Here is a 57,671-nt window from a genome sequence, read left to right as displayed (position 1 = left end):
ATAGAGAAAACTGCATCAGTGTTTCCATATCTATTAGCTATAGAAAATGGTAAAATTATTGGTTATGCTTATGCTGGACGTTATCGTGAACGGGCGGCCTATGATTGGGTGGTCGAGCTATCCATTTATCTTGATGAAAATGAACGGCATCATGGTACGGGCACAATACTTTATGAAAAGTTATTAACAGCGTTATCTTTACTTAATTATCAACGTGCCTATGCTTGCATCACTTATCCCAATCCTGCAAGCATGGCTTTTCATGAAAAGTTTGGCTTTGAAGCTATCGGAATTTTTCAAAAATCAGGTTATAAGTTTGGAAAATGGTACGGAATTCAATGGATGGATTTACTTTTGCAAAAAGATGAACAGGTTCAGCCCATCAAATTAATCACAGACTTATCATCAGAAACCATTAAAAAAATCTTGGAATGACCAAGATTTTTTATTTATGAGAAAAGAAAACATAATATTTTGAGTTTGATGAGAAATATATTAAAATTAAATAAGAAATAAAAAAGGAAGATAAGCTTATCCTCGGATAGTGATTTTATAAAAGTTAAATCAATGGAATACCAAAAGGATGTGCTTATACTTTGAGGAAAAAATAATGAATAAAATTCTATGGCTCATCTTTATTCCAACGCTCATATTTGGTGGAATACTCACTATTGTCGGTTTCATTTTTGAAGCTCAGCATTTTTACTGGATTCAAAATTTTGAAATGGTTTATCTTTTCAGCACTTTGCTTCTGGCTTTTGCTAGTTTTAGAATATGGCAAACTCGGACAACTTTTAAACAAGTAAAAGAGTTAAAAGTCTTGTTTTATCTCTTAGCAATTATTTTTGCTGCTGATGTTACAAACACTAGCATTTATCTATTTGAAGGACACGGTGTATTTTTGGAAAATAGTCAGCTTGCTCCAGCTGGAGCAGCACTACTTGCAAGTATGTTACTCCTTTTGCTGGCAGTAGTAAGTCTGCAAAGACAAATTAAACTTTCTAAAGTAAAAGCATAAAAAAATCATAGTCTTATGATTTTTTTTATTTTTGAGAGAATAATATCGTAGATACATTTCAGATAACAAAAAGTATGTTATAGTTGACTTTTAGAAAGATATATTTTATAATTTGTTCATGGGAAAAAACTTGAAATTGAAAGCTGCGCGTGTACTTAAAGGTATGACACAAAATGACCTTGCACAGGCAGTCAATGTTACGCGGCAAACAATTGTTGCGGTTGAATCGGGAAATTATAATCCGACAATCAGCTTATGTGTTGATATATGTAAGGTATTAGATGTTACTTTGAATGATTTGTTTTGGGAGGAAGAATAGATGAATATCGTAGGATTTATTAATGGGATAGCCAGTGCTTTAGTCATTTTAATTATGCTTGTACTGATTAAGCGACGAAGAGGGATTAGCAATTATAATCAACTTGATGAGCGCCAAAAGGCAGTTCGAGGTTCTATCGCACTGCATAGTTTGATTTTTGGTGGAGGTTTATTGATTATTAGTGGCGTAATTTTTGAGGGGACTGGAAGTCGATTATTTACGATTGGGACACAAAATTTGTTGATTATTGCGCTAGTTTCTATTTTCTTTGTGTTGGAGTCGGTACTGCGTGGCGCTTATTTTGGTCAGGGATTTCCCCAAAAAAGATTACGACTTTTTAAAATCTTGGGAATGGTCTATGGACTTTTTACAGCTCTTCAGATTGTTAATATTGTAAAAGGAAAAATAATACTCATTCAGGAGGGCGTTTTTACCTCTGCGGGGGTTGAATTTTTTTCTTATATCTGGGTGGTCGTTCTTTATGGATTGATTCTTTGGGGATGGTCGCGAGGATATAAAGAAAATTGAAGTGATTACTTCATTCAGTGGGGGAATTAGCACACACTTGCTAAATTAAACCCGTTCCTACTTACAGAAAAGAATATTGGTCTATGATTTACAGACTTTGTCTATGGTATAATTATCAATAGTAGAGTGATAAAATAAATGAAATGATTTAACTGAGTTTGAACAGCCAAAAATGATATTCGAATTAAAGATGAAAATCTTTTATAAGTGAGTCTCGTTTTTAAGAGTATCAGACTAAGAGAAAGTAGTGGAGGAAGTATGACCTTACAAATCAAAAATGTAACTAAACGTTTTGGTGATAAAGTGGCAGTAGATGACCTATCTATGACAGTTGCACCTGGTGAAGTGATGGGACTTATTGGACAGAATGGTGCGGGTAAAACGACAAGTTTTCGGATGATTTTGGACTTTATTCAGGCGGAGCAAGGGACTATCACATGGGACGGTGAAAAAATCACTCAAAAAACGAAACAACTGATTGGATTTCTGCCTGAGGAACGTGGACTTTACCAAAAAATGACGGTAGAAGACCAAATCATGTATTTTGCTGAGCTTCACGGGATGAAACGGAGTGATGCCAGAATCAAAGTTGCCGAGTGGATGAAGCGCGTGGAAGTGATTGGAAAGCCTACAGATAAGGTTCAGACACTCTCAAAAGGGAATGCTCAGAAGGTACAATTTATCGCTACGTTGATTCATGAGCCAAAATTCTTAATTCTTGATGAACCTTTTACGGGACTTGACCCAGTCAATACCGAAATTCTGCGTAATGAGATTAAAAAAAGTCGTGATAATGGGGCAGCTGTCATTTTTTCAAATCATAATATGAGCGATGTTGAACTTTTATCGGATAATTTGTTGATGCTAAAAGATGGAAAAACAATTTTAAATGGAACGGTTCAAGATATTCGAGAAAGTTATGGTAGGACACGTATTTATCTAGAAGATGGGGTATCTGATGACGATCTTTTAGCCATTTCGGGTGTGAAATCTGTGACTAAACAAGGAGGCGGTCGTTCAATAAAACTTGTTAATGCTGAGGTCGGACGCGAAATTTTTCAAAAAGTTGCTTTAAAGGGGTATGTGCAAGCTTTTGTTCAGGCACCACCATCACTTGATGAAATTTTCCGAATGGAAGTTGCGGAAAAAGATGCAGAAAAAGTAGATATTGTTCGCGATGAACAGGTTGAACGCCTGATTGGAGGAAACAAATGAAAAATCAGACTTGGCTTGTTGCTAAAAATATTTATCGTAATCGAATCAAGGGAGCAGGATTTTGGGCCTTGGTCATCTCTCCGTTCTTACTAGTAGCAGTTTCGCTGTTAGTAGGATTGATTGTTAGTTCTGGTGGGAGTCAGACGCCACAGATGGCTGTCGTAAATGCACCAGCAATTACACAGATTCTTAAAGCGGATAAGAATCTTTCAGCTGATTTGTCTAACATTTCAACAGAGAATGAGGCAAAAACCAAACTTGAAGATGGAAAAATTGATGGTTTTCTCTTGGTATCAGATGATGGTTATCGTCTGATTACAAATACTCGCTCGAATATTAAGTTTGATGAGAGCAGCCTGACATCGGCTTTGACGCAGGTCAATATTGCTCAAACGGCGAGTCGGTTGAGTTTAACCTCTGCTGATTTGAAATCATTGTTGGCTCCAGCACATCTTACAGTTGAGAAACAGACAGCTACGGGTACAACAGCTGGTGGTGCTGCTGCTGCTGGAGCAAATGTTGCTGTTGGAACGATTGCTTCAATCTTTATTTTTGTTCTTTTGATGCTTTATGTTGGGATTATTGGTCAAGAAATCGGTAATGAAAAATCAAGTCGAATCATGGAAACGTTGCTTGCAGCAACAAGTTCAAATGTGCAGTACTATGGTAAGATTATCGGTGTAATCATGTTAACAGCAACACAGATTGGGATTTATGTAGTAGGATTTGGTATTGCGTATCCATTTATTAAGGATATGGATCAAGTTCAAGCAATTAGTGGAATGCTTTCTGGAATCACTTTTGGTTTTGGCATTTATATTGTCCTGATGGCAATTGTTGGGATATTGGGTTATTTATTCTTGGCTTCGATTGTCGCATCACTTGTTAATGAGCAGTCACAAGTGCAACAAGCTACTCAACCGATTGCTTTCTTATCTATGATTGGTTATATTGGTGGGATTGCTGGAGCTGCTGTACCTGGGAATGTGGTGCTAAAGGTGCTGAGTTTTATTCCTTTTATTAGTCCAACTTTGATGACCAGCCGTTTTGCTATTCAATATTCAACTACAGCAGAGGCTTGGATTGCATTGATTTTGCAACTTTTGGCGACTATTGCTGTAGCGAAAGCTGGCGAGAAAATCTACGCGCGCAACGTACTTTCTTACAGCGATGAGAAAATTATCAGACAACTTTTTAACAATATTTTGGGTAAAGATAATAAACCTAAAATAAAGGCAGAAGTTAGTGAAACCAGCGGGAAAAAACCTTGGTTTGTTAAGCGCAAAAGTGGCCTGGGTTATCATCCGAACACTTGGCAGGCTTGGCTGATTATTATTCTCATTGTTGTTGCGATTATTGCAGCTAGGATTCTGCTAGTAAGAAAATAAAATCTTAGAAGTGCTGTGGTATACAGCGCTTTTTTTACGACTAAGGTGAGAAAAATTAGTGGTTAGGAAAACGTTAAGTGACAATTCAAGATTTTTTCCGTAATATCAAGTATGGAAAGAATAATCGAATTTATCAAAGAAAATTTGAAACTTGTGATTCTGTCAGTTGTTGCACTGTTTGCTGGTGGAATCTTTTATTTTGTCAGTCATCCAAAAAGTGCAGACAATGCCTTGTCAGCAACGATGTTGAGTTCTGTCAGTACTGACAAAACTTCTGTCAGCACATCAAACCATTTTTCAAAAGCAACAGAAATTGAAGTTGACCTCAAAGGGGCAGTTGTGAAACCCAATGTCTATAATGTCTCTAGCGATATGCGTGTTGATGATTTGATTAAATTGGCTGGAGGTTTTACTACAAATGCGGATCAAAATCAGGTTAATTTAGCAGCGAAATTAAAGGATGAAGAGGTAGTTTATGTTCCTCAAAAGGGAGAAATGGCAAGCGGAGCATCTGCTGATAACTCTGTCAGTACTGACGGAGTGGGAAATTCGCTGACAACCACATCACAAACGCCAAAAGTAAACATCAACACTGCCGATTTGACACAACTCCAAACTTTGAACGGTATTGGTCAAAAGAAGGCGCAAGATATCATTGATTATCGCACTCAAAATGGTAATTTTCAATCAGTAGAAGATCTAGGAAATGTACCAGGTTTTGGCGATAAAACAATTGCAAAATTAAAGGATTCTATCTGTGTTGACTAAGTTTCCTTTGATATTTTTAGCATATTTAGCAGTTTTGCTTTATTATTGCATTTTTGATTTTAATTCATTAATAGCACTAGCCTTTGCCTGTTCGCTGGGTATAGCATTGTATAGAAAATATTTCCTGCTTTTTCCAATTTTATTGGTGCTGACAGGTTTTTTCTTCATTGTCAGCATTGACAACCATCAAAAAATGATAACTCAAGCTCAAAACGTTTCCCAAATCAAGATTATTCCTGACAGTATTCAAGTAAATGGTGATTTGCTCAGTTTTCAGGGAAATGAAGCTGGTAAAAAATATCAAGTTTATGACACACTCCAATCAGAAAAAGAGAAAAAATTTTATGAGAATCTAAGACAAAATTGCACAATAAGTTTCACAGGAAACCTTGAAGTTCCAGAGCATCAAAGAAATTTTAATGGTTTTGATGAACAAAAATATCTTGCAACACAAGGAATTTACAGAGAAATCATCGTTACATCTATCTCGAAAATCAAAACAAATCGAGGGCTTGACTTACACGTACTACGAAGAAGCGCAATTGTTTGGATACAAAGTCATTTCCCCAAACCTATGTCAAACTATATGACAGGACTGCTTTTTGGGTATCTTGATAAAGATTTTGAGCAAATGGGTGATATTTATAGTTCACTTGGGATTATCCATTTATTTGCATTGTCAGGGATGCAAGTTAATTTTTTTATTGATGGCTTGCGAAAAATATTGCTACGTTTGGGAATACGACGAGATATTGTGGATATCCTCCAAGTTCCTTTTTCAATTATCTATGCTTTTTTGACAGGTTTATCAGTATCAATTCTTCGCGCACTTTTTCAAAAAAATATTAAATTGACAGGTTTAGACAATATTGCTCTAACCACACTTATTTTAATGTTTGTAAGTCCCAAATTTTTACTGACAGCAGGTGGTCAGCTCACTCTATTTTACGCATTTGCTATCAGTATGCTATCACATTTATTCATAAGCAAAAAGGAATCACTGACAGAAAAAATTCATTTGACTTCAAAGCTTAAACAAGTGATTATCGCATCATCAGCACTGAGCTTACTAGTACTCCCTGTACTCATTTTCAATTTTTATATTTTCCAGCCCCTCTCTATTTTACTAACCATTGGCTTTGGGATGCTATTTGATTTGATACTCCTTCCGCTGTTACTTACAGTTTTTTTACTATCACTGACAGGATTAACGCTCAACCTAAACTGGATGTTTAAAACACTTGAAGCACTTGTTCAGCTTGTAGACTGCCCTTTTCATTATCCACTTGTTTTGGGCAAGCCCAATGCAATACAACTCATACTTTTGTTGAGCATAACAGCTCTGTTGCTCGATTTTTGGATGCAGAAAAAGCTGCGCTGGCTCCTATTATGCAGTCTGTTTATTATATTTTTCACCTGCAAGAATCCAAGCCAGCCAACCATTACCGCAGTCGATGTCGGACAAGGAGATAGCATCTTTTTAAAGGATCGCTTTAATAAACAGACGATTTTGATTGATACAGGAGGAAGACTCAATATTCCAGAAAAAAGTTGGCAAAAAGCTCAAACAGAGTCAAATGCATCTAAAACGCTCATCCCATATCTAGAATCCGAGGGAGTGAGTCAGATTGATCAGCTCATACTCACGCACACAGATGACGACCATGTCGGTGATTTTTTAAATCTTGCTGATAAAATAAAAATTAAAGAAGTATGGGTTAGTCCAGGAGAATTAACTTGTCCAGACTTTGTAGGTAAATTAAAAAAAGCGAAAATTCCTATCCATCTCACTCAAGTTGGTGATGAAATTCCCATCTTTAACAGTCAACTTCAAGTTCTGTCCAACGGTTATACAGGAAAAGGGGACAACAATGATTCCATAGTGACCTATGGTAACTTTTATGGGAAAAAGTTTTTATTCACAGGTGACTTAGAGCAAGATGGTGAAATGAAATTATTAAAAAACTATCCAAATTTAAAAGTTGATATTTTAAAAGCAGGTCATCACGGGAGTAAAACGAGTTCAAATCCAAAGTTTATTAAACAAATTCAACCACAATTAGCGATCATATCAGTAGGAAAAAACAATCATTACGGACATCCCAATCAACAGACACTAGATACTTTCAAAAAATATAAAGTAAAAAGTCTAAGAACAGATCAAAATGGTGCGATAAAACTCACTGAAATCAAAGGAATCTGGCGAATTTCGACAGTAAGATAAAACTATTCGGAAAAGGGGCATAAATCCCCAATAGTTTCGATAAAATGTTACAATAAAGGAAGCGTTTTACAACTAATAAAACGTTGAATTTATTATATAGAAAGGAACATCGGATTTATACTGATTTAACTCTTAATAAGATTAATCAACTCTAGTTAAACAAAGGTGAGGTAATCTATTTGGAAGTTAAACATTCTTAATACCGATGGACACTAAAAAGTTATTTAGAAATTTCAACACCAAATCTATACTAGGTCTACTTTAAAATTCATCGAATTTTACTAGTTGCTACTGCGATTACACATAGTAACAAAATTATTATGAGATTTCCAAAACAGTAAGTTGAATAGCAATAGAAAGTGTTAAAGTCAAATTTTTAAATACAATTCAAGTAAAAGTGTCGGTATGGATATGGCAATAATTAATCTTGAATACTATTCAGAAGTTCTTGGCATGAATCGTAATGTCAAAATTATCTACCCTGAAGCCAGTAAAGTTTCTGGTTTTAAGAATACTGATATTCCTGTTCTTTATCTTCTTCATGGAATGAGTGGTAATGAAAACTCTTGGCTTGCGCGTACAGGTCTTGATCGGCTTGTTCGTCATACAAATATCGCCATTATTATGCCATCAACAGATTTAGGATTTTATGTCAATACGACTTATGGGATGAACTACTTTGATGCAATCGCAATTGAACTTCCCAAAGTTATTCAAAATTTCTTTCCTAACCTCTCTACCAAGCGTGATAAGAACTTTATTGCAGGACTTTCAATGGGAGGATATGGGGCATTTAGATTAGGACTTGGAACTAATCACTTTAGTCATATTGCGAGTCTTTCTGGAGTCCTCACTTTTAATGGTATGGAAGGACGTTTTGAAGAAAATCCAGAGTATTGGGGAGGAATTTTTGGAACATGGGAGCAGTTCAAAAACTCTGACAATGAAATTCTTGCTTTAGCAGCACGAGCACGCAAACAAGAAGAAAAACCAAAACTTTATGTTTGGTGTGGTGAACAAGATGAGTTATTTTCAGGAAATGAATTTGCTGTTAGTGAGTTAAAGCGTTTTGGTTATGATACGACTTATGAAAAATCTTCTGGTACACATGACTGGTACTATTGGACAAAATATATCGAAGAAGTTCTAAAATGGCTTCCTATAAACTATGTCCAAGAAGAACGTTTAATATAAAATCTTTAATGCTATTAACAAAAATGAAAAACATATGTTAACATCTAGTGATTCCCATAAAAAAGCGGATAATAAACATAAATTCAAAAAGAACAAACGCTTTCAAAGACAAAAAAGATATAATTGATGAAAAACTATGAAAATTTCAAGCTAGTCTTTGACAAAAACTATGAATAGTAGTAGAATTTCTTAGTAAATAAAATTGCGAAAATCGCGAAATAGAAAAGAGGAACTTATAATGCATGGAGACATCGCAGCACTTGCTATTGGTACAGCAGCACTCGGCGCAGCTATTGGGGATGGTTTGATTGTATCAAGCTTTTTGAAATCAGTTGCACGCCAGCCAGAACTTGAAGGAAAACTTCGTGGTTCAATGTTCATGGGTATTGCCTTCGTTGAAGGTACATTCTTCATTGCCCTTGCTATGGCATTCCTTTTCCAATAAAATTTTCTAATATGGAAATTTTAAATACAGAAAGGAAGAACAAGTATGGAATCAACATGGACCTTTAATATCGGACCTATTCCATTCGACGGTACAGTCACAACGATGACTATCTTGACCGTCCTCATTGTCTTCGGTCTGGTATTCTGGGCGAGCCGCAAAATGCAGCTCAAACCAACAGGGAAACAAAATGTTCTTGAGTGGGTCGTTGATTTTGTCAACGGCATTTCTAAAGAGAATGTGGGCCCATATGAAGCACCGCGTTTTTCTCTCATGAACTTTACCCTATTTTCTTTCCTTCTTATTGCTAACTGCTTAGGCTTAATGACAAAAATTGATACACCAAGTGGTATTGCACTTTGGAAATCACCAACAGCGAACTCAGCTGTGGATTTGACACTCGCAGTACTTGTAATCGTCCTTGCCAATTTGCTTGGGGTAGAAAAATTTGGTTTCAAAGGTTATCTCAAAGTTGCCTTCTGGAAAGAACCAAAATTTCTTCTTCCAATGAATATATTGGAAGAATTTACCAATGTTCTTTCGCTTGGACTCCGTCTTTATGGGAATATTTTTGCGGGTGAAATCATGCTTGGCTTGATTGCTGAAATGATTCATTCCAATATTTTTATCCTCCCAGTAGTTTGGATTTTGGCTATTGCATGGATTGGCTTTTCACTTTTCATCTCAGCCCTCCAAGCTTATGTATTTGTCCTTTTGACAAATCTTTACATTAGCCACAAAATTATAGCAGAACATTAAGAAAGGAGTAGAAATTGCCAACAACATTATTAGAAGCTGCTCCGAACACCGTTCTCGGTAACGTTATTGTCGTGAGTGGTGCATTTATCATCTTGCTGATTTTGCTCCGCGCTTTTGCATGGAAAGCAATCACTGGTGTCTTTGCTGTTCGTGCAAAGAAAATTTCAGATGATATTGATGCAGCGGAAGCTAACAACAAACAAGCAGCTGATTTAGTTAAACAAAGACAAGCAGAGCTTGCTGGTTCAAAAGAAGAAGCTGCTAACATCATTCAAGTTGCCAACGATACTGCCACCCAAAATCGTGCAAAAGTCCTTGCAACTGCGAATGAAGAAGCAACTAGCTTGAAAAAACGTGCAAAAGAAGATATTGAGCAAGAACGTAAAGAAGCCCTTAATTCAGTTAAAGGCGAAGTTGCCAATATCTCTGTTCAAATTGCAGAAAAGTTGATTGGACAATCACTTGATGCTACCGCACAATCAGAACTTATTGATAGCTACTTAGCGAAACTTGGCGAGTAAGGAGGCTGGACATGATTAAAATGAATGTTCAGATTACGAATAAAAACTCGTATAGTGAGGTGACGGCATGACAAAAGTCAACTCTCAAAAATATAGTAAAGCCTTGCTTGAAGTCGCTCAAGAAAAAGAACAACTTGAAAATGTTCTTACTGAAGTTAATGAAATGATTCAGTTGTTCGAAGAAAATAATTTGAATACTTTTTTTGCAAGTGAAGTCTATTCATATACTGTAAAGTCAGAAGTTGTTGATATGTTGCTTCAATCTTCATCAGAATTAATTTCAAATTTTTTGGAAACAGTTCGTGCAAATGGACGTTTATCAGATTTGACTGAGATTTTTGATGAAATCAAAAATACGGCAGATGATATGTTCAAAATTGCTGATGTTGAAGTAGTTTCAAGCGTTCAGCTTTCAGAACATCAAATTGACAAGTTTGCAGAAATGACAAAAGCCAAATTTGACTTGAACGAAGTAAAAATTATTAATACAGTCGATGAAAAAATTCTTGGTGGTTTCATTGTGAACTCACGTGGAAAGATTATTGACGCTTCACTAAAAACACAACTGGCAAAAATCGCCGCTGAAATCTTATAGAAGGGAGCATATTTTTGGCAATTAAAGCTAATGAAATCAGCTCACTGATTAAAAAACAAATTGAAAATTTTACACCAGATTTTGAAGTTGCTGAAACTGGTGTCGTTACCTATGTCGGTGACGGTATCGCGCGTGCCTATGGCCTTGAAAATGCAATGAGCGGTGAGCTTGTTGAATTTTCCAATGGTGTACTTGGTATGGCGCAAAACTTGGATGCTACAGACGTTGGTATCATTGTACTTGGTGATTTCTTATCAATTCGTGAAGGAGATACTGTAAAACGTACAGGTAAAATCATGGAAATCCAAGTCGGTGAAGAACTTATTGGACGGGTTGTAAACCCACTTGGGCAACCCGTTGATGGACTCGGAGAAATCAATACAGGAAAAACTCGTCCTGTTGAAGCAAAAGCTCCAGGCGTTATGCAACGTAAATCAGTCTTTGAACCTCTTCAAACGGGACTCAAAGCCATTGATGCTCTTGTTCCAATTGGACGTGGACAACGTGAATTGATTATCGGTGACCGTCAAACTGGTAAAACATCAGTTGCAATTGATGCAATTTTGAACCAAAAAGGTCAAGACATGATTTGTATCTATGTCGCTATCGGTCAAAAAGAATCAACCGTTCGTACACAAGTCGAAACTTTACGTAAACTGGGTGCGATGGATTATACAATCGTCGTTACAGCCTCAGCCTCTCAGCCGTCACCACTTCTTTACATTGCCCCTACGCTGGCGCTGCAATGGGTGAAGAATTCATGTATAATGGTAAACACGTTTTGGTTGTTTATGATGACCTTTCAAAACAAGCTGTGGCCTATCGTGAACTCTCTCTATTGCTCCGTCGTCCACCAGGACGTGAAGCTTACCCAGGAGACGTTTTCTACTTGCACTCACGTTTACTTGAACGTGCTGCGAAACTTTCTGATGACCTCGGTGGTGGTTCTATGACAGCTTTGCCGTTCATTGAAACACAAGCGGGAGATATCTCAGCCTATATCGCAACTAACGTTATCTCTATCACTGATGGACAAATTTTCCTTGAAAATGACTTGTTCTATTCAGGTGTACGCCCAGCCATTGATGCTGGTTCATCCGTGTCACGGGTCGGTGGTGCTGCGCAAATCAAAGCAATGAAGAAAGTTGCAGGTACACTTCGTTTGGACCTTGCATCATTCCGTGAACTTGAAGCATTTACTCAGTTTGGTTCTGACCTTGATGAAGCAACTCAAGCAAAATTAAATCGTGGTCGTCGTACAGTTGAAGTTTTGAAACAACCTTTGCATAAACCACTGGCTGTTGAAAAGCAAGTGCTGATTCTTTATGCGCTGACACATGGTCATATTGATGATGTACCAGTTGATGATGTTCTTGATTTTGAAACTAAAATGTTCGATTTCTTCGATGCAAATTATGCAGAACTCTTGAACGTAATTACTGAAACTAAAGATTTGCCAGAAGAAGCAAAACTTGATGAAGCGATTAAAGCTTTTAAAAACACAACAAATTACGTTAAATAAGGAGGCTAACTAATGGGAGCTTCACTTAACGAAATTAAAACTAAAATTGCTTCAACAAAGAAAACAAGTCAGATTACAGGTGCTATGCAGATGGTGTCTGCTGCAAAGTTGCAAAAGGCTGAATCGCACGCAAAAGCTTTTCAAGTATATGCGCAAAAAGTTCGTAAAATTACGACTGACTTGGTTTCTTCCGATAAAGGTCCTTCTAAAAATCCGATGATGATTAAGCGTGAAGTCAAAAAGACGGGGTATCTTGTGATTACTTCTGACCGTGGCTTAGTTGGCGGATATAATTCAAATATCTTGAAATCAGTAATGAGCACTCTTCGTACTAAACACGCAAATGAATCTGAATATACGATTTTAGCATTGGGAGGGACAGGTGCAGATTTCTTTAAGGCACGTGGTGTAAAAGTTTCTTATGAGCTTAGAGGTTTATCTGATCAACCCACATTTGAAGAAGTTCGTGCAATTGTTACTGAAGCAGTAAGTGAGTATCAGGCAGAAGAGTTTGATGAACTCTATGTTTGTTATAATCACCACATTAATTCATTAACAAGCGATGCACGGATGGAAAAGATGTTACCTATCTCATTTGATAAGAAAGAAGGAGAAAAGAATTCTCTTGAAACTTTTGAGTTGGAACCTGATCGTGAAACAATTTTGAATCAACTGCTACCACAATATGCAGAAAGCATGATATATGGTTCTATTGTTGATGCAAAGACTGCAGAACATGCTGCGGGTATGACCGCAATGCGGACTGCAACGGACAATGCCCACTCAGTAATCAACGATTTGACGATTCAATACAATCGAGCTCGTCAAGCGTCAATTACACAAGAAATTACTGAAATTGTTGCTGGTGCGGCAGCATTGTAAATTTAGATTTCTGTCAATACTTGATAAAAATCTATGAAAAAGAATTATTGTTTTGTCAGCATATTTTTGAAAATGAAATTTAAAAACTGAATAGAAATTCTACTGCTATACTCTTCTCTTAGTCCTCTACCTTAGGGATGTGAAGTATTCGTAATAGAAAATAAAAACAGGAGGAAAAACATTGAGTTCTGGTAAAATTACTCAGGTTATTGGTCCCGTCGTTGACGTGGAATTTGGCTTTGATGCTAAATTGCCTGAGATTAACAATGCCTTGATTGTCTACAAAGATGTCAATGGTGTAAAAACTAAAATTACGCTTGAAGTTGCTTTGGAACTTGGTGATGGTGCTGTTCGTACTATTGCAATGGAATCTACCGATGGCTTGACTCGTGGACTTGAAGTCCTTGACACAGGTAAAGCGGTCAGCGTACCAGTTGGTGAGTCAACACTTGGACGTGTATTTAATGTCTTAGGTGACGTGATTGATGGTGGTGAACCTTTTGCAGAAGATGCAGAACGTAATCCAATCCATAAAAAAGCTCCAACATTTGATGAATTATCAACAGCAAATGAAATCCTTGTTACGGGAATTAAAGTTGTCGATTTGCTTGCTCCTTACCTTAAAGGTGGTAAAGTTGGACTTTTCGGTGGTGCCGGAGTTGGTAAAACTGTCCTTATTCAAGAATTGATTCACAACATTGCCCAAGAACACGGTGGTATTTCTGTGTTTACTGGTGTTGGGGAACGTACTCGTGAAGGGAATGACCTTTACTGGGAAATGAAAGAATCAGGCGTTATTGAAAAAACTGCCATGGTCTTTGGTCAAATGAATGAACCACCTGGAGCACGTATGCGTGTTGCTTTGACCGGACTTACACTTGCTGAATATTTCCGTGACGTGCAAGGTCAAGACGTGTTGCTCTTTATTGACAATATTTTCCGTTTCACACAAGCAGGTTCAGAAGTTTCAGCCCTTTTGGGTCGTATGCCTTCTGCCGTTGGTTACCAACCAACACTTGCTACTGAAATGGGACAATTACAAGAACGTATTACTTCTACTAAGAAGGGTTCTGTTACATCTATCCAAGCGATTTATGTCCCTGCCGATGACTATACTGACCCAGCACCGGCGACAGCTTTCGCCCATTTGGACTCTACGACAAACTTGGAACGTCGTTTGACACAAATGGGTATTTATCCAGCCGTTGACCCACTCGCTTCATCATCACGTGCGCTTACACCTGAAATTGTCGGTGAAGAACACTATGAAGTAGCTATGGAAGTTCAACGTGTCCTCCAACGTTATAAAGAATTACAAGATATTATCGCAATTCTTGGTATGGACGAGTTGTCAGATGATGAAAAAATCCTTGTTGGTCGCGCGCGTCGTATTCAGTTCTTCCTTTCACAAAACTTCCATGTGGCTGAACAATTTACAGGTCAACCTGGTTCTTATGTTCCAGTTGATAAGACTGTTCATGACTTCAAAGAAATTTTGGAAGGTAAGTATGATGAAATCCCTGAAGATGCTTTCCGTAGTGTAGGTCCAATTGAGGATGTACTCGAAAAAGCAAAATCAATGGGCTATTAATTCGATTATGTATGAATGAAGAGTATTAACGAATGGTTTTATAAAAAATTATCCGTGAGTTATTACGCTTCAAGCATGATATTTTCATAGAAAAACTAATCGGAGGAATAAAATGTCTGAAAACATTATGACGCTTCAAGTTATTACTCCCGCTGGAATGGTCTATGACCACCATGCAATATATATTACTGCTAGAACTACCAATGGTGAAATTGGTATTTTACCTAATATGATTTCTACAATTGCAGGTTTGCAAATTGATGAGCTAAAAGTTCGACGTCCAGATGATGAAAAACATGTGGATTATATTGCAGTAAATGGTGGAATCATTGAAATTAAAGATAGTTTAGTAACAATTGTTGCAGATTCCGCTGAGCGTAATCGTGACATTGATGTTTCCCGTGCGGAGCGTGCTAAGATACGTGCAGAAAAAGAACTTGAAGTTGCCAAAGCTGAGAAAAAATCAGATGAAATTAAGCGTGCAGAAGTTGCACTTCATCGTGCGTTGAATCGCTTAAACGTCTCATCACACAAGTAATAAAAGACACCTAGAAGGTGTTTTTTATTTCGAGAAAATAAGATTGCAAAATAAAGACATTCATGTTAAAATTAAGAGAGTATTCTATATATGAAATTCTAAAAAATAGAGAGGGACGCCGTGATTCTTGATTATTGTCATCAGCTGTTTGATGTACTAAAAAAGCTAGAAGAACTTTTAAACCGTGCAGATGAGCTGAAACAAGATTATGAACGCCGAGTTACTCAACAAATTGAGTGGCAAGCGATTTTTTTAGGAATTTTCATTTCATCAATTTTAATTGCTTGGTTTATGACGGGAAAGTCTGGTATGTTTGGAAGGCTGGCAGCAGAAACAGGTGCCACAGAAGTTTTTCTGAGAATGTTTTCAATTAGTTTTATTGCTTTAGTATTGGGGAACGGCATACGTGTGGGTTCTCAATGGCTATGGATGAGAAACTATCTGCCAATCGGGAAAAAAATGATTAGACGGTTTTTTCTGAAGAAATATCTAAAAAAAGAAGGCGAAATTGTGCAAAATCTAAGCCAAGTTTTGATGGCTAAAATTTTAGACGAGCCTCATTTACCCGAAAAATATCTTAATACTCGAAGTTTGAATTATATTATTGCTTGTTTAGAAGGCGAAGAAGTTAATAATTTGTCTGAAGCGATTAATTTATTGGAGTTAGAGTCACGAGATATACAGGTTCATGATTTAATCACAGTTGAAGAGAGTACCGTTCTTAGAGCGCGACAGCTAGTAAGCGACAGTCTAGCAATAAAATAATTTTAAAAGAAAGGATTCAAGTTTGAACAATAATGTCAATTGCTCTAAAACAAATAACTTTTGCATGAAAAAGAAAATCAAACATTGTTCAGAATTGATTCTCTTTGCTTTACTGTGTGTTTGTCTGCTACCTTTTAACTTTTTGAATAATATTAGTTATAAAGTTGTTCAGGCAGATACTACAACTTCTCAACTTGTTCCAGGTCAAAGCACTGATACTGGGAATCATATATATCCATTAAATGCCAATACGAATTCAGCATTATGGACAAATGTAGGTACTGCTCAAACGAATTCTACCTCTCCTTTTTCAGTAAGTTTGGTAAATAATCAGTCAACAGCTGCGGGCTATGCACTATTTAATGGTGCAATTGATATGTCTCAGAGGGTTAGTTTTTCAGGAATGTTTTCTTTACGTGCTCATTCTGGTACAAATCCTTTTGCTGCAGGCGACTCATTAGGATTTATCTTGACACCAAAGTCTACAGATTTTATAGCGAATAACTTGCAAACAAATGTTGCTGCGGATGGAACTTCAAATGTTGTGGGGAAATATTTGGGCATTGGAGGTTTGCCAGATTCAATTTTTGTAGGTAGAGATTTGTATCAAAACTCTGATGTAGATTTAGACGGAGCCGGTACAGAAAATGCGGCATCGAATAATATTGCAATTCGTCAGACAAATAGTAGTGGAACGTTAATTACAAAAGACTATGCGACTGCTTCGGCACCTGATAGTGGTGCTACTGTTACTGACAATATGGAGATAGAGTGGCAGCCGACTTCTGTCAGTACTAACGAAAGTACTGTGACAGGAGTGTTGACTTACACTATTTCATCAGCAAGCGGAGTAACGTTATCAGTATTGACAGAAACATTATCCGTTGCTCGTTCAATGTCACTTGGTGTTATTGGTGCAACGGGAGGAAATTATGGGATTCTGAGCTATTCGAGTACTAGTGATGATTTTAATGCTTATAAAGGAACACAGAATGTTCAGGTTAACTATCTTGATCAAGAAACAGGTCAATCTATAATCAATACTTTGCCTTCAACAATTATAGCTAATGTGGGAGATAAACTTACAGTATTTGGTAAACAATTAAGGGATGTTGTTGATGTAAATACTTATTCTTATCTTGCTCCAGAAATTTCTGGCTATATGTTTGTTTCTGCAAACCCTATGATTGTGGCGAACAATGATTTAGTAAATAATGTAATCAATGTTTATTATAAAAAGATACCTATAGGAAAAGCACATTTTTCTTATCAATATAACTCTGATGTGACTGATCGTTCTATTGCACTTCCTAGTATTGATGATACACAAGGTGAGGTAAACACGGCGGTTATCATGCCCAAACTTACTAATCTGCCAGTAGATTATTTTGTGTCAAAAGTAATGACTGCTGATGGTCAGCAATATGCTACTTTAGAAGATGCACTTGCAGATGCGAAATACACAAATGAAGACTTGCAGTTTACACTTATTGTTTCAAAAGTGTCCGCACCTGAGACAAGTGATAAAGGTTCAAATGAAGTGAACCCTAAAAAAGATATAAATAATGAGCAAGCTGAACAGAAACCAAAAACATCGGCAACAGTAGTTGTACCAAAGAAAAAGCAGAGCACAAAAGAGAAATCAACCAAACAAAACAATGAAGTTAAGAGTAAATCTAAAGATATTAAGTTACCACTGACACCGCCATTGGCACCGTCATCCCTGAAACCTGAACTCCCTCGGTCATCAGATGCGATAGCGATAAAAAAACTTGTTGAACAGTCGGAAGCGTCTGCACACAACTTGAAAGTAAAAGTGGCTGGTACGGCTGGACTATTTGCTGGTGGAGCAGTTGCTTTTGGAACACTCACAGGTTTAGGTAAGTTTGCTAAATTGTGGAAAATACTAAAAAAATAAAAACCAGTATTCTGGTTTTTTTATTATAAAATCAAAAGTATAGACAATTTTAAAGAGTCTACTACAGATAAGTATAAAGCCAATAAATAAAATATTCCTACCAGACTTTGGATAGGAATATTTTATTATTTTAAGCGTTAAGTACTTTGGATAGGAAATCTTGTAAACGAGGATGTTTTGGATGGTCAAATAATTCTTCAGGTGTACCATCCTCAAGGATAACACCACCGTCTGTGAAAATAACACGGTTGGCCACTTTTCGTGCAAATCCCATTTCATGAGTAACAATGAGCATTGTCATTCCGTCTTCTGCAAGTTTTTGCATTACTGCAAGGACATCACCAACCATTTCAGGGTCTAGTGCAGATGTTGGCTCATCAAAGAGCATAACATCAGGATTCATTGCGAGCGCCCGAGCGATAGCAACGCGTTGTTTTTGACCGCCAGATAACATTTCGGGCATCGCATCTTTTTTGTCTAAAAGACCAACTGTTTCAAGCAATTTTAAAGCTTTTTCTTCGGCTTCTTCTTTAGTTACCTTTTTTAGCTCAACCGGTGCATAAGTAATGTTTTGTATCACGGTCATATTTGGGAAAAGATTAAACTGTTGAAAAACCATTCCAATATTTTGTCGCACAAGATTAAGATTAGTATTTTTATCTGTCAGATTGAAACCGTCAACGATGATGTCGCCAGAAGTGGCTGCTTCAAGACCGTTTAAAGTTCGTAAGAAAGTAGATTTTCCAGAACCTGAAGGGCCGATGATACAGACAACATCTCCCTTTTCAAATTTTGTGCTAATTCCTTTTAAAACTTCATTTTTCCCATAATATTTGTGAAGATCAGTGACTTCGATTTGAGTATTAATTCCCATTTTTCCTCCATTGCTTCGTTTTACAAGAAGCTTTATTCGAAGATTGATTTTCTCACATCTGATAAAGTCAATCTTCTTCTATGACTCATAAGTGCTTGAAGTAGTTTAAAATCCAATGAGACTTTATATTAATGATGGCTGCAATTGGTGTATCTCATCATGGAGTTACGCTAGGACACGTTAATTCATCATTGATTTTTACAACGTATAAGCCATAGTATTTTACAAGCACTTGTGTAGCCTACCTTATTTCATTTTCTTTTCTACACGACGTCCAACCCACATGAGCAGAAGAAGGACAATCATGTAAACCAAGCCAATTAAGCCATAGACTCGGAAAGCTTGGAAGTTACGAGCGACGATGATTTGACCAGTTTGAAGCAATTCAACAAGACCGATAACAGAAACAAGTGTTGTATCTTTGAGTGTGATAACAAATTGATTAATCAAACTAGGAATTGTAATTTTGATTGCTTGTGGCAAAATTACTTTACGCATTGAAGTGACATAGGGAACACCAAGTGAACGACTTGCTTCCATTTGTCCAAGTGGAACAGCTTTAACACCACCACGTACGATTTCGGCAATGTAGGATGACTCGTTAAGTGTCAGAGCAATGACCCCAGCTGTAAACTCATTTAATGGTGATTGATGACCAGTAATCATTTGCAATAAGTTAGGAATACCGTAAAAGATAAAGATGGTCAAAACAAGCAATGGAATTGAACGGTTCAAGTCAACATAAACGCGAGAGATTCCGCGGAGTAATTGACTTGGTGCGACTGAGAAAAGGCCAAAGATAATCCCAACAATTAAAGCAAGAACGAATGATACAAGAGCAAGTTCAAGTGTGATTAATAAACCATGTCCAATTTGTTGCCAGTTATTTTTAAGAATACCACCAATTGTATTTTCTTTGGCATCTTGTGTTAAAGCGGGAGCATCATTGGCAAGATATTTGCCGATAATTTTGTCATATTCACCATTAGCACGAAGAGCAGCAAGTCCATTGTTGAACATTTGAATCAACTCAGGGTTTGTTCCTTTTTTAACTGCAAACCCATATTGACCATCAGGGATAGCTTTCAGAGGTGTTTTGAAGGTTTGACCTTGTTTAATAGCATATTTGATAACGGGTTCATCATCCATAAGAGCGTCAATTGAGCCGTTATTTAAGGAGGAGTACATTGTTGTGGCATCGGTGAAGGTTTTCACAGTATAACCATATTTTTTAGCATTTTTATTGAGATAGTCAAATGAAGCAGTTCCATTTTTTGCACCAAGCGTTTTACCTTTGAGATCGCTCCATGACTTTATACTATCATCTGTTTTTTCTGTGGCGAGAGTCAAGTTAGAAGAAAAATAAGGATTTCCATAATCAAATACTTGTTTACGGGCATCTGTAATAGACATTCCTGACATCATCCCGTCGGCGTGTCCAGCTTGTACAGCGTCAACTGCTGCTTGGAAACCTACAAAGTTCCATTTAAGTTTGAACCCTTGTTCTTTTGCGATAGCATTCAGAAGGTCAACGTCAATACCAGTGAATTGTTTTTGAGAATTTTGAAATTCAAATGGAGCAAAGCTATTATCGGAAGCAATAGTATAAACTGCTTTTTTAGGCACAGCTTTTTTTGAAGCACTGGCAGTATATTTTTGCAAAATCTTATCATAGTCACCGTTGGCTTTCATTTCAGCAAGAGCTTTATTGAAGCCATCAACAAGATTTGAGTTTTGACCTTTCATTACTGCAAAGCCGTAACCACCAGGAAGTGATATGGAAGGAAAATTCATTGCTAAATCTTGTCCTTGTGTGATGGCGTAAGAGATAACGGGAACTTCATCCATAGCTCCATCGATGTTGCCTGAAGCTAGTGCTGCGAACATATGAACACCATCAGAGTAAGTTTTGATGGTATAGCCATATTTCTTTTGATTATTTTGAAGCCAAGTTTGTGCGGCTGTACCGTTTTTAGCACCAAGCGCTTTGCCTTTAAGTTGACTGTAATCGTCAAGCTTTGAAGCTTTAGTTGTAGCGATAGTTAGGGCTGAAGTATAGTAAGGATTTGAAAAGTCGAAAGTCTGTTTGCGTTCGTCAGTAATTGTCATACCAGCAATAACGCCGTCTACTTGTCCACCTTTAAGATTTTGCAGGGCCGCGTCAAAGCCCGGAAAACTCATTTCTAATTTCCAACCATTAATTTTGGCAACTTCGTGCATGATATCAACATCAATACCTACCCATTTTTTCTGGTCATTTTGAAATTCAAAGGGCGCATAGGCGCTGTCTGATGCGATTTTTACGGTTGTTTCTGCATTTACCTTGGTTGGGGAAATTGAGAAAGCTGTGACGGTGGCAAATAATACTGCCAGAGCAAGGAATAATTTCTTCATTTCGTCCTCCTAATTTTATTCTGGAAAAATTATATCATAAATGTATACACAATTCAAGGTGATGTTAGATTTTCTAACATTTCTCTAATGTTATAGTTTCTGATAAACCGTCATAAAGCTTATATTGTCAAAAATAGCATTTTAGTGTAAAATTGAGCAAGTGGTAAACCCACATCGAAATGAAAGAACACACAGTATTGTGTGTATAAAGGGAAGGATGACAAATCCCTGATGAGCTTTATTAATGGTGGACTTAGCTTATGTGAGTGTCTGCCGATTTTCAACTGACAAAGTTCGGATTTGTATATAATAGGATAATGTTTACACAACTTTCGATTTTTGGTTTTTTTAATGAGTGGATGGCGAATTTTGCTCAGATGCCTAACGGTCATATTTGGATTTATATTACGCTTGGAGCGATTATTTTCATTGAAACTGGGATTGTAATTTTTCCGTTTTTACCTGGAGATTCGATATTGTTCTTCGTTGGTAGTCTAGCAGCGATGTCAAATGGTAAATTATCATTAGGGTTATTAATTCTAATCATGGGACTTTTAGCTTTCTTGGCAAATCTAGTAAATTTTGAAATTGGGCGAAAATTTGGAGATGTTATTCCAAAGCACCGATGGTTAAGTCGTTTTTTGAAGCCAGAATACATGGAAGAAGCACATCAATTTTTTGAAAAATGGGGGTCTTGGGCGATTTTTCTTGGACGTTTTATGCCGATCATTCGGACAATCGTCCCGTTTACGGCTGGTGCAGGTAAAATGCCCCATAAGAAGTTTGTTTTCTTTAATTTAATTGGTGGTTTTGCTTGGGTGACTGTTGCTCTTGGCGCAGGATATTTATTTGGTGGAATTCCTTTTGTTAAAGCTCACTTTGAGATTATTATGATTGCGATTGTTATCGTTTCACTTTTACCAGCATTTATCGGTGTATTGAAACGTGTTTTTGCAAAGCGCAAAGCTGTATAGATTATGATAGAATAGTACTTACAAAACCGTAGGTACTATTTTTATTTTATGTCAGTTCGTCTAGATAGTGATGAGTGTTATATCTGGTATCAGAGAGAAGTTGGTTATTTCTTTCAATTGTGGGACTTGTCAGAGCTGACAGATGATAAAATTCAAAAAACAAAAGTTTACTTGAAGAAATAGTTGGGCAATCGTGAAGAAGGTGTATCTGTAGAATATTTTGATATACTAACTCCACTTTTAAATCCGATAGAATTTTATATTGTGAGTGACTATTAGCTTTGTCTCTGCTGTGCTGTCGAATTCGCTAATATCTGTAAGTGATGAAATTCTATAAAGTCGGAAGTTCAATCTACAATTCGTTGAAGAAGCAAGGCAAAATAGATGTGCTAACTGCAATTATCTAGATAAAACGAACAAAGCATGAAGTGATGTCAATTCGTCGTTGTATTTTACAACGAATTGATAATAGTCTCAATATGAAATATAAATCTTAACTATAAGAAAATGGAGATAGATAATGGAAATTAACGGACATACGCGTATGGCAGCGGTTGTTGCTCAGCCGATTAAACACAGTTTATCGCCTTTTATTCATAATTTAGCTTTTGAGTTGACGAATGAAAATGGTGTCTATCTTGCATGGGAAGTTGAATCAGAGGATTTAGGCGCTATTATAGAAAATGTTAAACGTTTAAATATGTATGGAGTGAACATTTCTATGCCATATAAGCATGATGTGATTGACTTTGTAGATTATCTGACTGATGAAGCTAGGTTGATTGGTGCTGTCAATACGGTTGTTAATTTTGACGGAGAATTGATTGGTCATAATACTGATGGGATTGGTTTTTTTAAAGCACTTGAACCATTTGATTTTGATGTCAAAAACCAAACAATGACAATGATTGGTGGTGGTGGTGCAGCGATTGCAATTATTGCTCAGGCCGCACTTCTTGGTGTCAAAAAAATTAATGTTTTGGCGCGGCGTTCACAATCGTTTGAACCTCTGTCAGCACGTTTGGAAAAGCTGTCAGCACTGACAGAAACAGAGATATTACTGACAGACCTGTCAGTTACTGATGAAATTCAAAAACAGCTGACAGAATCACAATTATTGGTTAATGCAACTTCTGTTGGAATGGACGGTGAGTCTCAACCCCTGCCAAATGAACTCAGGTTATCAGAACAATGTCTTGTGGTGGATGCAATCTATAAAGTTCCCGAGACTCCGTTTTTGAGATGGTCAAAAGCTCAAGGTGCAACTACTTCGAATGGTCTAGGAATGCTGCTTCATCAAGCAGCAGCAAGCTTTGAGATGTGGACTGGAAAAAAGATGCCAACAGATAAAATCGAACAAAAACTTAGAGATAAAATACGCTATGAATAAAAGTGATGGTAAGTGACAGCTTTAGTAATCTAAGAAGCTAGTACTCCCAATCGTCTACTTTATCTGAAAATAGAAGTTGAAAATAAGAGGTACTTTTAATGAAATTGAATGTAAATTTGCCCAATCACCCCTATGAAATCATTATTGAACGTGGTAGCCTAGACACTGTTGGTACTTGGGTCGCAAGCCTTTGGAAACCACAAAAAATCATGTTGATTTCTGACAATCATGTCAATCAATTATATGGAAAAAAAGTTCTGTCACTCCTTTCAGAAGCTGGTTTTGATGTATCAGTATTTGAGTTTCCAGAAGGAGAGGCGAGTAAAGTGCTGGCAACAGCGGAAGCCGCTTGGAATTTTGCAGCTGAAAATGGTATGACTCGCTCAGACGGAATCATTGCGCTAGGTGGTGGTGTAACAGGAGATTTAGCTGGATTTATAGCAAGCACCTATATGCGTGGCATTCATTTTTTACAAATCCCAACAAGTTTGACTGCACAGGTTGATAGTTCAATCGGTGGAAAAACAGGAATTAACTCTAGTGTCGCTAAAAATATGATTGGTACTTTTACGCAACCTGATGGGGTGCTGATAGACCCAGATGTTCTTTCAACACTAGGTGTTCGAGAATTTAAAGAAGGTCTTGGAGAAGTCATAAAGTGTGGACTAATCGGTGATAAAAAATTGTGGGAACTACTCGAAAAAGCTCAAGATATTAGTGATTTAAGACAAAATCATGCGGAAGAGATTATTTTTGCTTCTTGTGATGTGAAACGTAAGGTTGTTGTTGATGACGAGTTAGATAATGGCGTGAGACTTTTCTTGAATTTTGGGCATACCATCGGTCATGCAGTAGAAAGCGTTGCGGGTTATGGCAAAGTGATGCACGGAGAAGCAGTTGCGATTGGTATGGTACAAATCAGTAAAATTGCTGAGGAAAAAGGATTGATGCCAAAAGGAATTACAGAACAAATTCGCCAAATGGTTGTGAAATATGGTCTTCCCATCGAGTATGAACCGTGGGATGAACAAAAATTGTTTGAAGCATTGACTCATGATAAAAAAGCACGAGGCACGTTGATAAAAACAGTGATTGTACCTGAAATTGGACGTGCTGCGATAAACTCTGTAAGCTTTGAAGAGATGAGAGATTATCTGAGAAAATGATTGAAGAGAGTAAGATTAGAAAAATGTGTCTTAGCTTGAAGCTATGCTTGTCTGGTCTATTCATGATTGCCCTTGGATTAGTAATTGCTGTTCTTTCTTTTGGGAATAGATGGGATATGTTTGGAATTTCTTGCCTGTTACTTTTTATAGGAATATTGGTTTATGTTATGGTTCCAGTTTACATAAGAACAACTACCGAGGGAATTTATTGTAAAAAAATCGTAAATAATCCAATCCAACAGCCGATATTATGGTCAGATATTGAAAATATATATAAAGCTGGAGAATCTGCTGGACGAGGTGGCACTAACTATTATGTCTATGTTGTAGTCAAGGATTTTCAAAAATATTTTCCTAAAATGAGAATGAAAAATAATAATTTAGCCACTCCGATTTTGAGATTATCTGTTTCGAATAGAAGCAATTTAGAACAAAATTTGAGAGAATTGTGGAGAAAATACGAATGAAATACATTGCTTTTCTACGTGGTATCAATGTCGGTGGTGTCAAAATAAAAATGACTGATTTGAAGTCTGAGTTTGAGCACCAAGGGCTGACGACGGTTCAGACGATTTTAAATACAGGAAATGTTATTTTTGATAGTCCTACAACTCTTCCTGATTTATCTTTTTTGCCCGTATTTACTTTTATTAAAACTGCGCCCGAATTAAAAAGCATAGCACAAAACAATCCATTCAATAAAAAAGAAAATTTCCATATCTATGTTTTTATTGCTCAGACTGATTTTGCAAAACTTGCTTTAGAGGAATTTTTGAAGTTAAAAACGATAGAAGAAGCTGGAAGTGTTGTAGAAGATGTATTTTACTGGCAAGTACCAATTGGAAGTACACTTCATACACCATTTGGAAAGATTTTAGGTAAGAAACAGTATAAAGAAAAGTTTACTAGTAGAAATCTCAATACAATTGAGAAAATCGTGAGTAAACTGTGATAAAATAATAATAACTTTGGAGTTTTAACTTAGCAGCATTTTCTTCGTTACGCTGTCGATTTCATGCCGCTTTAAGTGGTTTGAAATCGCAATCTCATAAAATTGCAAGACGAAGTGATCTTTGTTCCCAAAGTCAACCACTTAAGCGCAAAGACCCTAGAATAATAGAACGAAACCAGAGCTTGCTATTTCGCCTTACTACTTTAGCAGCTTAGAGTGAATGGATACCCGTGGTGAATGGACAGCGTAGCGGAGGTGTGACCTCATATCTTTGATGGCTAACATTGATGGGAGGTTCTTTCTCTCCTACTGATGCTAGTAGAACGAAAGCAAAGCTTAGTGCTGCTTATCCCTCCACCTAAGAGGTGGGGGATTTAGCACGCACTTGCTTGGTTAAACTTCAGCTTTGGGAACCTTGAAGTAAAGGAACAAAAAAAATAACTTTAAGGAGTAATCATGTCTATCTTTCTTGTCATTTCTTTATTCGCAGGTTTTCTGCTTTCAAATCAGAGTCCTATAAATGTAGACTTACGCCGATATGCTGGCTCGCCTTTTCTTTCTGGCTTGATTTCTTTTGTTGTTGGTACGATTTTTCTTGCTGTTATGACTTTGGTTACGACAGGAAGTTTAGTGCCTAGTCTTCACTTTATTGTGACTCAGCCATGGTGGATATGGCTTGGTGGTCTTTTAGGAGCAATATATTTAACATCAAATATTTTGCTTTTTCCGCGTCTAGGGGCACTTCAAACTGTTATTTTACCGATTTTGGGGCAAATCTTAATGGGAATGGTTATTGATAGTTTTGGTTTATTTGGCTCTCCCAAAATTATCTTCACGTTGATGCGTGCAAGTGGAATCTTGATTTTATTAGTTGGCGTGCTTATTGCAATTGTTTTGCCTAATTTGCGCAAAAAACCAAATGTAGAAAAAGATAAAGAACGGCTAGTAGGCTGGCAAATTTGGGGTGTTTTGATTGGAATGATGGGTGCAACTCAACAAGCAATTAATGGACATCTAGGTGTATTGCTAAAAAATTCGTCTGAAGCGAGCTTTATTTCATTTTTGGTAGGAACGGTACTTATTTTATTTGTAGCACTGCTTGTGGATAGAAGACTTCCAAGTTGGAAGAAATTACGTCAAGCGAAACCGTGGAATTTCCTCGGAGGTATTTTGGGCAGTTTGTTTGTTCTTGCGACTGTTATTGCAGTACCACATATTGGTGCGGGCTTAACCGTTGTTATGGGATTGATTGGACAAATCTTAGGTTCTATGCTTGTTCAGCAATTCGGCTGGTGGAAGTCACCAAAATATCAGATTGTAGCAGTACAGATTGTAGGTGTACTTGTGATGCTACTTGGTGTCGTATTTATTAAGTTTTTATAATAAGATGTGAGTCCGACTGCTCTGAAAGGTTGAAAAATAGGGAAACGTGGAGCTGGATACAGTCCATTGGAATGTTTTATCTTTTTTCACACCTTTCAAGGAGGACGAACTCAGTTAGTTAAGATGTGAGGGGCGCTCGACCAAAAGCGTAGTGATTTAGGAAAATGTGGTTCTGTGCGAAGCACAGGTTCCATTTTTATCTAATCACCTAGCTTTTAGTGCTCCGAACTCGGTTAGTTAAGATGTGAGGGCGCTTGTTCTAAAATTAGAAAATATCAGGTTCGTGCGAGAGCATGGTTCTGGACTTTGTCTATTTTCACTAATTTTAAGCGTACTGAACTTGATTGAAGAAGGTAAAATTTGGCTGATTATATTAAATGGATTCGCTCAAAAGTAGGTCACGAGCAGATTTTCTTAAATTATTGTGTGGCTTTGATTAGAAACTCTGAAGGGAAACTCTTAATGCAAAGACGTGGTGATAATCATCTTTGGAGTTTTGTCGGAGGTTGTATGGAGTTGGGTGAGGATTTTGAAACGGCACTTCGTCGTGAAATTCTTGAAGAAACTGGGACTACTGCTGTAAAAATTGTGCGCCAATTAGGTATTTATACTTGGAAAGATGTGCTTTACCCCAATGGTGATAAGGTTCAATCCATTGACATTGTATATATTTGCGAACTGACAGCGCCTTTGGATACTTCCTACACAGATGAAGAAACTTTAGAATTACGCTGGGTGGATTTGAAGACACTTTCTTTACCACTTTTTATTTCAGGTCATAAGCAAGTGATTCGAGATTATTTGGCACAGGAGGAAGGGTATGTTTACTAAGCAATCTTTTGAAGTATTTGATGTCGTTGGTTTAGAGGCCAGAATGAGTAAAATTCGTGAAAAGATTCAACCTGATTTCTTGGAAATCGGTGAAAAATTTCTGTCAGTGCTGCGACTCGACTTACGACTTCAGTCGTCTAGCGAGAGTGGACATTCGAGCACTGAAAGTGCGGAGATGACAGAAAATCTGTCAGAGCGACAATTTTATTTGCATATCGCAAAACATCTTAGAAGAACGACAAATGCGCCAGAGAATACTTGGGCAGCTATTTCTACAAAACCACGTGGTTATAAGATGGAACCACATTTTCAACTAGGGATTTGGAAGGATTATGTCTTTGTCTATTTGTCAATCATCGATCAACCAAAAGCTCAAAAAGAATATGCTGACAGACTTTTGTCAAATTTGACAGAGCTAGAAAAGTTACCATCAGATTTTGTCATCTCAAAAAATCATACGAAGGATGAATTTTATAATTTGTCAGTACTGACAGAAACTATAAATCGCCTGTCAGCAGTGAAAAAATCGGAATTTGAAATTGGTCGTGTTTGGTCAGCTGAGAAATTTGATGGAAATCATGATGAGAATATTCTGACAGAAATGTTAGAAACAATAAGAAATTTGATTCCAATTTATGAGCAACTCATGGAGAAATGAAATGACAGCATTTATTTGGGACTTGGATGGGACACTGATTGACAGCTATGATGTGTTTTTGAGTGCATTGTCAGAAACTTTTTCAAATTTTAATTTACCTTTTGAACGTGCGCGAGTTTATCAGTTCATTAAAAAGTATTCGGTCAATGAGTTATTAAAAGCACAAACTGTTGATTTTGATTTGATAAAGTCAAGTTTTACCGAAAAAACCACAGCAAAAAATGATGAGATCAAGCTGATGGAGGGCGTAAAAGCGATATTAGATTGGACGAAGTCTCAAGAGATTGAAAATTTTATTTATACGCATAAAGGTAAAAATGCTCATCAATTGCTTGAGCAGCTGAGCATTTCGGAGTATTTTACAGAAGTAGTCACAAGTGAATATGGCTTTCCAAGAAAACCAAATCCTGCGGGTGTGGATTATTTGTTGGAAAAGTACAAGCTTGATAAATTCAAAACTTATTATATTGGTGACCGTCAGCTTGATATCGAAGTTGCTCATAACAGTGGTATTCAGTCTATTAATTTTATCAAAGCAGAAAAATCTCAAAAAATAGAAAAATTGACGGATATTATCGGATTTTGGGAAGGAAAATAATGGCAGATTATATCAGAGAACTCCGCAGTAAAGTGGGGCATGACAAAATTTTGACCGTCGCTGTTGTTGCTTTTTTACGAAATGAATTTGGTGAGGTTTTGCTTCAAAAGCGTATGGATTCTGGACTTTGGGATTTACCCGGAGGCTGTCTTGAATTGGACGAAACCTTTGAAGAAGCACTTTATCGTGAAATTTTTGAGGAAACAGGAATCCACGATTTTGAGATAATTCATCAATTTGGCACATACAACTGGGGTGAGTTTGTCTATCCAAATGGCGATAAAGTTCAACCAACGGATATTTGTTATAGTTGTGAAGTTAAAAAAAGTGTGGTAGATTTAACGTATCATGACGATGAAACTCAGAGTTTAGCGTGGATAGATTTGGCAAAGTTTGATTTACCACTATTCAATCCTAAAATACAAAGAGCAATTGAAGATTATATAAAATTGGAGGAATTATGAGATATTTCACAGCAGGAGAAAGTCACGGTCCACGTTTGACCGCTATTATAGAAGGAGTTCCAGCAGGACTACCATTGGCAGCGGAAGACATTAACGTTGAACTAAAACGTCGCCAAGGCGGTTACGGACGTGGTGGACGGATGAAAATTGAGTCTGATCAAGTTGAAATCACATCTGGTGTTCGTCATGGTAAAACAATTGGCAGCCCCATCACGCTTAATGTGACTAATCGTGATTTTAAAAACTGGGAACAAATCATGGCAAGCCATGATGTTGAAGATAAAGTGAAGTCGCAACGCCGGCTAACAAAGCCGCGACCAGGACACGCAGACCTTGTTGGTGGGATGAAATATGATTTTGAAGATTTGCGTAATGTATTAGAACGTTCATCAGCTAGAGAAACAACCATGCGTGTCGCAGTGGGTGCTGTTGCAAAAAAACTACTCCATGAACTTGGGATTGAAATTGCCAATCATGTTGTAAAATTTGGAGCTTTTGACCTTTCGTCAGTACTGACAGAACCTTTGTCAGTAGTAAAAATTCAACAAACGGCACGTCAGAATGATTTATCTGTTGTCAGTACTGACAAAGCAGATGAAATTCGTGCTTATATTGACACAATTAAAAAAGCAGGAGATACGATTGGTGGAGTTATTGAAGTCCGCGCTGAAGGTTTACCCGCAGGACTTGGTAGCTATGTGCAGTATGATCGCAAGTTAGATGCAAAAATCGCATATAGCGTAGTATCAATCAATGCTTTTAAAGGTGTAGAATTTGGTATCGGATTTGAAGCTGGTGGTCTTCCTGGTAGTCAAGTCATGGATGAAATTCTTTGGAATGCAGAAACTGGATATACAAGAAAGACCAATCATCTTGGTGGCTTCGAAGGCGGGATGACGAATGGTGAACAAATTATTGTACGTGGTGTGATGAAACCTATTCCAACACTCTATAAGCCATTGATGTCTGTTGATACTGAGAGTCATGAACCTTATAAAGCAAGTGTCGAACGCTCAGACCCTACGGCGCTTCCAGCGGCAGGTGTTGTTATGGAAAATGTTGTAGCAACAGTACTTGCACAAGAAATCTGCGAGAAATTTAGTAGCGATAATTTTACAGAGCTAAGAAAAGCAGTAGAGTCATATCGAGCTCGTATAAAGGAGTTTTAAGCATGAAACACGTAGAAGTCACAGTAAACAAGCATGAAATGTTAGTTTTTGATGATATGAGTCAGTGTAATTCTTTTATTGATAGTTTCACTCATGATTTTGAGGACAACATCATCATGGGCGCACCAAAAGAGATTCACCCAGATTATGTGGAAATGTCAGCAATTTTCTACAATCCTTATCGCTCAAGACCAGAAGGACAGGAAGTTGTCCTACTAGATATTCATATTCCAAAATAGACTTACGAGTCTATTTTTTTTATCTTGAAGTGATTACTTCATTGGTGGAGATTCTTTCTCCCCCACCAATGTTAGTAGAACGAAAGCAGAGTTTAGTACGCACTTGCTAAGTTAAAAAATATAAGCTTACAAATTTGTAAGTTTTAATCTCTGTATTCCCTGTTAAAATTAATTTATCAAATCAAAAACTTTTCAAAGAAAAGGATTAGAGGGGATTTAGAAGAATGAAAAAAATGTTATTTGGGTTAATCGCATTAATTGTTATTATTGCAGGCTCAGGATATGCCTGGTATAAGATAAGCTACGGAGGGACATCTTATTATATTCAAGTTACGCAAGATGGAAAAAAGGTAAAAGATCAGGATGATACAGGTAAAACGTATTATCACTATGAATACAAAGAAAAAGCATATGATAAAAATGGAAAAATGAAAAAACTTGATTTTAATGCAGACCATAACTTGCGTCACGAGGCTTATTTAAAATTAACATACAATAAAGCTAAAGGGGTGACAAATTGGGAAGAAGTTCAAAAGCCAAAAATCCCATCACCAGCATTAAAGGAAATTCAAAAATAAAATGAAAAAAGTTATTATTGGTTACTTGCAATAATAGTATTGATTGTGGGTGGAATGTATAGTTATTATCAATTTGTGTACCGCGGTGAAAACCTGTGTTATATGAAAAATCATGTAGGAAGGTAAAAAAACTCTGTGGAATACAAAAAATGGTGATGTGGCGTATCTTTATGACTATGATTCACCCAATGTGAATAAAAAAGTAAAAGTTATTCTCCAATCGTCAAAAACTTTACGAAAAAATACTTATATCGAAGTAAAATATAATAAAAACGCCAGATAATTACGAGCTGGCAAGAGCTACCGAAAACAAAAGTTCCGGTAAAAGTACTGACAGAACTTGAAGAGCTGACTGACAAGGCTATCAGTAAATCATAAGGTTTGTCAGTAAACCTTCTAACAAAAAATACAATCTCGGAGGAAAATAAAATGACATTTTTACAGTTAAATATTGCATTAATGGGTATCACAATTGTCCTTGTTTCACTCATGGGAGGTTGTCTTATTTATAGTATCCATGCTCTAAAGGATAAGCTTGCAAAAATTGAACAAGAATCAAAAATAATCAAAATAGTTAAAGAATAATAGTCTAAAAACAGTAAAGTTTGCTAACTTATACATAGCAAACTATCGGAGGTCAAAATGTTACTCGAAGTTAAACACCTGAAGAAGATTTTTAAAACTCGTTTCTCAAAAGAAGAAACAACAGCCCTTGTTGATATTGATTTTGGAGTAGAAAATGGTGAATATATCGCTATCATGGGTGAGTCAGGTTCAGGAAAAACAACACTTTTAAATATTTTATCAACGCTTGAAAAACCAACATCTGGGCAAGTTTTGTTAAATAGAGAAGATATCACAGCAATCAATGACAAGGAAATCTCAGCTTTCCGCCGCGACCATCTAGGGTTTGTGTTCCAAGACTTTAACCTTTTGGATACACTTAGTGTGCGAGATAATATCTATCTTCCTTTAGTACTGGCTAAAGAAAATGTGAAAGTTATGAAATCAAGATTGGAACAACTTGCACCGAAATTACATATTGAACCTCTACTTGAAAAGCAGCCTTTTGAACTTTCTGGTGGGCAAAAACAAAGAGTTGCTGTAGCGCGTGCGCTGATTAGTCAACCTGATTTAGTTCTCGCTGATGAACCAACTGCCGCTCTTGACTTTAAAAATTCTGAGGACTTACTTAACCTTTTTGAAGAAATCAATGATATTGGTCAAACCATCATCATGGTGACCCACTCAAGTCTTGCCGCAAGTCATGCGAAGCGTGTATTATTTATCAAAGATGGGGTTCTTTATCACCAACTCTATCGTGGCGAAAAAACAGCAACAGATTTTGCTAAGGAGATTACTCTTTCCATGACTGCATTTTTAGGTAGCCAGGTAGAAACAGCTCAAAATGGTCAAGGAGGAAAGCTCGAAGCTACGAGAAAAATCGGAGCGGAGGTAGGAAACCATGCTTAGTTTGAAGCTCGCCACAAGTAATATTAGAAAAGGATTTAAAAGTTTTGCTCCTTTTTTGATGGCTTGTATTACGATGTTTGTCATGATTTTTGTAACGGCATCTATTGGACTTTCACCTTCTATTGATAAACTTAGAGGAGGAAGTGCAGTTGCTGAATTGATGGGCTTTGCGCTTATCATCTTAACAATTTTTTCGATTTTAATTTTAATTTATAGCTACCGTTTCTTACAACTTCAACGGTCAAAAGAGTTTGGACTTTATGATATTCTTGGATTTGGTAAAGTTCGGATTGCGGGCGTAGCTTTTCTTGAGCTTTTACTTAGCTATATCATCACAGTTGTTATCGGAACAATATGTGGTATTGCTTTTTCGAAGTTTCTTTATTTAATCTTCGTCAATCTTATCGGAGGAAGTTATTTTAACTTGGCGATAAATCCAATAGCTATCGGAATTGTTATGTTTATCTATGCCATCTTTTTCCTGATTTTAATGATTATCGGAAGTTTCATTATCTGGAAATCATCAAGTCTTGATTTGTTACGTGAAGAGTCCAAAGGCGAAAGAGAGCCTAAATCTAATATTTTCTTTGCTGGACTTGCAGTGATTCTACTTGTAGCAGGATATTATGTTGCCCTCACTGTTGAAAATCCAATAGCTGCTTTGGTCAAATTTTTTATCGCCGTACTTCTTGTTATTTTCGGAACATATTTTTTCTACGTGAGTTTTACCGTATGGTATCTCAAACGTAAGAAGAAGCGTCCAAGTTATTACAAACCTAATAACTTTATCACGACAAGTTCGATGCTTTATCGAATGAAAGCAAATGCAATTGGTCTCGGTAATATTACCATTTTATTGTCAATGACAATTGTGACAGTTATTGTCAGTCTGGGAATTTTCTTTGGAACAGAGAATATGGTCAAGACTCAATTCCCTAAAGAGGCGCAGATTACATCCTTTGGTGATAAAAAAACGAGTGCAGACCTGTCAGCACTGACAGAAAAAGCAGCGTCAGATGCAGGTGTCAAAGTCAATAGTCTTTCTACTCTTTATATGTCACCAGACCTTGAAATTACACGTAAAGTAGGTTCTGAGACACAATTTATAGCAAGAAGTTCTGGAAGTACAAAACTTCTTGATCAAGATGATTATTTTGTTACGCTGACAACGATAGATAGTTTAAAATCTCTTGGTAATCAAGATTTGTCAGCACTGACAGAAAATCAGGTCTTGCTTTTAGACTTATCAAGTGATAAGAAAAGTGCAACGACTACAGTTAATACAGTAGACTGGTATGGTCATCAATACCGTGTTGCTGGCCATCTCGAATCAGTAAAGAATTTTCCAGAAGGAATAAGTCCAACAAATTCATTATTAATGGTATTTGCCAACGAGAAAATAATGAATCAAGAATTAAAGAATTACAATTCAACCAAGGGTGAGCAAGATTATACACAACTTCCAATCACAATGACGTTGTTTGAAGTGAACAAGGCAGATGAAAAGAAATTAACAACGGCCTTCAATCGACAAAATGGAAATGATGATAGTCTATCACTAAGTTACCGTACTGAAACATGGGAAACTCAACGTGCCCAAATTGGTGGTTTTGTATTTATTGGTTTTGTTTTAGGAGCCAGCTTCATTCTTGGAGCAGCTTTGATTATCTATTATAAACAGCTCTCTGAAGGAGCACAAGATAAAAGGTCATTCAAGATTCTCCAAGAAGTTGGGCTTTCAAAGGCTGAGGTTCAAAAAACAATCAAATCTCAAGTGCGTATGATTTTCTTCTTGCCGTTGGTCATTACGATTCTTCACCTTCTAGGGGCTTATCGGATGATTGATAAGATTTTGATGATTTTTGGTGTGGTGGATAGTAATCTAACACTGACCATCAGCCTGATTACTATTGCGAGCTGTGCTGCTATCTATTACCTCATTTACAAAATTACAAGCAGAGTTTACTACAAAATTGTTGAAAGATAAGATAAAGATGCTTCGGCATCTTTTTTTGTGAAATAAAGTTTCATGCTTATGATATAATAAAAGTATGAACATTTTACTAGAAATCCAATCTAAGCTAAAAGAACTTTCCCCAAATGAAGCAAAAGTTGGAGAATATATCTTGAAATTTCCTGAAGAAATTATTACTTTAAGTACACAAGATATTGCAAAAAATAGTCAAGTCTCGCCAGCTACAGTCGTTCGATTTGTTAAGTCAATTGGGCTTGATGGAGTCCCTCACCTCAAACAGCAGCTCTCTATTTGGCAGGCAAATGCTCAATCTGAAACAGATTTTCAAGAATTACGGCCAAACGAAGAAATTGATTCTATTAAATCTAAACTAAAAGCCAGAATTAATCACATGACAGAATTAGTTAATGAACATCTCTCTAATGATGCTCTGAAAATAACTGCCCAGCTGATTGAAGAAGCGCAACTTATTTTTGTATTTGGCATAGGAGCATCATATTTAGTGGCGCAAGACCTTGCCCAGAAATTCAATCGTATTGGTAAAACTGCGATGTGCGAAGATAATACGCATACAACAGCAGTTATATTGATGAATAATAAGCAAAAAAAATTATTTTTTGCAGTAAGTGATAGAGGTGAGTCAAAGGAAGTATTAGAAATGGTTGAATTGGCCAAAAATCAGAAAATTACGACAGTAGCTATTACAGGAAAAGAAAATTCTAGCTTGGCACGGAGTGCAGATTATCCATTAATTTCTATTTCTGGAGAGAATTTTGAATTTCGGCAAGCAGCTACGGTATCTATGATGGCACAAATTTATCTTGTTGATATTTTATTTTATACTTATGTTAGTAATAATTTTGAGCGTTCACGAGATTCTATCCTGAAATCACTAAAAGCAATTAACAAAATAGAAAAAAAGAGTGATTAAGCTCTTTTTTTATTTTAATGGTTGAAATAAAATTTCTTTTATGATATTATATTTGATATAAATATAAAATAAAATTTCGTAAAAGAGGTAAGAATTGCTTAATTTAGAAAATTTAATTACAGAAAAAAGAAATAAAAATACTTTTGGACTTGATAAAATGAGTGTGAGTGAAGCAGTAGCATTGATGAACCAAGAGGATAAAAAAGTTGCACAGGCCGTCGAAAAATCATTAACACAGGTTGAGAGAGTTATCGTAGCAACCATTGAAGCTTTCAATAAAGGAGGACGACTCATCTATCTTGGTGCTGGAACAAGTGGCCGATTAGGAGTTCTTGATGCAGCGGAATGTGTTCCAACCTTTGGTGTAAGTCCAGAGATGGTCATCGGTTTGATTGCAGGTGGAGAAAGAGCAATGACGATTGCGGTTGAAGGTGCAGAAGATGACTTGGATCTAGGAAAGAGAGATTTGATTCATTTGGATTTGACTAAAGATGATATGGTCATTGGGATTGCTGCGAGTGGCAGAACGCCTTATGTGATTGGTGCGCTCAATTATGCACGAGAAGTTGGGGCAAATACAGGAACGATTTCGTGTAATCTTAATGCTGAAATTAGTCAGCACGCAGATTTACCAATTGAAGTCGATTGTGGAGCAGAGTTTTTGACAGGCTCAACCCGATTGAAAGCAGGAACTGCACAAAAGTTAATTCTTAATATGATTTCAACAATTTCAATGATTGGGATTGGTAAAGTCTATAATAATCTGATGGTTGATGTAAAAGCAACGAATGAAAAGTTGGTTGAACGCTCAAAACGTATTATCATGCAAGCAACAGAGTGTGACTATGAAACAGCAACACTCAAGTTTATCGAAGCGCAGGAAAATGTAAAACTTGCGATTGTCATGATTTTGACTCAAACAGATAAAAAAACAGCAGAGCAAAAATTAATTTCTGCCAAAGGCTTTGTGAAAGATACTTTGTGAAAAAAGTTTAACCTAGTAAGTGCGTGTTTTTATTCTACTGTCCTAGGGATAGTGCGCTTTAGCGATTGCGATTTGAACTTCCGACTTTAGTCGGTTAGTGAAAGCGACAGCGTAACAAAGCGAGATAGATTTCAGGTAGGATGCCTTCATATCTTTGATGTGAGGCTATACTTTGATATTGATGGTGGGGAAAGAATTCTCCACATGAAGTAATCCCTTCAAAATAGTGTTCACTTATTGGAGTCAAGGAACTCTTAACATCTTAAAAAGGAGGCTGTCACTTATGGCAGATGATAAAGTAAAGCGTATTGCTCGTGAAATCTATGAGCAAGTCGGAGGAGAGAGTAATGTTGTACGTGTCATTCATTGTATGACTCGTGTACGCATGACTATTAAAGATTATTCAAAAGTTAATATGGATAATTTAAAGAAAATTGATGGTGTTTTAGGGACGGTAAATGATGAGACTTTGCAAGTAATCATTGGACCTGGAACAGTAAATAAGGTTGCGCAAACAATGGTAGATAGGGTAGGTGTCAAACTTGGCGACACTTTTCCTGGAAGTGAAGAAAACCTAGCGGAACTCGCTGCTCGTACAAAATCAGCAGCTAAAGATAAGTATGATAAGCCGAGTAAGTTTAAAGCTGTTTTAAAATCTATTTCTAATATTTTTGTTCCTTTGATTCCAGCATTAGTTGGTGCTGGTCTGATTGGTGGAGTAGCTTCAATACTATCAAACCTAATTGCTGCTGGATCGATTGATGCTGGAACTTGGCAACAAACGGTGCTAGTATTAAACATTTTGAAAAATGGTATCTTCACTTATCTTGCTATTTTTACAGGGATTAATGCTGCAACGGAATTTGGCGCAACCCCATCATTGGGCGGTATTATTGGAGCCGCAACATTATTAACAGGTGTGACACCAGATGCTCCATTAACTAATATTTTTACAGGGACCCCTTTAAATGCAGGACAAGGGGGGATTATTGGAGCAATCTTCGCTGTATGGCTTTTATCGTTACTGGAAAAACGACTACATAAATGGGTACCAGATTCAATTGATATTATTGTTACCCCAACGTTGAGCTTATTAATTATTGGACTGGCAACTATTTTCTTAATCATGCCTATTGCGGGTTGGGTATCTGCTGGTTTAGTAGGAAGTATTAACTGGGTGCTCAATGTTGGTGGAGCTTTCTCCGGATTTATTTTAGGCGCTTTCTTCTTACCTTTAGTTATGTTTGGATTGCACCAGATTTTGACACCGATTCATATGGAGATGATTGCAAAAACAGGTTCAACTCAGTTACTTCCACTGCTTTCAATGGCTGGAGGAGGTCAAGTTGGTGCCGCTATTGCTTTATGGATTCGCTTGAGAAAAAATAAAGATTTTGTGAAGTTGGTCAAGGGTGCTCTACCCGTTGGAATTTTGGGGATTGGTGAGCCTTTGATTTATGGGATTACTCTGCCGATGGGACGACCCTTTATCACTTCGTGTATCGGTGGTGGTATTGGTGGTGCAGTAATTGGTGCACTGGGTAATGCAGGAGCGATTACTGTAGGCCCTTCGGGGCTTGCGCTTATTCCTTTGATTGCAGGTGGACGCTGGTGGATTTATATTATTGGTCTATTAAGTGCTTATGCTGGTGGATTTATTGCAACCTATTTTTGGGGAATTCCACAGTCTGAAAAAGATAAGGCAGACCATTGGGCGGAAGACCATGAAGAACAAGCTGTTTCACATAGGATTGAACTTTTCTCACCAATGAATGGAGAAGCAATCTCACTCAGCGATGTAGAAGATGAAGCCTTTTCAACGGGGATTTTAGGTAAAGGAATTGCGATAAGACCTACAGATGGTAAAATTGTATCACCTGTTGATGGCGTGGTTACAATGACTTTCCCCACCAAACACGCGGTTGGAATTACAAGTGACGAAGGAGTTGAAATTTTAATACATATCGGATTGGATACTGTAAGTTTGGAGGGGAAACCTTTTGATTTGAAGATTTCTGTTGGAGAGCATATCAAGAGAGGTGATATTTTGGCAGAAGTAGATTTAGATGCTATTAGTGCGGCAGGACTTTCAACAGTTACTCCAATTGTCGTGACAAATTCGGCCGAATATATAGAAGTTTTATCTGATACCCAAGGAGATGTGCAAAGAGGACAAAAGTTGTTGCAAATTATACTAGCCCCACTTTAAAATCCGATAGGATTTTATACCGCAGGTGTCCATTAGTTCTCAGCTGCTAAAGCAACAGGGTAAGGTGAATTCCATTTGCTTTTAGTAGCTAAGTAAATGAACAGCATAGTCAGAGAAACGAATGTAGACTGCGTTCGCAGAACGGTGTACCGAGTAATTTATCGGATGCTGTTTTTGAACCATGAAGTTAGATTGCAACGTCAATCCGTTGTTGGTTCTGACAAAGGATTAGTTATATTAGATAATCGTAAAACTCAAATGGTGAGAGCTGTTTGAGTTTTTTAGTCTGATAATAGGGGTAGGGAGGAGGAATAGCTTAATTTTTGGTATAATGGGAACAAAGTTTCATAGTAGGTTGATTTCAAACCAGAATATTTCATTAATAAGTTTAATATGGCTATTGCTTATATTAATTTGTTTTTAATTTTTTGGAAAATCTTAAGATGTTCTGTCTTGTTGGGATTATAGCTATTCTCAAGCGTTCAAGAATATCAGATATAGAATTGATAGTTTTAATGAAAGGAAATTATGACAACTTACCTTCACTCTATCCAAATTGGTGTTTTATTATTTTTTGTTTTTTTGTTGCTTGCTTTGATTCCGTATTTAATCGTGCAGTATCGAAGATATGGTCATGTCAACCCTTGGCGTTTCTTTGTTAATTTTTCTTTTATTTTGTATTTAATCTGTGCTTATGCAATGACACTTTTTCCTTTACCTGATGTAGCAGAAGTCGCAAAGATGACAGGACCTAAGCAAAATCTCGTACCTTTTGAATTTGTTAGACAGTTTATATTATATAGTCCATTTCGGTTAGATGAGCCAGCAACATGGTTACCGGCTATTAAAAGTTTTACATTTATTCAGCCATTTTTCAATTTATTGTTGACAATACCTTTTGGGATTTATTTGCGTTATTTATTTAAACGAACATTTAAGCAAACAGTTATTTTGGGCTTTTTACTAACTTTATCTTTTGAACTTTTGCAACGTTCAGCACTTTTGGGACTCTATCCTAGGCCTTATCGTCTTTTTGATGTGGATGATTTGATGATTAATCTTTTGGGAAGCTTACTCGGATTTGCGCTTGCGATGCTTTTGAAAAAAGTTCTTCCTGAGTTAGATGGTGTGGCTAGTGAGCAGGCTAAAGTGAGTTTGCTTCGACGTTTTGTTGCTTTTATAGTAGATGGTTTTGTAGTATTGATTGTTGGAATTTTACTTCCTTACGCCTATTTATCAGAATTTATTATATTTCTGTTTATTCCTGTTGTATTTAAAGCGAGTTTAGGACAGTTATTGTTGAGGATAAGGATAAAATCGAAAAATAGATGGCGTATTTTATTAAGACAACTGCTGATGTCAGCGAATTTTGCATTAGTCTATTTGGAAATGTATTTTTTACAGCGCTCAGGTGAGGTACCAGAGCAGGATTTGGCGCAAAATTATTTGATGGCAATGATTGTGCTTGCTTTGCTTGCATTGCCAATCTTAGATGTGATTTTTGCTGGGGTATTAGGAACCAAGAAACTTTGGTATGAGCGATTGAGTGGGACTGAAATGGCTGTTAAAACTAAATTAGATTCATTTTAAATGTTCTAAAAATTGTAATAGAAGACAGTGGAGAAAGTGAGAGGAGAGAAGAATGAATAAGATTTTTATTGTGGAAGATGATGAGATTATTGTTAAAGCGATTAAAGCTTCATTGGAAAATGAATTTCAGGTGAGAAGTGTTTTAAATTTTAGAGCTGTTAAGCAGGAAATATTAGAATTTGATGCAGATTTAGTATTAATGGATATTGGTTTACCATTTTATAGTGGCTTTTATTGGACAAGTGAGCTTAGGAAAGTTTCTCAAATTCCTATTATCTTCATCTCATCATCGTCAGATGATATGAATCAGATTACAGCGATGAATCAGGGAGCAGATGATTTTGTTACGAAGCCTTTTTCTTTGGAAATATTGTCGGCAAAAATTAAGGCACTTTTAAGGCGTTCATATTCATTTTCAGGTGCTGAGAAGTTAGAGTTTGCAGGATTTTTACTGACAGAAAACTCAATTAGTACTGACAAAAATCTCGTCAGTGCTGACAGAATTGAGCTTGAACTAACAACATCTGAAAATAAAATTTTAACCTTACTCTTCCGAGCGAACGGTGAAGTCGTGACAAAAGAGAAGATTTTACAGGAGTTATGGCAAACTGATGAGTTTATTGATACGAATACTTTGAACGTAAAAATGACTCGTTTACGTAAAAAATTAGCTGAGATTGGTTTTGATGAACACATTATGACGAAACGAGGATGTGGCTATGCTCTGGTTTAAATTTTTGAAATCAAAGTTACCGCAGATAGGGGTTTTCCTCTTAATTTTAGCTATTTATGTTGTAGATTTTTTGCTTTGGCATTTGCCAATGATGGCGTTTCTGAATAGCACTTTATTTGCTTTGATTATTTTTCTTATTTACTTAGTTTCTTCTTATTTTCGATGGAAATCAATTCGAGAAAAAGTGTTAGTGCTGACAAAAGAAAATCAAAACTTACAGAAAAGATTGGAACAACAAATCCTTGCAGAGCGTGATTTTGAAGATATTATCCGCGTTTGGTCTCATCAAATGAAAGTTCCATTATCTGCAATTGATTTAATGACGCAGACAAAGATAAATGAGAGAGAACTAAAAAATCAGCTTTTTTCATTGGAAAATTATTTGAAAATACTTCTTGAATATCAAAGAATAAATAATCTTGCAACAGATTTTAGATTTAATCATATTAGTCTGTCAGCACTGACAAAAGATTTGGTAAAAAAATATAGTAGTTTCTTCATTCAAAAAAATTTGTCAGTAAAGATTGAGGGAGATTGGTCAGTTGTCAGTGATCAAAGATGGCTGAGTTTGGCTATTGAACAACTGCTTAATAATGCTGTTAAATATACAAAAGAAGGTGGAATTTTGGTTCAAATTGAACAAGGGAAATTCAGCATTAAAGATACAGGAATTGGTATTCTTTCTGAAGATATTCCGCGACTTTTTGAACACGGTTTTACTGGTTTTAACGGGCGAATTCAACAAAAGTCAACGGGATTAGGGTTGTATCTTGCGAAATTAATTTTGGATAAATTAGAATTTAAAATAGAGATTACATCTGAAATTGGTAAAGGAACTTGCGTTACTTTAACGAAAGAGTGAGAAAATGAAAAAAATATTAATTATTGGACTGGGTTTAATTGGTGGTTCCATCGCATTAGGGATTAAGAGAAATCATCCTGAGCATCAAATTATTGGTCATGATAAAAAAGAAGTTCAAAAACTTGCAAAAAGTCTGGGTATTATTGATGAAACTATTCCAAGATTAGAGCAAATCCAAGAGATAGATGTTATTATTCTCGCTGCTCCGATAAATGTAACATTAGAAATATTGGGTCAATTGAGCCAGCTTGAATTAAAGAAAGATGTCATTATTACCGACACTGGTTCTACGAAATCGCAAGTGATGGAAAAAGCAATAAAAGTTTTTCATGATAAAAATGTGAAATTCATTGGAGGACATCCAATGGCTGGCTCTCACAAATCAGGAATACTAGCTTCAGATGTCAATTTATTTGAAAATGCTTATTATGTATTGACAGAAGAAAATTCAGAACTACAAGGGATACTCTCTGGTTTGCACGCCAAGTTCATCATATTGAATCCTGAAGAACATGATAAAATTACAGGACAAGTTTCACATTTTCCTCATATTTTAGCCTCATCTTTAGTTCAGCAATCGGATGATTATTCAAAAGAGCATCCTTTAGTCAAAAATCTCGCAGCCGGCGGATTTAGAGATATGACACGGATTGCTGAGGCGGATAGCACGATGTGGACTGCAGTTTTATTATCTAACCCAGAGCCAATTCTTAATCGAATTAAAGATTTCAAAGCGCAGCTTGATGAGATTTCAGAAAAAATTTCTTTAAAAGATGAGAAAGCAATTAAATCATTCTTTGATACAGGTAAGAAAATCAGGCAAGGAATGGAAATTCATAAAGGTGCAATTCCTAATTTTTACGATTTATTTATTTCTGTTCCAGATGAAAAAGGAGTGATTCTAAGAGTTTTAGCACTTCTACAAGATATTTCAATCACAAATATTAAAATAAATGAAGAAAATCGTGAAGATATTCATGGTCAACTACAAATTAGTTTTAAAACAGAAAAAGATTTGGTGAGAGCAAGAGAGATTATAGAATTTGCAACAGATTTCAAAGTGGCATGATAAAGAGGAAATAAAGATGGAAACACTTATTTTATTAGCAGAACATGAGAAATTTGAAACGAAACGTTTAATCTTGCGTAAAGTTGAGAGATCTGATGCACAGGATATTTTGGAGTATGCGAGTGATGAAAATTTTGCCAAAAATGCAGGTTTCAAAGTTGTAGAAGATTTGGAAGCTATGAAATTAGATATTGTTAATTTCTTCATGAAAAATAGATTAACTATTTATGGTATTGTTGAAAAAACAACTCAGAAATTAATTGGTTCAATTGATTTGAGAGTCAGAGGAGAGGGCGCAGTTTTTGGTTGGTCTATTCATCCCGATTATTGGGGGAGAGGGCTGATGCCAGAAGCAGCAAGTTGTCTCAGAGATTTTGTTTTTAATCAGTTGAAACTCCAAGTTTTGACAGCAAGCCACTTTGTTGGAAATTATCAGTCTGGACGAGTAATGGAAAAAATAGGGATGAAGAAGTTAGGTCAGATTTATGATGATTATGCTGGAGAATATCTTTTAGCGGATTATTACGCTTTGACACGAGAAGAATATCTGAATCAGATTTAAGTATATTGAAGCGATTACTTTTAAAAAGCACGAGAAATAATACGTGCTTTTCATTTCTTTTCACAACTGCGTAAAGCAAAATAGGCGTGTATTTGTTATAATTTTAGTAGAACAAAGGCAGGGTGTGCTTGTTATTTCGAATTCGAGAGAAATTACAATCTGTATTTCAAGAAATATTTGAGTATTATGTTTTTCGGCTTATGGATAAAAATCTTGAAATGGAAAGTACTGGCTGCATCACTATGCCTTACTGTAAAGAATTATGAAAGACTCACTGTGAATTTTACAGTGGGTTAACTATATAGGATGGATGAAAAATGAAGTTAAAAATAGATTCACGAGGGCTGCGTGGTGAGTTAAAGGTTCCAGGAGATAAGTCTATTTCGCATCGTAGTATTATGTTTGGAGCGATTGCTCATGGTACAACAAATGTACGCGATATTTTACGAGGAGAAGATGTTATCTCAACGATGAATGCTTTTCGGGCGATGGGAGTTGAGATTGAAGATGATGGTGAATTAATTAAAATTCATGGAACGGGTTTTGAAGGACTAAAACAGCCAAAACAAAAACTTGATATGGGGAATTCTGGAACATCAACGCGCTTGATTTCGGGTATTCTTGCTGGCTTACCTTTTGAATCTACGTTATTTGGTGATGATTCTTTGTCAAAAAGACCGATGGATAGAATTGCTCAACCTTTGAGAATGATGGGGGCGAATATTACAGGGCAGACATCAAGAGATTTGCCTCCTTTGGTAATAAAAGGTGGTAAGTTATCTGCAATTGATTATCAACTGCCTGTGGCATCTGCCCAAGTTAAATCTTCCTTAATCTTTGCTGCTTTACAAACTCCTAAAGGTGAAGTTTCTAAGATAGTAGAAAAAGAGAAGACACGTAGTCATACTGAAGAAATGCTTATTCAGTTTGGTGGAGAGATTGCTGTATCAGGACAAACTATTTTGGTGCCTGGTGGACAATTTTTAATTGCTTGTGATGTGACGGTTCCAGGGGATATTTCTTCAGCAGCCTTTTGGTTGGTTGCCGCTCTAATTGTGCCAAATTCGGAAATAGTCTTGAAAAATGTTGGAATAAACGAAACAAGAACAGGGATTTTGGATGTCATTTCCGCAATGGGTGCAGAACTTGAATTTTTAGAGCAGGATGATGTAGCAAAATCAGCTACAATTCGTGTTCGCACAAGTCAGCTTAAAGGCTGCGAAATTTCAGGGCGTTTGATTCCAAGATTGATTGATGAATTACCAATTATTGCTCTTTTAGCAACTCAAGCACAAGGTCAGACGGTTATTCGAGATGCGGAGGAGTTGAAAGTTAAAGAAACGGATAGAATAGCTGTGGTGGCAGATAGTTTGAGTGCAATGGGTGCAGATATTCAGCCGACAGCAGATGGGATGGTTATTCAAGGAGAAACACCACTTCATGCTGCGACTGTGAATACTCTTGGAGACCATCGGATTGGGATGATGGCAGCGATTGCGAGCCTTTTAGTTTCATCAGGCGAAATGATACTTGAGCGAGCTGAGGCAATTAATACAAGTTATCCAAGCTTTTTTGATGATTTGGAGCGTCTAGATGGAAATTCGTGAATTGAATTTTGATGATAAAAGGGCATTTTCAGATTTTGTTACTGAATGGAAAAAAGATGAAAATCCTTTTCATCATCTTTTTATGATTGAAAAAGCAAAAGAGCTACAGTTTGAGGATTATTTAAGCTTTGTAGAAGATTTAAAAATAGAAAATGATGATCCTAATCATTCATCAGGAACAACTTATTTCGCTTTTGAGCAGGGTGTCATGGTGGGAATGTTGAATTGTCGATGGCAGATTGAAAAAGGAAGCTTATTTCGGACAGGTGGACATATCGGATATGCTGTTGTTCCAAGTTTTCGGAGGCGAGGACTAGCAGGGAAAATGATAGAATTTGGACTTGAAAAGTACAAGGAACATGGTATTTATCGAGTTTTAGTCTGTGCAAAAGTAGAGAATGAAGTGAGCCGTCATGTGATTGAACAAGCAGGTGGTCAAATGGAAAATATCATAGACGGTGAATGCCGATATTGGATAGATTTATGAGTATAATTTTAATAGGCTTTATGGGAGCCGGAAAGTCCACAGTGGCAAAACTTTTATCGGATGATTTTATTGATTTGGATAAGATGATTGAACAGCAAATTGAGATGCCGATTTCAACATTTTTTGATTTATTTGGCGAGGATGATTTTCGTCAAGTGGAACAAGAAGTTTTTGAGGCTGCGATTCATATGAACTTTGTGATTGCAACAGGTGGCGGTATTGTAGAAAATGCTGGAAATTTGGATGTTTTAGGTTTTCAAACTCAAGTTGTTTATCTAAAAAGTGATTTTGATGTCTTGTGGCAAAGAATTTTAAAAGATGATAAAAATCAACGTCCTTTAGCTAAGAATAAGGAATTTGCACGAAAATTATTTGAAAAGCGAGCTCCCGTGTATGAAGAAGTAGCAGATTTAGTTATTGTTGTGGATAATAAGCAACCAGACAAGATTGTTCAAGAAATTCGAGATTGGCAGGGAAATTTGTGAAAAAAGAAATAAAAATAGCGTATTTAGGACCGATAGGTTCATTTTCTCATATTGCTGCAAAGTCGGCGTTTCCTAAAGGAAATTTACTTGCTTTTGATACGATTGCTGATGTCATTTCCGCGTATGATGAGAAGAACTGTGATTTTGCGTTAATTCCCATAGAAAATAGCATAGAAGGAACGGTAAATCTTGCGATAGATAGTCTTTTTCATAAGAGTACAGCACAAGTTGTGGCTGAAGTTGTACTGTCTATCTCACAAAATTTATTAGTTACTAACTTAAATAAAAAAATTGAGAAAATTTATTCACATCCTCAAGGTTTGGCTCAAACAAGAGAGTTTCTGCAGAAAAATTACCCTGAAGCATCACTTATTGCGGTAGATTCTACAGCGATGGCAGCAGAATTTGTGAAAAATCACTCTACTGAGCCAATTGCGGCTGTGGCTAATCAAGAAGCTGCGAGTATCTACGGATTGGAGATTTTAGCAAAAGATATTCAGGATATTGAATTAAATAATACACGCTTTTGGTTATTGGGACATTGTTTTCCTGAGATACCATTGGCAAGCTGTGGGCAAAAAGTTAGTGTTGCACTTACTCTACCAGAAAATCTTCCAGGAGCATTGCATAAGGCTATTTCAGTCTTTGCTTGGCGTGATATTGATATGACAAAAATTGAATCTCGTCCGTTGAAAACACGATTGGGGCAGTATTTCTTCATCATTGATTTAGTTGAAAATGAGAAGATTTCCTATGCGCTAGAAGAGTTAAAAAGTCTGGGTGTAACGGTGCGAATACTTGGACATTATAATATTTATGAAATTTGAAGTAATTACTTCATCAGTGGGAGATTCTTTCTCTCCCGCTGATGTTAGTAGAACGAAAGCAAAGCTTAGTGCTGCTTATCCCTCCACCTAAAAGAGGTGGGGGATTTAGCAGGCACTTGCTTGGTTAAATAAAAGAAAGGAACTGGATACGGACGCTCTGAAGTTATGCTATACTGGCTCTGCTTTAAAATTCGATAGGATGTTATACTGTAGCTAGATCATTGTAACAGGATACAATGGTTTATGGTGCTTTGTACCTGTTCTGACGTGAAAAGTGCATCAGAACTTGTTATTGCAGAACGACTGATAAAATGAGCTTACTGATTTATAGTATATAGCAGAGTCGTTATTGAGGAATTTTTTGTACTTCAAAGTAATCGTCCTCACATTTTAGATATGAAAATTTATTTTGTAAGACATGGTAAGACGGAATGGAATTTAGAACGAAGGTTACAAGGGCAGAAAGGAGATTCTGCTTTATTACCTGAGTCTTATCAAGCAATTGAACGTGTTCGTCAGTATTTGGATCCAATTTCTTTTGATAAGGTATTGTCTAGCCCACAACAAAGGGCACTGACGACTGCAAAATTAATTACTGACAGCGCTGTCAGTACTGACAATAGGCTGTCAGAATGGAATTTTGGTGAGCTAGAGGGTTGTTTGATTACGGACGCAATTGCCAAGTATCCAAAAGAAATGCATGATTCTAGGTTTGAATTGGACAAGTTTGATGGTTCAGCTTTTGGTGCAGAATCTGTTGAATCAGTTCTCTCAAGATTTGATGCATTGGCAAGGGATTTGTTGACGGCTGATTTGGAGAATGTATTATTGGTTGGTCATGGGGCTTCAGGCACAGCAGGAATACGACATTTAGCGGGTTTTGATGTTGCAGAGTTGCGTACTGGTGGTGGATTGGCTAATAACACACTTACCATTTTGGAGTCGGGACATCGTCATTTTGAAATGAAAATCTGGGATAAAGTATTATGAGCGAAAAGACTTATGTGACAGGCTCTGTTGAGGCAATTTTTTTTAGCAACACGAGTAATTTTTATAAGGTGTTACTCATTGAAATTGATGAAACTAATGCTGATTATGATGATTCGGAAATTGTCGTCAATGGTACAATTGGGGATGTGGTTGAGGGAGATAGCTATACTTTTTATGGTAATCTGACTCATCATCCAAAATATGGTGAGCAGTTGCAAGTTTTGCAATATGAAAAGGCAATGCCTACATCAAGTGCGGGACTAGTAAAGTATTTTTCGTCAGATAAATTTCCAGGAATTGGGAAAAAAACAGCAGAGAAAATCGTTGAGCTTTTCCCTGAAAATACAATAGACCGTATTCTTGAAGCACCTGAGAAGTTAGATGGTTTATTGACACTTGCGCGTAAAAATTCTTTTATCAAGCGTTTGAGAGAGAATCATGGAATGGAAAAAGTATTGGCAAAGCTTGCAGAATATGGCTTACCAAGTAAAATCACTTTTCAAATCTATGAACTTTATAAAGATGAAACGCTTGAGAAGATTGAAGAAAACCCTTATCAGCTTGTTGAAGAAATCAAGGGTGTTGGTTTTAAAACTGCAGATAAGATTGCTAACGAGTTAGGCATTGAGGCAGATAGCTCTAATCGCTTTCGGGCAGCACTTTTGCATGTCGTCAATACACATTCTTTGGCGACAGGAGATACTTATATTGAGGCAAAAGAACTTCTTTCTGAAACCATTTTTCTGCTTGAAGAAGCACGAAATGTTGAAGTTAATCCGTCAGAAGTTGCTGCTGAAATTAATCATCTGATTATTGACGGAAAAATTCAACAAGATGGAACTAAAATATTTGAAAATTCGCTTTTTTTTGCAGAAGAAGGAATTAAAAAAAGTCTGTCAGCACTGACAAAAACAATAGTTGCTGACAATAGCGTCCAAAAAATAGGAACTTCTGAAACAGACGGTGCTGACAAAAATTTTGCTGATAAAAAAATCCTGTCAGTGCTGACAGAAGTTGAAAACGATCTCGAAATTACTTATGATGAGTTACAAAAATGTGCGATTATCGGTGCGATGAACCAACAGTTTTTCATTTTGACTGGTGGTCCAGGAACTGGGAAAACAACGATTATTAATGGTTTTATTGAGGTTTATGCAAGAATTCATAAAATCGACTTGGAACCAGCACATTATACAGATGACTTATTTCCGATATTGCTTGCGGCACCGACTGGGCGGGCTTCGCGTCGGATGAATGAATTGACAGGTTTACCAGCGGCAACGATTCATCGACATCTTGGTCTGGGTCAAGATGAAGATACGGAGTCTTTTGGTAATGATTTATCAGGTAGTCTTTTGATTGTTGATGAATTTTCGATGGTGGATACTTGGTTAGCAAACAAGCTATTTCAAGCGATTCCGAGTTCGATGAAGGTATTATTAGTAGGAGATGGAGACCAACTTCCTTCAGTTGGGCCAGGGCAAGTTTTTGCTGATTTGCTGAAAATTTCTCAAATACCATCAATTAAGTTGGATAAAATTTTCCGTCAAGGAAATGATTCCACAATTACAAATCTAGCGCACCACATTAAAAACGGAGAACTTCCTCGTGATTTTACGGAGAAGAAAGCAGACCGCTCATACTTTGAAGCAAGTAGTCAGCAGATTCCACAACTCATCGGGCAAATTGCGCAAGCTTGGAAAAATCGTGGGAATAATCCTTTTGAATTACAAGTTTTGGCACCAATGTATAAAGGAATTGCTGGGATAAATGCAATGAATATCTTGCTCCAAAATCTTTTTAATCCTCTTGAGGAGCGACTTGAATTTAACTTTAATGATTTAAAATTTCGTGAAGGAGACAAGGTTCTACATTTGGTTAATGATGCTCAAGCCAATGTTTTTAATGGTGATTTGGGTATTATTATTGAATTAATTCCTGCAAAATTTACTGAGAGCAAACAAGATGAGCTGGTTATGGACTTTGATGGTCAAGAATTGAGTTATCCACGAGCAGAGTGGTACAAAATTACACTGGCATATGCGATGTCTATTCATAAATCACAAGGTTCAGAGTTTTCTACTGTGGTCGTTCCAATGGTTTCCAGCTATTCACGAATGTTGGAGCGTAATCTTTTATATACAGCCATTACTCGAGCAAAACAAAGTCTTATCTTACTTGGAGAGCGAAAAGCTTTTGCCGCAGCTGTAGCAAAAGCTGGAGCAAACCGCAAAACAGGACTAATTGAGCGATTTTTGACTGAAAAAATAACTGACATCAAAGAAGTGACTGACAGTTTTGAGAAAGCATCTGTTGACCAGTCTGTCAGCACTGACAAAAAAACATCAGTTGTCGTAAATAAGGCGATTTCACTCTTTGAAGAAGATGATGAGGAGCCAGTGATTCAGTCTGGAATTTTGACAGAAAAGATGATTCTGACTGGGAACTTCAATCCACTTATTGGAATGTTAGATTCCGATTTTGAAATATTTAAAAAATCATAACTGTTGAGTTATGATTTTTTTGTATAAAAAAAGCTGTCAGTGCTGACAGACATTTTTGATTAGCCGAGTTTAGCAGCAAGACGTGATTTGTCACGTGAAGCTTTGTTGGCATGGATAAGGCCTTTAGTAGCAGCTTTATCGATAGCTGATGAAGCAACTCGGAAAGATTCTTCAGTTGGTTCAGCTTCAAATTTCTTGATAGCAGTACGCATTGCAGATTTTTGTTGTGAGTTACGTTCGTTAGCGATTTTATTCAATTCAGCACGTTTGATTGCAGATTTGATATTAGCCATTTTGTTCTCCTTTAGTACTTTTCGTAGAAAAGCTGGTTGATGATTGAATCCTCAGTTGGGCACAATACACCCCCCAAGATTTTTCTAATACCTATCAATTATACAGGAATTTTATGACTTTGTAAACTCTGGACTTTGATTTTTGACAAATAATTCCTTTAATATTAATAAAGCTGATACATCATAAAAGAATAGAACGGATGACATTGTGGTTTACAAAAGTTGGAGGATATAACAAAAAATAATAAAAAGATAAGTATAAAAACAAGATAAAAAAGCACATTTAAATCAATTTGTGAGAGAAGAAGTCAACTAATCTAAATAAATAGAAAGAAAAATTTAATCAAAAAAGTTTGTATATTACATTGACAAAGTCAAATTTCGTGATATAATCAATTCATGAATTTAGATGAACAACCGTGGTTAAATGATGCCGAGTATATGAGTTATGTCGGTCATCTTCTCAAAATGCCCGAGCTCCAAAAACTCGATAAAATCACACATCATTACACTTCAACCCGCTTACAGCACTGCCTCAAAGTCAGTTATGTTAGCTACACTATTGCAAAAAAACGAGGCTTGAATGCCAAAGCAACAGCTCGTGCAGGGCTTTTGCATGATCTTTTCTACTATGATTGGCGCGAAACAAAATTTGCCAAGAGCCATGCTTATGTGCATCCACATATTGCCTACCGCAATGCTCGCAAATTGACCACTTTGTCAGAGCTAGAAAAAGATATTATCATCAAACATATGTTTGGTGCAACTATTAATCCACCGCGTTATAAAGAAAGTTGGATTGTTACAGCTGTGGACAAACGCGTAGCAAGTATCGAATGGCGTGATTCTGTGAAATACAAATGGAATGCTCGTAAACATTTCAAACGGTTACCTTCTTTCGATATGAACTAAAATATTAAAAGTTGTCAGCACGCTGACAGCTTTTTGTTTTTCATGTCAGTTTCGACACCTGCTTTAAGACTAGAAGATACATCAAAATCGAAAACCAGGGAAGTTGCAAATTGGGGCCGTAGACGTTATAAAAATTAATAGAGCATTTATTTTTCACAGCGGATTAGTTATAGTAGTGGCAACAATTAGACATAATAAAAAATACAACTTAAGTCTGATGACAAATGATGTATTTTTTGGTAAAATAGTATTAGAATTAAATTAAAAATAAGGAGGCCAAATTTAATGCAAAATATGAATGACAATAACAATATTATCTTTGACCAACAAAAAGACGGACTTAATGCTTTTTTCAGTAAAATCTATGCGCTGATGGGAGCTGGAGTACTGATTTCAGCACTTGTTTCATGGATTATGATTACATTCTTTGTGGATAACCTGATTTCTATCATGCAAAGTGGAAGCTTCGCCTTTCTGCTGTTATGGTTAGTTCCACTCTTTCTCGTGTTTCCAATGCAGCGTGCTGCACTGAAAAATTCTCCGATGGCACTTCCGCTATTTATAGGGTTCGCTGCTTTCTTCGGATTCTTGCTCAGCTTCACACTTCTCATGTACACCGCGACAAATATCACGCTTGCTTTTGTGACCGCAGCAGCAATGTTCTTAGGACTTTCGGTGTATGGGCGTGTGACAAAGCGAAATCTTTCAGCTATGGGTAAGGTCATGGGAGTTGCTGTATGGGGACTGATCGTAGCGATGGTGCTCAACTGGTTCTTGGCAAGCTCAGGACTGGTGTTCCTTACAAGTATTGCAGGGGTCGTTATTTTCTCGGGATTGATTGCTTGGGATAATCAAAAAATTATCAGCGTTTATAATGCAAATAACGGTCAGGTCAGTGATGGTTGGGCAATATCAATGGCACTTTCTCTCTATCTCGACTTCCTTAACTTGTTCCTCTTCCTGCTTCGTATCTTTGGTATTGCAGGCGGAAACAATCGTAACTAAAAGAAAATCATGGGAAAATTCTCATGATTTTTTTTGTAAGCAAACAAAAAAACTGTCAGTATACTGACAGCTTTAATTTTATCCATTTTCAAGCAAAGTATCATTATGTAAAAATGGAAAAATATTACGGACAATAGGTGTAATCCAATAATCAAGTCCATACCGACCAGCATTGTATCCAGCAACTAAAATTAAGACTTGAATCAAGATGAAAGTTGGATTCTCAGAAATTACGCCTGACAAGATAAAAGCGATATTCATCATTAATCCCGCAGAGGCAACAAAGAGTGTATAAGTTCCTAAAATAAGAGCAAGTCCAACAATCACTTGACCCCAAGGAACTACAAAATCAAAGAAAGCTGTGTTTGCACCACTATCCGTCGTCAATGAAAGAAAACTATGAAACCAAGGATAAGCTGTAGGACTGTTCAAAGCACCATTAATTAAACCACTTGCAGAGAAACTCTCCTCAGCAATCAGTTTGCCTATACCAGCGCTCATCCATTGATAGCCGATGAAAACACGTAGGATAGTCAAGATAACAGCAGCAAGTCGACTATGTCGTAAAAATTTAATCATAAAAATCTCCTTCTAATGTTTTTATAATTTAATTATAAAAAAGAAAGATCTAAATCCAAAATAATATCCTTGTCAGTAAAAATAAAAACTGTCAGTATACTGACAAAAAATAACCCTATCAATAGACTGACAGAGTTAATTCCACAAATTTTCATAATTATAAATCTTTTACAATAACATAATTAATTTCCAATGGTCCATGAAGACCAACGACAAGTTGCATTTCAATATCTCCAGAATTAGAAGGACCAGAGATGAAATGCAAGGTTGAGCCTGGTTTCTTATTTTCCTCAAACCAGCTGGCTGCTTGCGTTGAGCGTGCTACCATACGACTTAAAGGAATGACAGAAATATAATGTGTTGGCAAAAAATGCAAAGAACGACCCTGTCCAGCTTCAGACTCCACCGCAATTGTCGCAGATTCAGCGAGGAAAAATTTCGCCACAGCCACGGCAACATTTGAATTTTGCGCTGCCATGATATTTTCATCTCGATATTCTGCACCGATTTTCCATTGGACAAGCTGATTGGACTCTACTTGTATCCCAAAATGATCAAATTCATCTGTTGTTGGAATCATGACTTGTTCCCCACCAGATTTTTCAATTAATCCAGCGATGACCTCATTCATCTTGGAAGCAGTAGTTTCTATTAGATTGGCAGAAACACGTGCTGCTTGGTCTCTAGCAATAGCTAACAACTCGTCTGTCGTTAGATGAGCCAAGTGTGTTTCGGGCAAGTTAGAAATCGGTTGATAAGCTTCAAAAGGAAGTTCCACACCTCCACGTTTTTCCAGCAAAGTTGCTAAAAATTTTTCACGATTTTCAATAGTTCCAGTCATCTCATTTACCTGCCTTATGTTTCTTATACCACTGACGGAATTGTTCCTTATGTGGCGGTGCCACAGGCAAATCACGTACATCTGTCCAACCTTTTGCTAGTGCTGGAGCTTTACGTACAGCTCCATATTCGAAAAGTGAACCTTCAACGGTAATTTCTTTAGCCTTTGGCAACATCGAAAGTCCAGCATGAGCCATATTCATTGCCATGCCAAACATTGCAGGATGGCCAGTTCCCATCCCCACAGCATTCATTTCCATATTAACAAATGAACCATCATGGTGCATCTTGAGGTCATCTTCCATGACGCGTCGATGTGCAATCAAAAGCTCATGCAGCGGAATCTTGACAGGACAAGTTTCTGTGCAGGCGCCACAAAGCGTTGAGGCATAGGGCAAATCACCATATTGCTCATAACCACCGAGGACAGGGGAGAGTACAGAACCAATAGGGCCAGGATAAATCGAACCATAGGCATGTCCCCCAATTTGACGATAAACAGGACAAACGTTTAAACAAGCCCCACAACGAATACACTGCAAAATTGATTCAAATTCTGTACCAATTGCATTAGAACGACCATTGTCTAGAATAACGACATGAAAATCTTCTGGACCATCTGATTCATCATCCGCTTTTTGTCCAGCAAAAGTCACATAAGTTGTCAATTTTTGTCCAACAGCTGAACGTGCCAACATATTATCTAGAATCTCAGCTTCCTTAATTGATGGTACAATCCGCTCCATCCCCATTAAGACAATCTGTGTTTTGGGAATAGAAATAGTTAAGTCAGCATTTCCTTCGTTAGTTGATAAATTGATATCACCCGTATTGGCAATCGCAAAATTACAACCTGTAATGCCCACTTCAGATTTCAAAAAAAGTTTACGCATTGTGTCACGTGCACAACGTGCAAGATTAACAGGGTCATTATCTCCCTCATAGCCTAGTTTTGCAGCAAAAATTTCACGGATTTGATCGCGATTTTTGTGTAAAGCAGGAAAAACGATATGAGAAGGCTCATCCCAGTCAGCGACTTGCAAAATGAATTCTGCAAGGTCAGTTTCCAATACATCCATATCATCAGAGAGTGAAACAAGCATCGGGTCAATATCAACCTCAGTTGTAACCATAGATTTAGATTTTACAATCTTTTTCGCATTTTTCTCTAACACAATTTTTTTCACATAATCATTAGCTTCTTTGGCATCCGCTGCAAAGAAGACATGGCCACCACGAGCAGCAACATTATCTGAAAACTCTGTCAAATAGTGAGGAAGATGTTTTAGCGTGTGTTGCCGTATGGATTCTGCAATGTCGCGCCATTCTTGCCAATTTCCAAGTTCTTCACGAGAAGATTCTCTTTTTTCCCATTGAGTGTCTTGTGCTCTAGCCACAGCAGCTTGAGCAAATTTATCTTTTTTGCTATCTTCTAAACGTTCAGCAAACGTTTTTGTACTTGTAGAAAGTCCCATAGTTTTTAATCAAACTTTGAGCGCTGTATTTTAAGTTATTATTACTCAAAATGCAGCGCTCTCCGTATTCTCCTTTCCTCCTAAATCTTTGCAAATACTGGGTTTGTGACAGAATCAATCCGTTCCAAGTCAACATTGGTATTTAATACTTCGGCAATATGCATCACTTTTATTTTTTTGCCTTCACGATTAAATTTTCCAGCTATATTCATTAAGCAACCTAAGTCGGCTGAGATCAAGATTTCAGCACCAGTTGATACAACGTCATTCATCTTTTCAGTAACCATCATTTCAGAGATTTCAGGTGATTTAACAGAGAAAGTTCCACCAAAACCACAACAATTCTCGATGTGAGGGAGGGGTAGCATTTCAAGACCTTCAACATGATTCAATAAAATAAAAGGTGCTTCGCGTTCGCCAAGGATTCGAGTCATGTGGCAAGAGCGGTGATAAGTCGCTTTTTCACCATTAAATGTAGCCCCAACATCTTTTACACCAAGGACGTGATAGAGAAATTGTGTAAATTCATAAGATTTATTCGCTAAATCAATAGCTTTTTGTTTGTAAGGGTCATCTTCCTTGAACATATGAGGATACTCTTTGAACATCCCAGAGCATGAACCAGCGATACCTACGACATAGTCTGAGTGCTCAAAGGCATCAATCTGATTTTTGATTGTGGGCATAGATTCTTTGACCAGTCCAGAGTTATAAGTTGGCTGTCCACAGCATACTTGTTGTTCTGGTAAATCGGTATCTATTCCTAGACGCTCTAAAACTTCGACCATTGCAATTCCGACTTGAGGAAACATTAAGTCCATCACGCAAGTTGAGAAAATTGAAACTTTCATTAATTTCTCCTTCAGATATATTAAATCTATAAAAAATAGATAATATTATTATTTGTATTCCCTTACATTATAGGATGATTAATCTGTTTTTTCAAAATAAAGCACTGTCAAAAAACTTTGACAGTGTGTTGTTTACATAAGTGTTAATTGACTCTACGTGTATTGATGTCATTATTCAAAAATGGAAGATATTTACGTAGGAAAGGGGTAATCCAGTAGTCAAGACCTATTTTAGCTGCATTGAATCCAGCAATAAGAATTAAAAATTGAATAACTACGAAAGTTGGATTTGTAGAAACCACGCCTGAAAGCAAGTAAGTAAAATTCATCAGAAGTCCAAAGAATGCAGCTGCAAGAGTTAGAGTTCCGAATATTAATCCAAGTCCAACGAGAAGTTCTCCCCAGGGAACCAGAACGTTGAAAATTCCAGCATTATGTCCATTGTTTGTTGTTGCAGCTAGAAAATCATGAAACCAAGGATAAGCAAAAGGCTTTTCAGAAGTTCCTTGATTAAGCGCACCAGCAATCAGTCCTTCAGCATGGAAACCACCAGAGGTATGGATTTTT

The 57,671-nt window shown here is 36.8% G+C and carries 60 protein-coding genes and 1 pseudogene (2 of these 61 running past the window's edge); 53 read left to right on the top strand and 8 right to left on the bottom strand.

Features of this window, described 5'->3' with window-relative positions; translation table 11 throughout:
* The 20 genes and pseudogenes from D7I46_RS06735 to D7I46_RS06645 all read left to right on the top strand — a co-directional run.
* Positions 1-435, top strand: the 3' portion of a protein-coding gene (locus tag D7I46_RS06735; protein ID WP_120772205.1) for a GNAT family N-acetyltransferase. It extends 126 nt beyond the left edge of the window; the window shows 435 of its 561 coding nt (coding positions 127-561); the start codon falls outside the window, past its left edge; it ends in the stop codon at positions 433-435.
* 175 nt (positions 436-610) lie between these two features.
* Complete coding sequence (locus D7I46_RS06730; RefSeq protein ID WP_120772204.1) at positions 611-1,018, top strand: hypothetical protein; 408 nt, start codon at positions 611-613, stop codon at positions 1,016-1,018.
* A 118-nt stretch (positions 1,019-1,136) separates the two neighbouring features.
* Positions 1,137-1,337: a helix-turn-helix transcriptional regulator gene (locus D7I46_RS06725; protein WP_120772203.1), complete on the top strand. Its 201-nt coding sequence runs from the start codon at positions 1,137-1,139 to the stop codon at positions 1,335-1,337.
* Positions 1,338-1,865 (top strand): hypothetical protein, encoded by a 528-nt coding sequence (locus tag D7I46_RS06720; protein WP_120772202.1) that lies wholly within the window; start codon positions 1,338-1,340, stop codon positions 1,863-1,865.
* 258 nt (positions 1,866-2,123) lie between these two features.
* Entirely contained in the window at positions 2,124-3,080 is a 957-nt protein-coding gene (locus D7I46_RS06715) for an ABC transporter ATP-binding protein (RefSeq protein ID WP_120772201.1), read from the top strand.
* The gene (locus D7I46_RS06710) at positions 3,077-4,468 is read left to right on the top strand and encodes an ABC transporter permease (RefSeq protein ID WP_120772200.1); all 1,392 of its coding nucleotides are present in this window, start codon (positions 3,077-3,079) and stop codon (positions 4,466-4,468) included. Before D7I46_RS06715 ends, D7I46_RS06710 begins: the two co-directional genes overlap by 4 nt.
* A 111-nt stretch (positions 4,469-4,579) precedes the next feature.
* Positions 4,580-5,236 (top strand): helix-hairpin-helix domain-containing protein, encoded by a 657-nt coding sequence (locus tag D7I46_RS06705; RefSeq protein ID WP_120772199.1) that lies wholly within the window; start codon positions 4,580-4,582, stop codon positions 5,234-5,236.
* Entirely contained in the window at positions 5,217-7,460 is a 2,244-nt protein-coding gene (locus D7I46_RS06700; protein ID WP_120772198.1) for a DNA internalization-related competence protein ComEC/Rec2, read from the top strand. The genes D7I46_RS06705 and D7I46_RS06700 overlap by 20 nt, the downstream gene beginning before the upstream one ends.
* 411 nt (positions 7,461-7,871) lie before the next feature.
* Positions 7,872-8,654, top strand: a complete 783-nt coding sequence (locus D7I46_RS06695) for an alpha/beta hydrolase (protein ID WP_120773311.1) — start codon at positions 7,872-7,874, stop codon at positions 8,652-8,654.
* A gap of 238 nt (positions 8,655-8,892) precedes the next feature.
* The gene (locus D7I46_RS06690; RefSeq protein WP_120772197.1) at positions 8,893-9,099 is read left to right on the top strand and encodes a F0F1 ATP synthase subunit C; all 207 of its coding nucleotides are present in this window, start codon (positions 8,893-8,895) and stop codon (positions 9,097-9,099) included.
* A gap of 45 nt (positions 9,100-9,144) precedes the next feature.
* On the top strand, positions 9,145-9,858 hold the full coding sequence (atpB, locus tag D7I46_RS06685; RefSeq protein ID WP_120772196.1) for a F0F1 ATP synthase subunit A: 714 nt from the start codon (positions 9,145-9,147) through the stop codon (positions 9,856-9,858).
* A gap of 14 nt (positions 9,859-9,872) precedes the next feature.
* Positions 9,873-10,379 carry a F0F1 ATP synthase subunit B gene (atpF, locus tag D7I46_RS06680; RefSeq protein WP_120772195.1) on the top strand — a complete coding sequence of 169 codons (507 nt, stop codon included), beginning with the start codon at positions 9,873-9,875 and terminating at the stop codon, positions 10,377-10,379.
* Between the two features lie 67 nt (positions 10,380-10,446).
* Positions 10,447-10,974: a F0F1 ATP synthase subunit delta gene (locus tag D7I46_RS06675; protein WP_120772194.1), complete on the top strand. Its 528-nt coding sequence runs from the start codon at positions 10,447-10,449 to the stop codon at positions 10,972-10,974.
* Positions 10,975-10,988: 14 nt separating this feature from the next.
* Positions 10,989-12,019: pseudogene (atpA, locus tag D7I46_RS06670) on the top strand (F0F1 ATP synthase subunit alpha); the annotation flags it as partial.
* 90 nt (positions 12,020-12,109) lie between these two features.
* A complete protein-coding gene (locus tag D7I46_RS13790) occupies positions 12,110-12,496 on the top strand; it encodes a F0F1 ATP synthase subunit alpha (protein WP_420844014.1) in 387 nt (128 codons plus the stop codon).
* A 12-nt stretch (positions 12,497-12,508) separates the two neighbouring features.
* Positions 12,509-13,378, top strand: a complete 870-nt coding sequence (locus D7I46_RS06665; protein ID WP_120772193.1) for a F0F1 ATP synthase subunit gamma — start codon at positions 12,509-12,511, stop codon at positions 13,376-13,378.
* Between the two features lie 181 nt (positions 13,379-13,559).
* The gene (gene atpD, locus D7I46_RS06660; protein WP_120772192.1) at positions 13,560-14,969 is read left to right on the top strand and encodes a F0F1 ATP synthase subunit beta; all 1,410 of its coding nucleotides are present in this window, start codon (positions 13,560-13,562) and stop codon (positions 14,967-14,969) included.
* Positions 14,970-15,081: 112 nt separating this feature from the next.
* On the top strand, positions 15,082-15,507 hold the full coding sequence (locus D7I46_RS06655) for a F0F1 ATP synthase subunit epsilon (RefSeq protein WP_120772191.1): 426 nt from the start codon (positions 15,082-15,084) through the stop codon (positions 15,505-15,507).
* A gap of 120 nt (positions 15,508-15,627) precedes the next feature.
* Positions 15,628-16,272: a hypothetical protein gene (locus D7I46_RS06650; RefSeq protein WP_120772190.1), complete on the top strand. Its 645-nt coding sequence runs from the start codon at positions 15,628-15,630 to the stop codon at positions 16,270-16,272.
* Between the two features lie 142 nt (positions 16,273-16,414).
* On the top strand, positions 16,415-18,190 hold the full coding sequence (locus tag D7I46_RS06645; protein WP_240424367.1) for an L-type lectin family protein: 1,776 nt from the start codon (positions 16,415-16,417) through the stop codon (positions 18,188-18,190).
* 130 nt (positions 18,191-18,320) lie between these two features.
* On the opposite strand, the gene D7I46_RS06640 is transcribed toward D7I46_RS06645, so the two are convergent.
* Positions 18,321-19,064: an amino acid ABC transporter ATP-binding protein gene (locus D7I46_RS06640; RefSeq protein ID WP_120772188.1), complete on the bottom strand. Its 744-nt coding sequence runs from the start codon at positions 19,062-19,064 to the stop codon at positions 18,321-18,323.
* Positions 19,065-19,310: 246 nt separating this feature from the next.
* A complete protein-coding gene (locus D7I46_RS06635) occupies positions 19,311-21,458 on the bottom strand; it encodes an amino acid ABC transporter substrate-binding protein/permease (protein ID WP_120772187.1) in 2,148 nt (715 codons plus the stop codon).
* Between the two features lie 317 nt (positions 21,459-21,775).
* Here D7I46_RS06635 and D7I46_RS06630 point away from each other — a divergent pair, with 317 nt between their 5' ends.
* From D7I46_RS06630 to recD2, 31 genes are all read left to right on the top strand, one after another.
* A complete protein-coding gene (locus D7I46_RS06630) occupies positions 21,776-22,432 on the top strand; it encodes a VTT domain-containing protein (protein ID WP_120772186.1) in 657 nt (218 codons plus the stop codon).
* Positions 22,433-22,952: 520 nt separating this feature from the next.
* The gene (locus D7I46_RS06625; RefSeq protein ID WP_120772185.1) at positions 22,953-23,822 is read left to right on the top strand and encodes a shikimate dehydrogenase; all 870 of its coding nucleotides are present in this window, start codon (positions 22,953-22,955) and stop codon (positions 23,820-23,822) included.
* Positions 23,823-23,920: 98 nt separating this feature from the next.
* Positions 23,921-24,988 (top strand): 3-dehydroquinate synthase, encoded by a 1,068-nt coding sequence (aroB, locus tag D7I46_RS06620; protein ID WP_120772184.1) that lies wholly within the window; start codon positions 23,921-23,923, stop codon positions 24,986-24,988.
* Positions 24,985-25,455, top strand: a complete 471-nt coding sequence (locus tag D7I46_RS06615; RefSeq protein WP_120772183.1) for a hypothetical protein — start codon at positions 24,985-24,987, stop codon at positions 25,453-25,455. The genes aroB and D7I46_RS06615 overlap by 4 nt, the downstream gene beginning before the upstream one ends.
* On the top strand, positions 25,452-25,940 hold the full coding sequence (locus D7I46_RS06610; protein ID WP_120772182.1) for a DUF1697 domain-containing protein: 489 nt from the start codon (positions 25,452-25,454) through the stop codon (positions 25,938-25,940). The genes D7I46_RS06615 and D7I46_RS06610 overlap by 4 nt, the downstream gene beginning before the upstream one ends.
* Before the next feature lie 456 nt (positions 25,941-26,396).
* Positions 26,397-27,323 (top strand): DMT family transporter, encoded by a 927-nt coding sequence (locus tag D7I46_RS06605; RefSeq protein ID WP_120772181.1) that lies wholly within the window; start codon positions 26,397-26,399, stop codon positions 27,321-27,323.
* 360 nt (positions 27,324-27,683) lie between these two features.
* Complete coding sequence (locus D7I46_RS06600; RefSeq protein ID WP_120772180.1) at positions 27,684-28,154, top strand: NUDIX domain-containing protein; 471 nt, start codon at positions 27,684-27,686, stop codon at positions 28,152-28,154.
* A complete protein-coding gene (locus D7I46_RS06595) occupies positions 28,144-28,812 on the top strand; it encodes a DUF1054 domain-containing protein (RefSeq protein WP_120772179.1) in 669 nt (222 codons plus the stop codon). The genes D7I46_RS06600 and D7I46_RS06595 overlap by 11 nt, the downstream gene beginning before the upstream one ends.
* A 1-nt stretch (position 28,813) precedes the next feature.
* Entirely contained in the window at positions 28,814-29,410 is a 597-nt protein-coding gene (locus D7I46_RS06590; protein WP_120772178.1) for an HAD-IA family hydrolase, read from the top strand.
* A complete protein-coding gene (locus D7I46_RS06585) occupies positions 29,410-29,874 on the top strand; it encodes an NUDIX domain-containing protein (RefSeq protein ID WP_120772177.1) in 465 nt (154 codons plus the stop codon). Before D7I46_RS06590 ends, D7I46_RS06585 begins: the two co-directional genes overlap by 1 nt.
* Complete coding sequence (gene aroC, locus D7I46_RS06580; protein WP_120772176.1) at positions 29,871-31,043, top strand: chorismate synthase; 1,173 nt, start codon at positions 29,871-29,873, stop codon at positions 31,041-31,043. The genes D7I46_RS06585 and aroC overlap by 4 nt, the downstream gene beginning before the upstream one ends.
* A 2-nt stretch (positions 31,044-31,045) precedes the next feature.
* Positions 31,046-31,282, top strand: coding sequence for a hypothetical protein (locus D7I46_RS06575; protein ID WP_120772175.1), 237 nt, complete (start codon positions 31,046-31,048; stop codon positions 31,280-31,282).
* Positions 31,283-31,506: 224 nt separating this feature from the next.
* Entirely contained in the window at positions 31,507-31,860 is a 354-nt protein-coding gene (locus tag D7I46_RS06570) for a YxeA family protein (RefSeq protein WP_120772174.1), read from the top strand.
* 429 nt (positions 31,861-32,289) lie between these two features.
* Positions 32,290-32,445, top strand: a complete 156-nt coding sequence (locus D7I46_RS13275) for a hypothetical protein (protein ID WP_162930844.1) — start codon at positions 32,290-32,292, stop codon at positions 32,443-32,445.
* A gap of 57 nt (positions 32,446-32,502) precedes the next feature.
* Positions 32,503-33,333, top strand: a complete 831-nt coding sequence (locus tag D7I46_RS06565; RefSeq protein ID WP_240424365.1) for an ABC transporter ATP-binding protein — start codon at positions 32,503-32,505, stop codon at positions 33,331-33,333.
* Positions 33,326-35,320 carry an ABC transporter permease gene (locus tag D7I46_RS06560; protein WP_120772173.1) on the top strand — a complete coding sequence of 665 codons (1,995 nt, stop codon included), beginning with the start codon at positions 33,326-33,328 and terminating at the stop codon, positions 35,318-35,320. The genes D7I46_RS06565 and D7I46_RS06560 overlap by 8 nt, the downstream gene beginning before the upstream one ends.
* A 64-nt stretch (positions 35,321-35,384) precedes the next feature.
* Positions 35,385-36,239, top strand: a complete 855-nt coding sequence (locus D7I46_RS06555) for a MurR/RpiR family transcriptional regulator (protein ID WP_120772172.1) — start codon at positions 35,385-35,387, stop codon at positions 36,237-36,239.
* Positions 36,240-36,396: 157 nt separating this feature from the next.
* Entirely contained in the window at positions 36,397-37,224 is an 828-nt protein-coding gene (gene murQ / locus D7I46_RS06550) for an N-acetylmuramic acid 6-phosphate etherase (RefSeq protein ID WP_240424527.1), read from the top strand.
* 283 nt (positions 37,225-37,507) lie between these two features.
* Complete coding sequence (locus D7I46_RS06545; protein WP_120772170.1) at positions 37,508-39,433, top strand: glucose PTS transporter subunit IIA; 1,926 nt, start codon at positions 37,508-37,510, stop codon at positions 39,431-39,433.
* 96 nt (positions 39,434-39,529) lie between these two features.
* Positions 39,530-39,709: a hypothetical protein gene (locus tag D7I46_RS13270; protein ID WP_162930843.1), complete on the top strand. Its 180-nt coding sequence runs from the start codon at positions 39,530-39,532 to the stop codon at positions 39,707-39,709.
* A 252-nt stretch (positions 39,710-39,961) separates the two neighbouring features.
* Entirely contained in the window at positions 39,962-41,023 is a 1,062-nt protein-coding gene (locus D7I46_RS06540; RefSeq protein WP_120772169.1) for a VanZ family protein, read from the top strand.
* Between the two features lie 52 nt (positions 41,024-41,075).
* Positions 41,076-41,756, top strand: coding sequence for a response regulator transcription factor (locus tag D7I46_RS06535; protein ID WP_120772168.1), 681 nt, complete (start codon positions 41,076-41,078; stop codon positions 41,754-41,756).
* On the top strand, positions 41,743-42,618 hold the full coding sequence (locus D7I46_RS06530) for a sensor histidine kinase (protein ID WP_120772167.1): 876 nt from the start codon (positions 41,743-41,745) through the stop codon (positions 42,616-42,618). The genes D7I46_RS06535 and D7I46_RS06530 overlap by 14 nt, the downstream gene beginning before the upstream one ends.
* Before the next feature lie 4 nt (positions 42,619-42,622).
* Positions 42,623-43,687 carry a prephenate dehydrogenase gene (locus D7I46_RS06525; protein WP_120772166.1) on the top strand — a complete coding sequence of 355 codons (1,065 nt, stop codon included), beginning with the start codon at positions 42,623-42,625 and terminating at the stop codon, positions 43,685-43,687.
* 16 nt (positions 43,688-43,703) lie between these two features.
* A complete protein-coding gene (locus D7I46_RS06520; protein WP_120772165.1) occupies positions 43,704-44,249 on the top strand; it encodes a GNAT family N-acetyltransferase in 546 nt (181 codons plus the stop codon).
* A 317-nt stretch (positions 44,250-44,566) separates the two neighbouring features.
* Positions 44,567-45,856, top strand: a complete 1,290-nt coding sequence (gene aroA / locus D7I46_RS06515) for a 3-phosphoshikimate 1-carboxyvinyltransferase (protein ID WP_120772164.1) — start codon at positions 44,567-44,569, stop codon at positions 45,854-45,856.
* Positions 45,843-46,343, top strand: coding sequence for a GNAT family N-acetyltransferase (locus D7I46_RS06510; RefSeq protein WP_120772163.1), 501 nt, complete (start codon positions 45,843-45,845; stop codon positions 46,341-46,343). The genes aroA and D7I46_RS06510 overlap by 14 nt, the downstream gene beginning before the upstream one ends.
* Entirely contained in the window at positions 46,340-46,828 is a 489-nt protein-coding gene (locus D7I46_RS06505; protein ID WP_120772162.1) for a shikimate kinase, read from the top strand. The genes D7I46_RS06510 and D7I46_RS06505 overlap by 4 nt, the downstream gene beginning before the upstream one ends.
* 8 nt (positions 46,829-46,836) lie before the next feature.
* Positions 46,837-47,655 (top strand): prephenate dehydratase, encoded by an 819-nt coding sequence (gene pheA, locus D7I46_RS06500; RefSeq protein ID WP_120773310.1) that lies wholly within the window; start codon positions 46,837-46,839, stop codon positions 47,653-47,655.
* 396 nt (positions 47,656-48,051) lie between these two features.
* Entirely contained in the window at positions 48,052-48,645 is a 594-nt protein-coding gene (locus D7I46_RS06495) for a histidine phosphatase family protein (RefSeq protein WP_120772161.1), read from the top strand.
* Positions 48,642-51,149 (top strand): SF1B family DNA helicase RecD2, encoded by a 2,508-nt coding sequence (recD2, locus tag D7I46_RS06490; protein WP_120772160.1) that lies wholly within the window; start codon positions 48,642-48,644, stop codon positions 51,147-51,149. Before D7I46_RS06495 ends, recD2 begins: the two co-directional genes overlap by 4 nt.
* 59 nt (positions 51,150-51,208) lie before the next feature.
* Here recD2 and rpsT read toward each other — a convergent pair whose 3' ends face one another.
* Complete coding sequence (gene rpsT, locus D7I46_RS06485) at positions 51,209-51,442, bottom strand: 30S ribosomal protein S20 (RefSeq protein ID WP_120772159.1); 234 nt, start codon at positions 51,440-51,442, stop codon at positions 51,209-51,211.
* Positions 51,443-51,841: 399 nt separating this feature from the next.
* Between rpsT and D7I46_RS06480 the strand changes: the two genes are divergently transcribed.
* Together D7I46_RS06480 and D7I46_RS06475 are read left to right on the top strand one after the other, a co-directional pair.
* Positions 51,842-52,354 (top strand): HD domain-containing protein, encoded by a 513-nt coding sequence (locus D7I46_RS06480; protein WP_120772158.1) that lies wholly within the window; start codon positions 51,842-51,844, stop codon positions 52,352-52,354.
* Between the two features lie 285 nt (positions 52,355-52,639).
* The gene (locus tag D7I46_RS06475; protein ID WP_120772157.1) at positions 52,640-53,359 is read left to right on the top strand and encodes a Bax inhibitor-1/YccA family protein; all 720 of its coding nucleotides are present in this window, start codon (positions 52,640-52,642) and stop codon (positions 53,357-53,359) included.
* Between the two features lie 78 nt (positions 53,360-53,437).
* On the opposite strand, the gene D7I46_RS06470 is transcribed toward D7I46_RS06475, so the two are convergent.
* The 5 genes from D7I46_RS06470 to D7I46_RS06450 form a co-directional block, all read right to left on the bottom strand.
* Positions 53,438-53,938 (bottom strand): DoxX family protein, encoded by a 501-nt coding sequence (locus tag D7I46_RS06470; protein WP_120772156.1) that lies wholly within the window; start codon positions 53,936-53,938, stop codon positions 53,438-53,440.
* A gap of 157 nt (positions 53,939-54,095) precedes the next feature.
* Positions 54,096-54,779 (bottom strand): LutC/YkgG family protein, encoded by a 684-nt coding sequence (locus D7I46_RS06465; protein ID WP_120772155.1) that lies wholly within the window; start codon positions 54,777-54,779, stop codon positions 54,096-54,098.
* Position 54,780: 1 nt separating this feature from the next.
* The gene (locus D7I46_RS06460; RefSeq protein WP_120772154.1) at positions 54,781-56,253 is read right to left on the bottom strand and encodes a LutB/LldF family L-lactate oxidation iron-sulfur protein; all 1,473 of its coding nucleotides are present in this window, start codon (positions 56,251-56,253) and stop codon (positions 54,781-54,783) included.
* Between the two features lie 80 nt (positions 56,254-56,333).
* On the bottom strand, positions 56,334-57,104 hold the full coding sequence (locus D7I46_RS06455) for a (Fe-S)-binding protein (RefSeq protein WP_120772153.1): 771 nt from the start codon (positions 57,102-57,104) through the stop codon (positions 56,334-56,336).
* Between the two features lie 143 nt (positions 57,105-57,247).
* On the bottom strand, positions 57,248-57,671 hold the 3' portion of the coding sequence (locus D7I46_RS06450) for a DoxX family membrane protein (RefSeq protein WP_120772152.1). It continues 95 nt past the right edge of the window; only the last 424 of its 519 coding nucleotides appear in the window; its start codon lies off the right edge, out of view; the stop codon is at positions 57,248-57,250.

Source organism: Lactococcus allomyrinae (genome assembly GCF_003627095.1).
Lineage (GTDB): Bacteria > Bacillota > Bacilli > Lactobacillales > Streptococcaceae > Lactococcus > Lactococcus allomyrinae.
The sequence above is the reverse complement of the archived record's forward strand: the minus strand, read 5'-3'. Positions and strand labels throughout refer to the sequence as shown.

Bases quoted from the DNA above. Each gene is read 5' to 3' on its own strand.
- D7I46_RS06675 (WP_120772194.1), top strand. From the start codon at position 10,447: ATGACAAAAGTCAACTCTCAAAAATATAGTAAAGCCTTGCTTGAAGTC.
- D7I46_RS06705 (WP_120772199.1), top strand. From the start codon at position 4,580: ATGGAAAGAATAATCGAATTTATCAAAGAAAATTTGAAACTTGTGATT.
- D7I46_RS06555 (WP_120772172.1), top strand. From the start codon at position 35,385: ATGAACATTTTACTAGAAATCCAATCTAAGCTAAAAGAACTTTCCCCA.
- D7I46_RS06655 (WP_120772191.1), top strand. From the start codon at position 15,082: ATGTCTGAAAACATTATGACGCTTCAAGTTATTACTCCCGCTGGAATG.
- D7I46_RS06495 (WP_120772161.1), top strand. From the start codon at position 48,052: ATGAAAATTTATTTTGTAAGACATGGTAAGACGGAATGGAATTTAGAA.
- D7I46_RS06530 (WP_120772167.1), top strand. From the start codon at position 41,743: ATGCTCTGGTTTAAATTTTTGAAATCAAAGTTACCGCAGATAGGGGTT.
- D7I46_RS06525 (WP_120772166.1), top strand. From the start codon at position 42,623: ATGAAAAAAATATTAATTATTGGACTGGGTTTAATTGGTGGTTCCATC.
- rpsT (WP_120772159.1), bottom strand. From the start codon at position 51,442: ATGGCTAATATCAAATCTGCAATCAAACGTGCTGAATTGAATAAAATC.
- D7I46_RS06540 (WP_120772169.1), top strand. From the start codon at position 39,962: ATGACAACTTACCTTCACTCTATCCAAATTGGTGTTTTATTATTTTTT.
- D7I46_RS06480 (WP_120772158.1), top strand. From the start codon at position 51,842: ATGAATTTAGATGAACAACCGTGGTTAAATGATGCCGAGTATATGAGT.
- D7I46_RS06465 (WP_120772155.1), bottom strand. From the start codon at position 54,779: ATGACTGGAACTATTGAAAATCGTGAAAAATTTTTAGCAACTTTGCTG.
- D7I46_RS06545 (WP_120772170.1), top strand. From the start codon at position 37,508: ATGGCAGATGATAAAGTAAAGCGTATTGCTCGTGAAATCTATGAGCAA.
- aroA (WP_120772164.1), top strand. From the start codon at position 44,567: ATGAAGTTAAAAATAGATTCACGAGGGCTGCGTGGTGAGTTAAAGGTT.
- D7I46_RS06690 (WP_120772197.1), top strand. From the start codon at position 8,893: ATGCATGGAGACATCGCAGCACTTGCTATTGGTACAGCAGCACTCGGC.
- D7I46_RS06575 (WP_120772175.1), top strand. From the start codon at position 31,046: ATGAAACACGTAGAAGTCACAGTAAACAAGCATGAAATGTTAGTTTTT.
- D7I46_RS06625 (WP_120772185.1), top strand. From the start codon at position 22,953: ATGGAAATTAACGGACATACGCGTATGGCAGCGGTTGTTGCTCAGCCG.
- murQ (WP_240424527.1), top strand. From the start codon at position 36,397: ATGAGTGTGAGTGAAGCAGTAGCATTGATGAACCAAGAGGATAAAAAA.
- D7I46_RS06535 (WP_120772168.1), top strand. From the start codon at position 41,076: ATGAATAAGATTTTTATTGTGGAAGATGATGAGATTATTGTTAAAGCG.
- aroC (WP_120772176.1), top strand. From the start codon at position 29,871: ATGAGATATTTCACAGCAGGAGAAAGTCACGGTCCACGTTTGACCGCT.
- D7I46_RS06615 (WP_120772183.1), top strand. From the start codon at position 24,985: ATGATTGAAGAGAGTAAGATTAGAAAAATGTGTCTTAGCTTGAAGCTA.
- D7I46_RS13275 (WP_162930844.1), top strand. From the start codon at position 32,290: ATGACATTTTTACAGTTAAATATTGCATTAATGGGTATCACAATTGTC.
- D7I46_RS06470 (WP_120772156.1), bottom strand. From the start codon at position 53,938: ATGATTAAATTTTTACGACATAGTCGACTTGCTGCTGTTATCTTGACT.
- D7I46_RS13790 (WP_420844014.1), top strand. From the start codon at position 12,110: ATGAAGAAAGTTGCAGGTACACTTCGTTTGGACCTTGCATCATTCCGT.
- D7I46_RS06665 (WP_120772193.1), top strand. From the start codon at position 12,509: ATGGGAGCTTCACTTAACGAAATTAAAACTAAAATTGCTTCAACAAAG.
- D7I46_RS06455 (WP_120772153.1), bottom strand. From the start codon at position 57,104: ATGAAAGTTTCAATTTTCTCAACTTGCGTGATGGACTTAATGTTTCCT.
- D7I46_RS06590 (WP_120772178.1), top strand. From the start codon at position 28,814: ATGACAGCATTTATTTGGGACTTGGATGGGACACTGATTGACAGCTAT.
- D7I46_RS06595 (WP_120772179.1), top strand. From the start codon at position 28,144: ATGTTTACTAAGCAATCTTTTGAAGTATTTGATGTCGTTGGTTTAGAG.
- D7I46_RS06520 (WP_120772165.1), top strand. From the start codon at position 43,704: ATGGAAACACTTATTTTATTAGCAGAACATGAGAAATTTGAAACGAAA.
- D7I46_RS06560 (WP_120772173.1), top strand. From the start codon at position 33,326: ATGCTTAGTTTGAAGCTCGCCACAAGTAATATTAGAAAAGGATTTAAA.
- atpB (WP_120772196.1), top strand. From the start codon at position 9,145: ATGGAATCAACATGGACCTTTAATATCGGACCTATTCCATTCGACGGT.
- D7I46_RS06585 (WP_120772177.1), top strand. From the start codon at position 29,410: ATGGCAGATTATATCAGAGAACTCCGCAGTAAAGTGGGGCATGACAAA.
- D7I46_RS06475 (WP_120772157.1), top strand. From the start codon at position 52,640: ATGCAAAATATGAATGACAATAACAATATTATCTTTGACCAACAAAAA.
- D7I46_RS13270 (WP_162930843.1), top strand. From the start codon at position 39,530: ATGAACAGCATAGTCAGAGAAACGAATGTAGACTGCGTTCGCAGAACG.
- D7I46_RS06695 (WP_120773311.1), top strand. From the start codon at position 7,872: ATGGCAATAATTAATCTTGAATACTATTCAGAAGTTCTTGGCATGAAT.
- D7I46_RS06710 (WP_120772200.1), top strand. From the start codon at position 3,077: ATGAAAAATCAGACTTGGCTTGTTGCTAAAAATATTTATCGTAATCGA.
- D7I46_RS06605 (WP_120772181.1), top strand. From the start codon at position 26,397: ATGTCTATCTTTCTTGTCATTTCTTTATTCGCAGGTTTTCTGCTTTCA.
- D7I46_RS06635 (WP_120772187.1), bottom strand. From the start codon at position 21,458: ATGAAGAAATTATTCCTTGCTCTGGCAGTATTATTTGCCACCGTCACA.
- D7I46_RS06630 (WP_120772186.1), top strand. From the start codon at position 21,776: ATGTTTACACAACTTTCGATTTTTGGTTTTTTTAATGAGTGGATGGCG.
- D7I46_RS06610 (WP_120772182.1), top strand. From the start codon at position 25,452: ATGAAATACATTGCTTTTCTACGTGGTATCAATGTCGGTGGTGTCAAA.
- D7I46_RS06570 (WP_120772174.1), top strand. From the start codon at position 31,507: ATGAAAAAAATGTTATTTGGGTTAATCGCATTAATTGTTATTATTGCA.
- aroB (WP_120772184.1), top strand. From the start codon at position 23,921: ATGAAATTGAATGTAAATTTGCCCAATCACCCCTATGAAATCATTATT.
- D7I46_RS06565 (WP_240424365.1), top strand. From the start codon at position 32,503: ATGTTACTCGAAGTTAAACACCTGAAGAAGATTTTTAAAACTCGTTTC.
- D7I46_RS06505 (WP_120772162.1), top strand. From the start codon at position 46,340: ATGAGTATAATTTTAATAGGCTTTATGGGAGCCGGAAAGTCCACAGTG.
- D7I46_RS06720 (WP_120772202.1), top strand. From the start codon at position 1,338: ATGAATATCGTAGGATTTATTAATGGGATAGCCAGTGCTTTAGTCATT.
- D7I46_RS06510 (WP_120772163.1), top strand. From the start codon at position 45,843: ATGGAAATTCGTGAATTGAATTTTGATGATAAAAGGGCATTTTCAGAT.
- recD2 (WP_120772160.1), top strand. From the start codon at position 48,642: ATGAGCGAAAAGACTTATGTGACAGGCTCTGTTGAGGCAATTTTTTTT.
- D7I46_RS06730 (WP_120772204.1), top strand. From the start codon at position 611: ATGAATAAAATTCTATGGCTCATCTTTATTCCAACGCTCATATTTGGT.
- D7I46_RS06725 (WP_120772203.1), top strand. From the start codon at position 1,137: ATGGGAAAAAACTTGAAATTGAAAGCTGCGCGTGTACTTAAAGGTATG.
- D7I46_RS06715 (WP_120772201.1), top strand. From the start codon at position 2,124: ATGACCTTACAAATCAAAAATGTAACTAAACGTTTTGGTGATAAAGTG.
- D7I46_RS06460 (WP_120772154.1), bottom strand. From the start codon at position 56,253: ATGGGACTTTCTACAAGTACAAAAACGTTTGCTGAACGTTTAGAAGAT.
- D7I46_RS06640 (WP_120772188.1), bottom strand. From the start codon at position 19,064: ATGGGAATTAATACTCAAATCGAAGTCACTGATCTTCACAAATATTAT.